Origin of the sequence: Dietzia natronolimnaea (assembly GCF_002289575.1) — a bacterium.
Classification (GTDB): Bacteria; Actinomycetota; Actinomycetes; order Mycobacteriales; family Mycobacteriaceae; genus Dietzia; species Dietzia natronolimnaea_A.
Window position 1 is genome coordinate 1 of the sequence record NZ_NTGA01000001.1, and the last position, 57,671, is coordinate 57,671.

Below are 57,671 nucleotides of genomic sequence, written 5' to 3' on the forward strand. Positions count from 1 at the left end.
CATACCCAACCTGCGTGGGCAGAACACCTAGACTGTCGGTGCCCGAATTGACACCGAGGAGATCCCACTGTGACAGCATCCGGACGTCCCGTCGTCCTCATCGCCGACAAGCTCGCCCAGTCGACCGTCGACGCACTCGGCGACGCCGTCGAGGTCCGTTGGGTCGACGGCCCGGATCGCCCCAAGCTCCTCGACGCGGTGAAGGACGCGGAGGCGATCCTCGTCCGCTCGGCCACGACGGTCGACGCCGAGGTGCTCGCCGCGGCGCCCAAGCTCAAGATCATCGGCCGCGCGGGTGTGGGACTGGACAACGTCGAGATCCCCGCCGCCACCGAACGCGGCGTCATGGTGGTCAACGCGCCCACCTCCAACATCCACTCGGCCGCGGAGCACGCGGTGGCGTTGCTCATGTCCGCGTGCCGCCAGATCCCCGCCGCCGATCGCACGTTGCGCGAGCACACGTGGAAGCGGAGCTCCTTCAACGGCGTCGAACTGCTCGGCAAGACCGTCGGTGTGGTGGGCCTGGGTCGGATCGGCCAGTTGGTGGCACAGCGCCTGGCGGCGTTCGAGACCACCCTCATCGCCTACGACCCCTACCTGCCCGCCGCCCGCGCCGCGCAGCTGGGCATCGAGTTGGTCGACATCGACGAGCTGGTCTCCCGCGCCGACATCATCACCATGCACCTGCCCAAGACCAAGGAGACGGCCGGTCTCCTGGACGCCGAGCGGCTGGCCCGCGCCAAGGACGGCGTCGTGATCGTCAACGCCGCCCGCGGTGGGCTGATCGTCGAGGACGCCCTCGTCGACGCACTGAAGTCCGGCAAGGTCCGGTCCGCCGCCCTCGACGTGTTCGACACCGAGCCCTGCACCGATTCGCCGCTGTTCGAGCTCGAGAACACCGTCGTGACCCCCCACCTGGGCGCCTCCACCAGCGAGGCCCAGGACCGCGCCGGCACCGACGTCGCCCGCAGTGTGCTGCTGGCCCTGCGCGGCGAGTTCGTCCCGGACGCCGTGAACGTCTCCGGCGGCCCGGTCGGCGACGAGGTCGCCCCCTGGCTCGACCTGGTCCGCAAGGTCGGCCTGATCGCCGGCCACCTCTGCCCGGGTGTGCCGACCACGGTGAACGTCGACGTCGCCGGTGAGCTCGCCGCCGAGCAGGTCGATGTGCTGGGGCTCGCGGCCCTGCGTGGCCTGTTCTCCGCGATCACCGACGAGCCGGCCACGTTCGTCAACGTGGGTCAGATGGCCGAGCAGCGCGGCGTCACCCACTCGGTGGAGACCCGCAGCGAGTCCAAGTCCTACCGCAGCACCGTCACCGTCACCGCGGTGGCCGCGGACGGCGCGACCGGAAAGGTCACCGGAACCCTCTCGGGCCTCGAGAAGGTCCAGAAGATCGTCCGGATCAACGAGCGCGGCTTCGACCTGCGCGCGCAGGGCCAGAACCTCTTCGTGCACTACTCCGACCGACCGGGTGTGCTCGGCAAGGTCGGTTCCATCCTCGGCGGGGAGGGCATCGACATCCAGGCCGCCGCCCTGAGCCAGGACGCCACCGGTGAGGGCGCGTCGCTGATCCTGCGGGTCGACCGCGCGGTCGCCGATCCGACGGTCGACCGGATCGTCTCCGAGCTCGGGGCCACGGCCACCCAGATCAACCTGGACTGAGAGAGACGGGACCGGTGGAGAGGAACACGCAGACGATGAAGCTCGCAGTCATCCCCGGCGACGGGATCGGTGTCGAGGTGACGGCCGAGGCGATCCGGGTACTGGACGCGCTCGTCCCGGGGGTCGAGAAGACGGAGTACGACCTCGGGGCGCGACGCTATCTGCGCACCGGTGAGACGCTCACCGACGCGGATGTCGAGAGCCTGAAGAGCCACGACGCGATCCTGCTCGGCGCTATCGGGGACCCGCGCTCCGTGCCCGCCGGCGTGCTCGAACGCGGGATGCTGCTGCCCCTGCGGTTCGCGCTCGACCACCACGTCAACCTCCGCCCGTCGCGTCTGTACCCGGGCTCGGCGACCCCGCTCAAGAACCCGGGGGAGATCGACTTCGTGGTCGTCCGCGAGGGGACCGAAGGGCTCTACACCGGCAACGGTGGTGCGATCCGGGTCGGGACGCCCCAGGAGATCGGGACAGAGACCTCGGTCAACACCCGGTTCGGCGTGGAGCGGGTGGTGCGCGACGCCTTCGACCGCGCGCGGGCCCGCCGCGGCAAGCTCACACTCGTCCACAAGACCAACGTCCTGGTCAATGCGGGCGGACTCTGGCAGCGCACGGTCGACGAGGTGGCCCCGGAGTTCGCGGACGTCGAGGTGGATTACTGCCATATCGACGCGGCGACGATCTACATGGTGACGGAGCCCTCGCGCTTCGACGTCATCGTCACGGACAACCTCTTCGGCGACATCATCACCGATCTCGCCGCGGCCGTCACCGGGGGGATCGGCACCGCGGCGTCGGGGAACATCGACGCATCCGGGACCAATCCTTCCATGTTCGAACCAGTGCACGGTTCCGCCCCGGACATCGCGGGCCAGGGGAAGGCCGACCCCACCGCGGCCATCCTGTCCGTCGCTCTGATGTTGCGGCATCTCGGGAAGGCCGCAGAAGCCGACCGGGTGGAGGCCGCGGTCGAGGCGGACCTGGGGTCCCGCGGGGACGGGCCGGTGTCGACGTCCGAGGTCGGGAACCGGATCGTGGCGGCGCTCGGAGGCTAGGACCCGCCACCCACCCTCGCGGCCCGCGGGTGTGAATCGCAGGAAGCGCGTCACACCGCGGGCCGTCGACGTCCACAGTGGACCCATGGACGTCGAACTCGTCGAGGTGAGAGATTTCCTCGCCCGGTGCGCCCCTTTCGACCAGCTGACCGTCGATCAGCTCGACCGGATCCCCGCGCAGCTCTCGCAGCGGTACCACCGCCGGGGGACGGTGATCCTCGACGCGGGTGCCCGGAACGACACCCTGCACCTCATCCGCTCGGGCGCCGTGGAGGTGTGTGATCCGGACGGGGCGCTGCTCGACGCGCGAGGAGAGGGGGACTGCTTCGGCTACTCGTCCCTGGCGAGTGGCGGGCCGTCGCGCTACCGGATGGTGGCGGTCGCCGACACCCTGCTGCTCGAGATGCCCCGCGACGTCCTGGACTCGCTACTCACCGACCACCCGCAGCTGGGCCTGTTCTTCGGCGAACGCAGCGAGCGGATCCGTCAGGACCTCGCCTCGGCCCGACTCGAGGCCGCGGGAGGGGACGCGCTCGGTACGCCGGTCGGGGAGTTGCTCGCCCGCGACGCGGTGACAACCGGACCCGACACCGCCATCCGTGACGCCGCATGGTTGATGACCGAGCGCCGCGTATCCGCGCTGCTCGTCGTTGAAGCGGGTCGCGTGGTGGGCATCTTCACCGACCGGGACCTGCGCTCGAAGGTCGTTGCGGTCGGCGGCGACACCGGGGGCCCGGTGTCGGCCATCATGACCCCGGACCCCGTCACGGTCGACGCCGGGACCCGCGCGTTCGACGCCACGCTCCTCCAGATCGACCGCGGGGTCCATCACCTGCCGGTCTGCGAGGACGGCGCGCCGGTGGGGATGGTGACCAGCGGGGACCTGCTCCGCCTGGCGCAGACCGACCCCGTCTACCTCGCGGCCCGCATCGCCCGCGCACCCGACGCAGAGGGGGTCGCGCACCTGGCCGCGAGGCTGCCCGCGCTTGTCGGGGAGTTCGTCCGCCGCGGCACCGCCCCCCAGGACATCGGGCGGGTCGTCACGGCCACCGCGGACGCGGCGACCCGTCGACTGATCTCCCTGGCCGAGGGCGAGCTGGGACCACCGCCGGTGGCGTACTGCTGGGTCGGGCTCGGTTCCCAGGCACGAGGGGAACTGGGCGTGGCGAGCGACCAGGACAACGCGCTCATCCTGGACGATGCGGCGGAGACGACACCCGACGCGGACCGGTACTTCGCCGAGCTGGCCGGGCAGGTGTGTGCAGGTCTCGACCGGTCGGGATTCCCGCTGTGTCCGGGCGACGTCATGGCCTCCACCCCGGCGTGGCGTCGCACGTGCGCGTCCTGGGAACGCCAGGTGGGGGACTGGGTCCGGGCACCGGGAGCGGACGCCGTCCTGAACACCCAGGTCTTCCTGGACATCCGCCCCGTCCACGGGGACACCTCGCTGTTCATGAGGGTCCGGGACGAGATGCTCGCGCGCGCCGAGGGCAGCCTGCGGTTCCAGGCCCACCTCGCCCGGATCGCCTGCGAGTGGCGTCCGCCGCTGGGGTTCTTCCGCGGGCTGGTGGTGGAACGGCGGGGCGAGTACCGCAACACCCTCGACCTCAAGGCCGGGGGGATCGCGCCGGTGGTGCAGATCGCCCGCGTGTACGCCCTCTCCGCAGGGCTCGACGAGGTCTCCACGCTCGGTCGCCTCGACGCCGCGGCCGGGGCGGGTGTGATCGCGCGCGCGGATGCGGAGGACCTGTCCGAGGCCTTCCGGTTCCTGCGCGGCCTGACCTACAGCCATCACGCACGCCAGATCGCGGACGACGACCCGCAGGACAACCACCTCGACCCGGGAACGCTGAGCTCCGCCGACCGCCACCGTCTCCGCGCCGCGTTCCGGATCATCGCCGGGGTGCAGGGCTCGCTCGGCTTGAAATACCGGGTCGGGCAGATGTGATGCGCGACTTGTTCACCCGGTCGGGGCGTCGGCGGCGCACTGCACGGCGGCTTCCCGACGGCCCGCTGCGTCGCTACCTCGAGACCCCGCCGCCGGCGTCGTCGACCCCGTTGGCCGATCTGCGGCTGCTGGCGGTGGACGTGGAGACCACGGGGCTCGACCCCCGGCGCCACCGCGTCCTGTCCGTGGGGCTGGTGCCCGTGGACGGCGACCGGATCGACCTCGGCGGTGCGCGGTCCATGATCCTCCGAGACGACCACGCCGACGAGGCCGAGGGGGTGGGGCAGAGCGCCACGCTGCACGGCATCACCGACGACACGGTGGCCACCGGAGTCGGGGTCGGCGCGGTCCTGGACCAGTTCTTCGCCGCGTTGACCGGGCGGGTGCTCGTCGCCCACTACAGTCGTATAGAGACAGAGTTCCTCGGCTCGCTGTGCTCCACCGCCCACGACGTGCGGCCGCCGTTCGTGCCGGTCGACACCCTCGAGCTGCACCGCCGCGTGCTCGGTGGGGGGGTCGACATGGGTTTCGCCCCGGAAGCCTCCCCGGACGAACTGCGGTTGTGGCGTGCGCGGCGGCGGTACGGACTCCCGCGCTACCGGGCGCACGACGCACTGATCGACGCGCTCGCCTGCGCGGAGTTGTACCTGGCGCAGACGGCCGAGCTGCGCGACCGCGGGGTCACGACGCTCCGAGATCTGGGAACGGCATAGGATCGCGGGTATGCGTCTCGCCCGTATCGCCCACCCGCAGGGATTCGCCTTCGTCGAGGTTCGAGGGGACGTCACCGACCCCGCCACCCTCACCTGCGCGGAGATCTCGGAACACCCCTTCGGCACCCCGGAGTTCACCGGTCGCGAATGGCCGCTGGCCGACGTGCGCCTGCTCGCTCCGATCCTCGCCTCAAAGGTGGTGTGTGTGGGCAAGAACTATGCCGAGCACGCGCAGGAGATGGGCTCCGAGGCGCCCGCCGAGCCGCTGATCTTCCTCAAGCCCAACACCTCCGTGGTCGGCCCCGAGGCCGCGATCGCCTACCCTCCCAGCTCCGAGCGGGTGGACCACGAGGGCGAACTCGCCGTGGTGATCGGGCAGCCCTGTCGCGACGTCGCGGCCGCCCGGGCCGACGAGGTCATCCTCGGCTACACCTGCGCCAACGACGTGACGGCCCGTGACCAGCAGCTCGCGGACGGTCAGTGGACGCGGGGGAAGGGGTACGACACCTTCTGCCCGCTGGGCCCGTGGATCGTCACCGACCTCGACCCGAACGGCCTCGACGTCCGCACCACCGTGCACCACCCGGACGGCTCCTCGGAGGTACGCCAGGACGGCAACACCTCCCAGTTCATGCACACCGTGGGGGAGATCATCGAGTACGTCAGCAGGGTCATGACGTTGCTTCCGGGCGACGTCGTGTTGACGGGCACGCCCGCCGGGGTGGGGCCGATGCTGCCCGGTGACCGGGTCACCGTGGAGATCGAGGGCATCGGGTCGCTGAGCAACCCCGTCGTCGACAGGTAGGTCGGGTCACACGGCGCCCAGGGCGGTGAGGACCGTCCGGAGCTTGGCGGCGGTCTCGGCGACCTCGTCGTCCGGGTCGGAGTCGGCGACGAGGCCCCCGCCCGCCCAGGCGAGCGCCCCGGTGCGATCCGCGTCGATCTCGGCGCAGCGGATGGTGACCATCCAGTCCCCGTCGCCGCCCGCGTCCGCCCAGCCGACCGCCCCCGAGTAGAAGCCGCGCTCGCCCTCGAGTCCCGCGATCACGCGCCTGGCCTCGTCGGTGGGGGTCCCGCACACCGCGGGCGTCGGATGCACGGCCAACGCGAGGTCGAGCGCCGTGGTCCGGGGGTCGGCGATCCGTCCGCGGATCCGGGTCCCCAGATGCCACATCTCACGGGTCGAGGTGAGCGAGGGGCGCTCCGGGATCTGCAAGTCCCGGCAGAAGGGTGCCAGGGCCGACGCGAGGGAATCCACGACGAACGCGTGTTCCGCGGCGTCCTTGCCCGAGGCCCGCAGTGCGCGCCCCGCGGCCTGGTCCTCGGATGTGTCGCGGGAACGGGGAGCCGAACCGGCGAGGGGGTGGCATTCCACCACGTCCCCCCGGCGGCGCACCAGGAGTTCCGGGCTCGACCCCACCAGTATTCTGCCGGTGTGTCGCCCACCGGCGGGGGTCAGGTCGACCAGGAACCCGTCGGCGGACGGGCTCGAATCGATGAGCGCCGCGCACACCGCGTGGGGGTCTATCGGGTCCTGCGCGAGCAACCGGACCGCGCGGGCGAGCACCACCTTGGACAGTCCACCGGCGCGGATCCCGGCGATCGCGGTCGCCACGCGGTGCCGGTGGACCTCCGTGGAGGGGATCTCCTCGGCGACGCGGGCACGTGTGCGGATCGAGCGGAAGTAGGCGGGGGGTTCGAGGGGGCCGTCGGTCCGGACCACGATGTCGGGCTCCACCAACGCCGCCCGCGCATCGGGTTCGAACCCCAGGGCGCCCACCACCAGGCCGCAGTCCCCGGACCTCAGCGCCAGCGCGGCGTCCGCCGGATCGGGGAAGGAGCGGAGGGACCCCTGGGTGCGCAGTGAGCCCGTGGGGCGGGACAGGAGGAAGTCCGGAGCGGTGACAGGCCTGGCGGCGTCGGGGTGGAGCCCTGACGCCACGGTTCGCCTCCTCGACTCCGACCGGGTGTGGATCGCGCGTGAAGGGCGCACCACGGGTACCCGGCCGATCCTAGGCCGGTCCTGCGCGGGGGTGCGAGCCGGGACCGTCTCTAGGATGGTGGGCATGACAGCACAAGACGTCCGTGTCCGCTTCTGCCCGTCGCCCACCGGGACACCCCACGTGGGACTGGTCAGGACGGCGCTGTTCAACTGGGCCCACGCGCGGCACACGGGCGGGACCTTCGTCTTCCGTATCGAGGACACCGACGCCGCACGCGACTCGGAGGAGTCGTACCAGGCGTTGCTCGACGCGCTCCGGTGGCTGGGACTGGACTGGGACGAGGGGCCGGAGGTGGGCGGACCGTACGCCCCCTACCGCCAGTCCGAGCGACGCGACCAGCACCTCGACGTGGTGCGCAGGCTCGTCGACGCCGGCGAGGCCTACGAGTCCTTCTCGACGGCCGAGGAGGTCGAGGCCCGCCACCGCGCGGCCGGGCGTGATCCCAAACTCGGGTACGACGGGTACGACCGCGACCTGACGGAGGAGCAGAAGCAGGCCTACCGGGATGAGGGGCGTGGCGCGGTGATCCGGCTCCGGATGCCGGACGAGGACCTGGGGTGGGACGATCTCGTCCGCGGCGAGACCGTCTTCAAGGCCGGCACCGTTCCGGACTTCGCGCTCACGCGGGGCAACGGGGTCCCCCTCTACACCCTGGTGAACCCGGTGGACGACGCGCTCATGCAGATCACCCATGTGCTCCGGGGCGAGGACCTGCTCAGTTCCACTCCCCGGCAGATCGCGCTCTACCGCGCACTGACGCGGATCGGGGTGGCCGAGCGTGTCCCCGAGTTCGGGCACCTGCCGTTCGTCATGGGCGAGGGGAACAAGAAGCTGTCCAAGCGGGACCCGGAGTCGGATCTGTTCCTGCACCGTGACCGAGGGATGTTGCCCGAGGGACTGCTCAACTACCTGGCGCTGTTGGGGTGGGGGTTGTCGGACGACCGCGATGTGTTCTCCCTGCAGGAGATGGTGGAGGCCTTCGACGTACGTCAGGTCAACGCCAACCCCGCCCGCTTCGACCAGAAGAAGGCGGACGCGATCAACGCCGAGCACATCCGGCGGCTCCCCCCTGAGGTGTTCGCGCGTCGGCTGCGGGACTACCTCGAGGCGCACCCGTCCGAGGACGGCCTGACGCTGCCGGCCGGGCTGGACGGCGAGCGGTGGGCGGTCGTGGCCGATCTGCTGCAGACCCGCATCGTCGTCCTGTCCGACGCGTGGAACCTCATCCGTTTCCTCGTGGTGGACGAGGCGCAGTTCGTCGTCGATCCCGGATCCGCCGCCAAGAACCTCAAGGCCGACTCCCGCGAGGTCGTGGACGCGGCCATGGGCGCGTTGGACGCGATACCGGAGTGGACCACCCCGGCGATCGAGGCGGCGCTCTCCGGTGCGCTGGTGGACGGCCTCGGGATCAAGCCACGCAAGGCCTATGGTCCGATCCGGGTCGCGGTGACCGGATCGCACATCTCGCCGCCCCTGTTCGAATCGCTGGAACTGCTGGGTCGTGAGCTGACCCTGGCCCGGTTGCGGGCCGCGCCGATCGCAGACTGACCAGGCGATTTGCTATTCACCCTCGGTGCTTTGATAGTCTCTTCGAGGTCGCCCCGCACGGGCGGACAAGTGAATACAGTGGCCTATGGTGTAATTGGCAACACAGCGGTTTCTGGTACCGTCGTTCTAGGTTCGAGTCCTGGTAGGCCAGCTGAGCGCGCACAGCGCTCACTGCAGCGGTTCCTTCAGCGGAACCGCGTCCTGAGCCCCCGTCGTCTAGCGGCCTAGGACGCCGCCCTCTCACGGCGGTAGCGTGGGTTCGAATCCCATCGGGGGTACACACGAGAACACCCGGAGCGCTCATGCTCCGGGTGTTCTCTGTCGTCCCGGCTCGGCCGCCTCCCGGTCACACCGGGACCGCTGCGGACCCTGTGACCCGCCCCCGTCCCCGGAGTCGGATGAGGTGTCGCGCGTGCTCATCGAGAGCGTGGTCCTCCGCGCTCTCCGGGGTCCAGCGCGGCACCGGGGTGGGGGTGAGATCCGGTCCCAGCGCCGCGCACACAGCCAGACAGTGGGTCGTCAGGACCCGGTCCGGCGACGTGGGCTCACCGGACCGGACGTGGACGGACACGTGCATGGTCTCATGGCCGGTGTGCAGGAGTCGGGCCTCGACCTCGACGACGTGGCCGATGCTCACCGGGTGGTAGAACCGCACGCCGCCGGCGTACACGGACGTACACGGGGTGCCCGACCAGTGGGTCGCGCAGAGGTTCGCGGCGTCGTCGATCCACGACATGATCCGCCCACCGTGGACGTTGCCACCCCAGTTCACGTCAGCGGGTGCCGCGAGGAACCGCAGGGTCGACCGGGGTGCGGTCCCCTCGGTGGTGTAGCGCTGCTGTGCCATGGCGTCCTCGATGTCCCTGCGCAGCGCGATACGCATCACCGCTTCATCGGACTCGTGCACCTCCAACCGGGAGGCGGGGCGCCACGACGGCACTGGGGTGGGTCTGCCCTCGTGCATGGCGATGAAGACGACCAGACACTCTGCGCAGTGGCGGTACTCGAGCGCGACGGGATCGCAGGCCCGGACATCACACTGGATGTGCATCGAACTCGACCCGGTATGGACGAGGCGCGCTGACACCTCGACGAGTTGCCCGGCCTCGATCGGCCGCGAGAAGCGGACGTTGCCCACGTAGGCGGTCACCGCATACCCACCCGACCACACCGCCGCCTGGGCGTACGCGGCCTTGTCGATCCACTCGAGGATGCGGCCTGTGTGAACCTGGTTCCCGGTGCCCACGTCGGTCGGAGCGGCGAGGAATCTCAGGACGGTCTCTCGGGGAGTCTGCACGCCGGGAAAACTATCGGCGTCGCGTAACGGTGCGGTTGCGGCGGATGTGGATCTCGTGTCGGTGTGCTCACCCCGGGATGGCGACGCGGTGAGGGCGGAGCGGGCCCACTCAGGCCCACCTAGGCCCGCTCAGGCCCGCTCAGTCAACGGTCTCCTTGAGCGGGTCCTCGCGGATGAACAGCAGCAGTCCGGTGGCGACCACCAGCAGGGGCACCACGACGAGGAAGATCGGCACCAGGGCGTCGTTGTAGGAACCCACGATCGCGTCGTGGAGGGGTCCGGGCAGTCCGGCGAGGATCTCGGGACTCATCGAGTTGGCCGCTCCGGAGCCGTTCGAGAACGACGTGGCCATCTCAGCCCCCTCCGGTCCCATCGCCGCCGCTGCGGCCGGGATGCGGTCGCCCATGAGATCGGACAGACGACTGACGAAGAGCGACCCCACGATGGCCGATCCCAGGGTCCCGCCGATCTGGCGGAAGAAGTTGTTGGACGCCGTGGCGGTCCCGACCATCGACACGGGAAACGAGTTCTGGACGATCAGCACGAGCAGCTGCATGCACAGGCCGAGACCGAAGCCGAAGACGAAGAGGACCACGCCGAGGTGGAGCAGGGTGTCCGTCTCCTCGAGAGTGCTGATGACAAACAGTCCCACGGCCATGATGATGCTGCCCACGACCGGGTACCACTTGTACCGGCCGGTACGGCTCACGATGTTGCCCACGATGATGGAGGTCCCCATCATCCCCGCCATCATCGGGGTCATCATGAGGCCGGCGTGGGTGGGTCCGAGCCCGTGGACCATCTGGATGTAGGTGGGCAGGTAGGTGATGGTGCCGAACATGGCGATGCCGATGATGAGCCCCGCTGCCGTCGAGAGTGCGAAGTTGCGCTCGGCGAACAGGGTCATCGGGATCAGGGGATGCGGTGACCGCAGTTCGACCCGCACGAACGCCGCCGCGCAGACCAGGAAGAGGGCGGCGAGGCCGAGGATGACCGGGTCGGTCCAGGAGTAGCGGTTGCCGGCCCACGAGCAGACGAGGATGAGCGCCGTGGTGCCCGTGACCATGAGCACGGTGCCCGGCCAGTCGGTGCTCCGGCCGGTGCCGCGGGCGGGCAGTCTCAGGTAGAGAACCGCGACGGCGAGGGTGAGCAGGCAGATCGGCAGGTTGAACCACAGTGCCCAGCGCCAGCCCGGGCCCTCGGTGAAGAACCCGCCCAGGAGCGGACCGAGGATCGACGAGAGCCCGAACACCGCCCCCATCACTCCCATGTACCGACCCCTCTGACGGGCGGGGACGACGTCGGCGACGATGGCCTGGGACAGCACCATCAGGCCTCCGCCCCCCAGGCCCTGGATGGCCCGGGAGACGATGAGGACGTCGATGCTCCACGAGAGGGCTCCGAGTACGGAACCACCGAGGAACAGCAGGATGGCGGCGACGAAGAGCGGTTTGCGTCCGATCTGGTCGCCGAGCTTGCCGTACACGGGCAGCCCGATGGTCATGGTCAGGAGATAGACGGTGATGACCCAGCTCATCTTGTCGACCCCGCCGAGGTCCGCGACGATCGTGGGGAGCGCGGTGGCGAAGATCATCTGCCCCAGGGACACGATGAGCATCCCGAGCAGGAGCGAGGTGAACACCAGCGGCACGTTGTGGGACGGCGCGCGCTCGGCGGTCTCGTGACCGTCCGCCGCGAGGGTGCTGGTGTCACTCATGACGTGGATCCCGTCTTCTCGGAAGAGGTCGCCCGTACCGACGCCGTGTCGGTGCCCGCCCTGTCGTTGGGTGAGCTGACGAGGAGTGCGAGCTGTCGCAGGGCGAGGGCGCACTCGGAGTCGAGGTCGTCGAAGGTCGCGGCCTCCCGTGCCAGCCAGCTCGACAGGCCCAGGTTCGCCGATGCGGCCACGAGGGCGACGCACGCGCGTGCCTCGGCCTCTGCCGCGACCCCCTCGAGTCGGCGGAGATGCGGCTGGCGTTTGAAGTGCTCGGTCACCAGGTCCACCAGGCGGAGCTGGAAGCGCGAGGACGCGGTCACGCGGGCCACCCCGAGGTCGGGCTCGGCCCGGAAGATCGCGCCCCGACGGTGGGCGAGTCGCACGGTCTGGGCGTCGTTCCCGATGCGCGCGGCGGCGAATGCCGCGAGGAACAGCCGGAGGAGCGCCCCGGGCACGTCCGGGTCGGCGGCGTCGAGGAACTCGCGGCGGGGTGTCGGGGGGACGTCCCGGGGCGGGGAACCGATGACGGCGGCCTCCTTCGAGGGGACATAGTTGAAAAAGGTGCGCTTGGAGACGTGGGCCGCCGCGCAGATCTGGTCCACCGTCACGCAGTCGTATCCGTGCTCCAGGACGAGGGAGGTCGCGGCGTCTTCGATGGCCAACAGCGTGGCTCGACGCTTTCGCTCGCGCAGGGAGTCCTGGTCCGGGGGGGAGGTCACCGGAGCAGTCCATATAGAAAGGTGCACCAAGTGCATATTTGCACCTGGTGCACGGGTGTCGGTGTCGTGATTTTGTGGTGGACCGGTGGTGTCGCTACAGTTGACGTGTACCAGGCCCCCGTCGTCTAGCGGCCTAGGACGCCGCCCTCTCACGGCGGTAGCGTGGGTTCGAATCCCATCGGGGGTACATGAGCGACAGGTCCCGGTTCCTCGCGAGAGCGAGGAGCCGGGACATCGCGTTTGTCGGGGCGTGAGACGATTTGCCCGTGAACTCTCGTCGCGACGTCCTCCGGGTGGCCCTCGGCGCCGGACTCGGGCTCGCGGGCCTGACCGCCTGCGGGCCGGGTGGCGGGACGACGAGCCCGGCCACCACGTCGAGGGACCCGTTGGCCCCGCCGAGTCCCGTCCGCACCCCGACCGACGACCCGCCCGTCCGGCGTGTCATCGCCCTCTCGTCCGCGGACCTGGACGCCCTGGTGGCGCTGGGGATGGAGCCGGAGGCGGCCTGGGCCGTGGACGGCACGGGCCCCCGGCCCTGGCGGGACCGTCCCTCCCCGCCCGCGCCGGACTGGGGCGGGCCGGGGTTGCCGAGTCTGCGTTCCCTCCTGCCGTTCGGGGCCGACGCCTTCGCTCTCGCCGCGGCCGACGTCTCCGAGGCGCAGCTGAGAGGGTACGAACAGCTCGCCACGGTCATCGCCGACCCCGACGGGCGTCCGGGCTGGCGGCGGCACCTCGAGTTGGTGGCCGAGGCCGTCCACCGCGACCCGACCCGGGTTGCCGCGTCCGCCAAGGAGGCACTGGACGGGTGGGCGGAAGGCCAGCGGCGGCTCGGAGTGGAGGCGCTCGCCGTCGTCGTCGGGACCGGCGCGCGCCCCGACACCCCGGTCGCCACCCTCGACGGACGGTCGCCGCTCGCAGACGAGATACGCGAGCTGGGATTCGACATCGTGTCCCACCGGGAGCCCGTCCCGTATCGACAGCTCAGGCGGCCGGGCGTCCAGGTGGTCAGGGTGGATCCGCGCGACGACGACCTCGTGGCGGCGGTCCGGCAACCGAGCGTGAGCAGCCTCCCGTGGGCGCTCGGCCGTCTGGTCGAGGGCCGGCGGCCGGCCTAGGTGGTCGGGGCGACCTGGGCGCACGGGCCTACAACCGCTTGTGGATCGCCTCCGCGGCGGCCAGGAGGTCGGCCGCCCAGCGCACCCCGGGGCGTCGACCGATGCGGTCCACCGGGCCCGAGACGGAGATCGCGGCCACGACGCTGCCCGCCGAGTCCCTGATCGGAGCCGAGATGGAGGCGACACCGGCCTCTCGCTCGGCGATGGACTGAGCCCACCCGCGTCGCCGTACCTCGGCCAGCTGCCGCTCGGTGTAGGTGGCGTCCGCCAGGAGGGCGCGCTGGGTGGTGGGGTCGGCCCACGCGGCCAGGACCTTCGCTCCCGACCCCCTGCTCATGGGCAGGATGGCCCCCACGGGGACGGTGTCCCGCAGGCCGGTGGGGGGCTCGGCCGAGGCCACGCAGATCCTCCGGTCGCCGTCGCGGCGGTACACCTGGACGCTCTCCTCCGTCGCCTCGCGCAGGCGCGGGAGAACGCTGGACGCCGCTTCCGCCAGGGAGTCGGCGGCGTGGGAGGCGAGTTTCGCCAGCCCGGGGCCGAGGCTCCACACCCCGGCGTCGTTCCGGGACAGGAGCTGGTGGATCTCGAGGCCCACCGCGAGCCGATGGGCGGTGGCCCGGGGGAGTCCGGTGCGCTCGCAGAGGTCGGCGAGGACACACGGTTGCTCGGCCACCGCGTGGAGCACCGTCATGGCTTTGTCGAGGACTCCGATCCCGCTATACTGTCTCACAGTTCGACTATAGCGTCCTACATGGTGAGAATCCATCGGTTCGTCACCCGGGGCGGGTACTGGAGGCGTGATGAGTGTGACACCGTCCGGAGGCGCCCGGGGCCGAACCCTGGCGGAGAAGGTGTGGGACGACCACGTAGTGGTCAGGGGCGAGGGGGAGGGCGAAGCCCGGCAACCGGACCTCATCTACATCGATCTCCACCTCATCCACGAGGTCACCAGCCCTCAGGCCTTCGACGGGTTGCGACTGGCGGGCCGCGGTCTGCGTCGCCCGGACCTCACCCTCGCGACAGAGGACCACAACGTCCCGACCGACCTCGTCGGCGGCGCCGTCGACCTCATCGCCGACCGCGTCTCGCGCACCCAGATCGAGACGCTGCGCACCAACTGCGAGGAGTTCGGCGTCCGGGCGTACCCGATGGGTGATCCGGGGCAGGGCATCGTCCACATCATCGGGCCCCAGCTCGGACTGACCCAGCCCGGCATGACGGTCGTGTGCGGCGACTCCCACACCTCCACGCACGGTGCCTTCGGCTCCATCGCGATGGGTATCGGGACGTCCGAGGTCGAGCACGTCATGGCCACCCAGACGCTCTCGCTTCGGCCGTTCCGGACCATGGCCGTCACCGTCACCGGCGAACTGCAGCCGGGGGTCTCGGCCAAGGATCTCATCCTCGCGGTGATCGCCCAGATCGGGACCGGTGGGGGGCAGGGGCACATCATCGAGTACCGCGGGGAGGCCATCGAGAAGCTGTCGATGGAGGCGCGGATGACCATCTGCAACATGAGCATCGAGGCCGGCGCCCGGGCCGGGATGATCGCCCCGGACCAGACGACCTACGACTACCTCCAAGGGCGCCCCCACGCCCCGGCGGGCGACGAGTGGGACGCCGCGGTCGACTACTGGAACGGTCTGAAGACCGACGACGACGCGGTGTTCGACACCGAGGTGGTGATCGACGGCTCGGCCCTCACCCCGTTCGTCACCTGGGGGACCAACCCCGGTCAAGGGGCGCCCCTCGGGTCCGCCGTCCCGCATCCGGAGTCCTTCGGGGACGAGAGCGACCGGGTCGCCGCCGAGGGTGCGCTCGAGTACATGGATCTGGAGGCCGGGACACCCCTGCGTGAGATCGCAGTGGACGTGGTCTTCGTGGGGTCGTGCACCAACGGACGCATCGAGGACCTCAGGACGGTGGCGGAGATCATCGACGGCCGCGAGGTCGCCGACGGCGTACGGATGCTGGTCGTCCCGGGATCGATGCAGGTGCGTCAGTTGGCGGAGCAGGAGGGCCTGGACGAGGTGTTCACCGCGTTCGGCGCCGAATGGCGTCAACCGGGCTGCTCGATGTGTCTCGGGATGAACCCGGACTCGCTGGAGCCGGGTCAGCGCTGCGCCTCGACCTCCAACCGCAACTTCGAGGGTCGTCAGGGCAAGGGCGGCCGGACCCATCTCGTCAGCCCGGCGGTCGCCGCGGCCACCGCCGTCGTCGGGCGGCTGGCCTCGCCCGCAGATCTCGAGCCCGCGAAGGGGGCATGATCCACATGGAGCCGATCACCACCCACACCGGCATCGGGGCCCCGCTGCACCGGTCCAACGTGGACACCGACCAGATCATCCCCGCCGAGTACCTCAAGCGCGTCACACGCACCGGGTTCGAGGACGGGCTCTTCTCGTCCTGGCGAGGAGGCGAACCCGACTTCGTCCTCAACCGCGCTCCGTACGACCGGGCGTCCGTGCTCGTCGCGGGCCCGGACTTCGGCACCGGCTCGTCCCGCGAGCACGCGGTGTGGGCCCTGAAGGACTTCGGTTTCCGCGTGGTCATCTCCTCGCGGTTCGCCGACATCTTCCGGGGCAACTCGGGCAAGTCCGGTCTGGTGGCCGCACAGGTCGAACAGCAGAACGTCGATCTCTTGTGGAAGATAATGGACGAGCGACCGGGGATCGAGCTGACCGTGGACCTCGGGTCCAGGACCGTGACCGCGGGCGACCTGACCGTCCCGTTCGAGATCGACGACTACACCCGGTGGCGTCTCATGGAGGGGCTGGACGACATCGGTCTCACGCTCCGGAAAGCGGAGGCGATCGCCGCGTTCGAGGAGCGTCGACCGTCGTTCAAGCCGGTCACCACCGTGCCCGACCGGGGGTGACCGGCGGATCGCGTCGGCCCGTCCGGAACGGCCCCCGAGCCAGCAACGTGTGAGTATGCTTATCTTTATGTGGCGCGGTGCTCTGCCGCGTCGGCGTACTCACCTCTAGGGGGACACCCGTGAACAAGGCCGATCTGATCGCCGAGCTGGCGGAACGTATGGACGGAGACCAGCAGCTCGCCACAGAGGCGTTGGAGAACACTCTCGACATCATCGTGCGGGCGGTGGCGGCGGGTGAGTCGATCACCATCATGGGATTCGGCATCTTCGAGAAGCGCGCGCGTGCGGCCAGGGTCGCGCGCAACCCGCACACCGGTGAGTCCATTCCGGTGCCGCCCACCTACTCACCGGCGTTCCGGCCCGGTCAGTACTTCAAGTCCGTCGTGCAGGGCACCGAGACGCTCCCCGAGGGCCGCCTCGCGGCGAAGCGCACCAGCTCGCATCAGTCCTTCGGCGGGGTCGGCAAGAACGGCGTGAACCGCCGCGACAAGGTCGGCTGAGCAGCCGCCTCACCTCGCGGGGAGCGGGCTCGGGTAGTAGTCGGCGAACGCCAGCCTCCCGTCCGCGAACCCCAGCCCCCACGTCCCGGACTTCTTGGTGGAGGTGTCCGCCACGACGAGCCCGGCCAGCCGGGACAGGTCCCCGACCAGCCCGGGGATGGCCGTCCCCTGCGAGCTCACCGCCGCGACCCCGTCGCCGTCGGCGATCTCGATCACTCTGGTGCGGGCGGCGACGGGGTCGTCGAGGTAGGCCTCGTCGCTCAGAGCCGGCTCGAGGCGGACCTCGACCCCCAGCTCATCGGCGAGGGGGCCCACCGTCTGCTCGCACCGCACCCGGGGAGCACTGTGTAGCCTCCGGACACCGAACGCCCTGAGCATCGGTGCCAGGAGCTCGGCCTGGGTTCGTCCGGTCTTGTCGAGCGGACGCGCGGAATCGTCCCCACTCCACTCGGAGCGGCTCCCCGCCTTGGCGTGTCGGACCAGCAGGAGCACCGAGTCCACCGGCCGGGCCGCGGCGAAGCGGCCGAGGATCTTCCGGTCCAGGCCGTACGAGACAAGATCCTTGGCCTCGTCCACCGGAAGCCACCGGATCTCGTCGACCTCGGAGTTCGGCTCGAAGTCACCCCCGGTCGCGCGAGCGGACCAGTAGGTGACCTCTTTCCTGGTGTTCTCCTTGAGGGGGTATGCGGTGGTCCCGATCCTCGATTCGAGGACGGCGGTGTGGCCCGTCTCCTCCTCGATCTCCCGCACCGCGGTGACCGGAAGTGACTCGCCGGGATCGACCTTGCCCTTGGGCAGCGACCAGTCGTCGTACCGGGGACGGTGGACCACGGCACAGCGGGCCTCCCCGCCGTCCATGCGGTAGAGGACGGCTCCCGCAGCGGGGACCACCCTGACGCGGTTGCCTCCGTTCGACTTCCTGCTCATCGGTCCCGGAACCCCGCGTGCACGGAGGCCATTCGCTCCTGGTGGTCGACCGAGTCGGACCGGTCCCCGGGGCCGGGCATCCGCGCCCAGGAGGCGTCTGGTCGCAGGTGGAAGCTGCGGGTGGCCGGATCCAGAGCGGAGTCGAAGATGCGGTGGATCTGCCCCTTGAGCCGGGGGTCGGTCACGGTGGTCATCACCTCGACGCGGCGGTCGAGGTTCCGGTGCATCATGTCCGCGCTGCCGATGAGCACCTCGTCGGCCCCCCGGAAGTTCAGGATCCGCGAGTGTTCGAGGAAGCGGCCGAGGATCGAGCGGACGTGGATGTTCTCGCTGAGCCCGGGAACCCCGGCGCGCAGTGCGCAGATCCCGCGGACGACGATGTCCACCTGCACGCCCGCCTGGGAGGCCCGGTAGAGGGCGTCGATGATCTGCTCGTCGACCAGTGCGTTGGCTTTGAGCCGGATGCCCGCCTCACGCCCCTCGGCGGCGAGGCCGATCTCCCGGTCGATCCTCTCGATGATCCCCGAACGGATGCCCTCGGGCGCGACGAGCAGCCGCCGGTACTTGGACACGTTGGAGAACCCGGTGAGGTGATTGAACAGGTCCGTCAGGTCCGACACGACGTCCTCGTCCGCCGTGAACAACCCCACGTCCTCGTACAGCCGGGCCGTTTTGGGGTTGTAGTTCCCCGTACCGATGTGGGCGTACCGCTGAAGCCGGTCGCCTTCCTTGCGCACCACGAGGCAGGTCTTGCAGTGCGTCTTGAGTCCCAGTAGCCCGTAGACCACGTGGACCCCGGCCTGTTCGAGCTCGCGCGCCCAGCGGATGTTGTTCTGCTCGTCGAACCGGGCCTTGATCTCGACCAGCGCCACAACCTGCTTGCCGGCCGCGGCCGCGTCCACGAGCGCGTTGACGATGGGGGAGTCGCCGGAGGTCCGGTAGAGGGTCTGTTTGATCGCCAGCACGTTGTCGTCCGCAGCGGCCTGCTCGATGAACCGCTGGACCGTGGTGGCGAACGAGTCGTAGGGGTGCTCGACCAGGACATCCCCCTCCTGGAGCGAGGCGAAGATGTTCCGGGCGGTCTCACGCTCGCCGAACGCCGGAGGCGTCGCGGGGACCATCGCCGGGTCCTTGAGGTCGGGCAGATCGAGGCCGTGGATCTGCCACAGCCCCGTCAGGTCGAGCAGACCAGAGAACCGGATCACGTCCTCGGAATCCACATCGAGTTCGTGCTGCAGGATCCGGAGCATCCGGGACGTCATGTCCTCCGCGATCTCCAGGCGCACGGCGGACCCGAAGCGTCGGCGGGCGAGCTCGCGCTCGAGCGCCTGCAGCAGGTCCTCGTCACGATCCTCCTCGACCTCCATGTCCGCGTTGCGGGTCACGCGGAAGACGTGGTGCTCGACGACCTCCATGCCCTGGAACAGGTCGCCGAGGTGTGCGGCGATGATCTCCTCCGCCGGGACGAACGAGTACTCGTCCTCGACACCCCGGTCGACCCTGACGAACCGGGGCACGTTGTGGGGGATCTTGACCCGGGCGAAATGCTCCTGACCCGACCCGATGTCGCGGATGATCACCGCCAGGTTGAGGCTGAGCCCGGAGATGTAGGGGAAGGGGTGCGCGGGGTCCACGGCGAGGGGAGTGAGCACGGGGAAGATCGAGTTCCGGAACAGTTCCGCCAGCGAGAACTGCTCGTCGGACGTCAACTCACCCCAGGCCAGGATGCGGATCCCGTGCTCCTCGAGCTCCGGCCTGATCTCGTCGTGGAACAACCGGGTCTGCTCGTCGCAGAGTTCTCGTGTGCGGACACTGATGCGGCCGAGCTGCTCGGCAGGCGTCTGACCGTCGGCGGACCTGACCGACAGACCCGTCTTGTCGCGGCGCTTAAGGCCGGCCACCCGCACCATGTAGAACTCGTCGAGATTCGATGCGAAGATCGCGAGGAACTTGGCCCTCTCGAGTAGCGGCAGGTCGTTCTCGCCCGCCAGGGCCAACACCCGGGCATTAAAGTCGAGCCAGCTGAGTTCGCGGTTGAGGTAGCGGTCACGGGGTCGGGGGAGTTGCTCGAGCACGGGATCGTCTGCGGTCACCGGACCATTGTGGCTGATACACCCGCGGCGTGAGGACGTTGACGTGCCGAGGGGGTCCGGATGACGGCGGCGGTGGCCGCACCCACCGTTCGACCGGTCAGCGCCAGGACGTCCTCGGGGGTGTCGACGTCGCGACCGGATGCGCCCGACGGGTCGGCACCGTCGAGCGCCACCGCGCCGCCGTCGGAGACGTGGCGAGCCGCCGACCCGGGCCCGAAACGAGGCCGTCGCTCCTCGACCGGGCCCGTCCAGAAGGCCATGGTCGTCCCGGCGCCGTGATGGTCGGGGACGATCGAATGCGGGTGCCCGGAGGCGGCCGACAGGACCCGGGCGAGTTGGCTGGTGCCGAGCTCGGGCAGGTCGGCGGTCACCACGCCGACCGGCCCGGGCACACCGCGGATCGCCCCGGTCAGCGCCGCGTTGAGCGGGTCGTCCCCCGTCATCCCCGCGGTGCCGGGCGGCTCGGCGACGATCTCGACCGGGAGCAGGCGCGCGAGTGCCGCCACGTCCGTATCCGAAGTCACCACTCGCACCCGTGAGACACCGGGGGTCGCGACGCAGGTTCTCAGGACGTCCGAGGCCATGGCCAGCGCCAGCTCGCGGCGGTCGGACGCGGGCAGAGCGCGGGCGAGACGGCTCTTGGCGCGGTCGAGCGCCTTCACGGGGACGACGATCGTCCACCCGCCGTCCGCCGCCCTGTGCCCCGACACCGTAGTCATCGACCGCCATCCTGCCAGCAGACCCTCGCGCGCGCGCCGGGCCGGGTAGCGTTTGCTCACGATCCACCGGCGAGGGCCCCGGTGGTGAACGACGAGCCGGGAGGCGAAATGGCGCGGGTCGCGGTGATGGGTGCGGGGTCGTGGGGGACCGCCGTCGGGAAGGTCCTCGCGGACGCGGGGTCGGAGGTCGTGATGTGGGCGCGCCGTGACGAGGTGGCCCAGGGGATCAACGAACGTCACTGCAACGAGAAATACCTACCGGAGATCGTGTTGCCGGCGACCGTCACCGCCTCGACGGACCCCGCCGAGGTCCTCGCGGGCTCCCACGAGGTCGTCCTGGCCGTTCCGTCCCAGAGCCTGAGGGGCAACCTCGAGACGTGGGTCGGCCTCCTCGAGCCGGACGCCGGGGTCATCTCCCTGGCGAAGGGTATCGAGACGGGGACGCTGATGCGTATCAGCGAGGTCGTCGCAGAGGTGACGGGATTGACGGAGGACAGGATCGCCGCGCTGTCCGGACCCAACCTGGCGCGGGAGGTCGCCGAGGGACAGCCCGCGGCGACCGTCATCGCTTGTACGGACGCCGACCGGGCCGCCCGGCTGCAGGACGCGTTCGCCACCCCCTACTTCCGGCCGTATACGAACTCCGATGTGGTGGGCTGCGAGATCGGTGGTTCCACCAAGAACGTCATCGCGCTCGTGTGCGGGATCGCCTCCGGCATGGGCCTGGGCGACAACACCATGGCGTCGTTGGTCACGCGCGGATTGGCGGAGTCGACGAGGCTGGGGGTGGCGCTCGGCGCCAACCAGATGACCTTCGCAGGCCTCGCGGGGCTCGGCGACATGGTCGCCACCTGCACCTCGCCGCTGTCGCGCAACCGCACCTTCGGAGAGCGACTGGGCAGGGGCGAGACCCTGGAGCAGGCACAGGAGGCCACAAACGGCCAGGTCGCGGAGGGGGTCAAGTCCTGTACGTCGATCCGTGCGCTCTCCCGGCAGGTCGGGGTCGAGATGCCCCTGACCGAGGCCGTCCACGAGATCTGCCACGAGGGGGGTGACGCCGTCGAGGTGGCGGTGCGCCTCATGAGACGCAGCACCAAGCCCGAGTAGCCTCGGCCCGGTGAATCGCATCACCGTTGCCGTCCTGTACGGCGGGCGTAGCTCGGAGCACTCCGTGAGCTGCGTGTCCGCCGGTGCCGTCATGGCACACCTCGACCGAGCCGTGTACGAGGTGGTCCCGGTCGGGATCACCGGATCGGGGACGTGGACCCTGGGTCCCGACGACGTCTCGGGGTTGCGGATCATCGACCGTGTCCTGCCGGAGGTCGACCCGGGACGACCGCGGGTGGCACTCGGCCTGTCCGCCGACGACCGCGGGGTCCTGCGGTTCACGGACGGCGAGCGTGCCGGCGAAGAGGTGGCCCGGGTGGACGTGGTGTTCCCCGTCATGCACGGCACCCATGCGGAGGACGGCACCGTCCAGGGTCTGTTGGAACTCTCGGGCGTCCCCTACGTGGGTCCGGGGGTGTTCGCCAGCGCGGCCGGCATGGACAAGGAGTTCACCAAGGTGGTGTTGGGTGCGGCCGGACTGCCGATCGGCGAGCAGGTGGTGTTGCGTCCGGGGTCCGGGACGGTGCCGGAGTCGGAGTTGGACCGGCTCGGGCTGCCGTTGTTCGTCAAGCCCGCCCGCGGTGGGTCGTCCATCGGGATCACCAAGGTCTCCCGCATCGGGGAACTCGAGGCGGCCATCGCCGAGGCCCGCCGGTTCGACCCCAAGGTGATCGTCGAGGCGGCCATCGTGGGGCGCGAGGTCGAATGCGGCGTCCTGCAGTATCCGGACGGGCGCGTGGAGGCGAGCCTGCCCGCCGAGTTGCACATCCCCGGGGAGCCGACCGGTCTGGACGGCGAGACCGAGGGCGACTCCTTCTATGACTTCGACACCAAGTACCTCGACGACGTCTGCACATTCGACCTGCCCGCGCGGCTGCCCGCCGCGGAGACCGATCGCCTGCGGGCCCTGGCCGTCGAGGCGTTCCACGCCCTCGACGCCCGCGGGTTGAGCCGCGTCGACTTCTTCGTCACCGACCACGGGCCGGTGATCAACGAGGTCAACACCATGCCGGGATTCACCCCGATATCGATGTACCCACAGATGTGGGCGGCCTCCGGAGTCGACTACCGGACCCTGCTCGACACCCTCGTGCGGACCGCGCTGGCCCGGTGTTGACAGAGTGCTGACCGCGCGGGTCAGCTGATCGGCGCGGGCCGCGGTTCGACGGCCTCGAGTCCGGCGGAGAGCGCGTCCGACAGGTCCTGGATCGGTCCCGTGCCGCCGGCCGCGGGGAGCGTGACCGCGATGTACTCGGGCCGGTCCACGGCCACCCAGGTGGATGAGGTCACGGCCGGGTCCGGATCCGGTTCGTTGAACCACTGCACACCGTTGACCTCCTGGAGAGACACCCCGACCGTGAACGTCGGCGGTGCGGGCAGACCGCAGCGGACGACGACGGTCTCGGCGTCGGGCAACCGGTACGCGGCCGCGCCCGGCGGCGCGGGCTCGACGAACGGGACCCGGTTCGCCTCCCCCAGGGAGTCCGGAAGCGACTCCAGCAACGACAGGCACTCCTCGGATTCGGCCCCGGGGGCCGGTATGCTCACGGCGGTGACGGGCTCGCTCGCGGCGGTCTCGGCCGCCTCGTCGCTGACGTTGCGTACCAGGACCAGGACCACCGCGAACAGCACTAACGGGATGAGGACCGCCGCGATCACGACGACGGTCGAGACCGGTGGCCGGTGGCCGTCGTGGGGTGCCGGGTCCTGCGCTGCCGCGGGTCCGGACGAACCCGCGTCGTGCCGATCACCCGAGTTCGTGTCCGTCGTGTCCACCTCGAGGCGTCCTCTCTCCTACGATCGGCCGCCCGGGTCGCGGCCGCTAGCCTGTCGGCAACGCTACAGACACCCGCCGGGTCTCCCGGCGCCTGACCACCGAGGACACCGATGAGCGCTGCCAGCGACCGGCCACCGACCGTGGCGGAGGCCGGGGAAGCCGCGGTCCTGGAAGTGTTGAGCAGGCCGGGTCAGGCCGGTTCGGGCGATCCCGTGGGCAACGGGGACGACGCCGCGGTACTCGGTCCCGCCGCGGCGACCGTGGTGACGACCGACATGCTGGTCGAGGGCACCCACTTCCGTCTGGACCTGACCACATGGAGGGACATCGGCCGCCGCGCCGTCGCACAGAACGTCTCCGACGTCCTGGCCATGGGCGCCGACTGCTCCCGCGTCCTCGTGGCCCTGGCGGTACCCGGCCGGACGACCATGGACCAGATCGGTGAGCTGGCCGAAGGAATCCACGGTGAGGCCGCGCGGTCCGGTGCGGTGGTGGTGGGCGGCGATCTCACCAGCGCGACCCTCGTCGTCGTCGGGGTCACCGCGATGGGCACTCTCCCGGACGGCGCGCGCCCCCTGCGGATCGACGGCGCCGCCCCCGGCGACCGGGTGGCGCTCACCGGTGCGCCGGGGCGGTCCGCCGCGGGGTTGGCACTCCTGCTGGCCGGCCACCACGACGGCACCCTGCAACAGGCCCACCGGGTCCCCGAGCTCCCGATCGGCTCCGGGAAGGCGGCCAGGCTCGCCGGCGCCAGCGCGCTCACCGACGTCAGCGACGGCCTCCTGCGGGACCTGTCCGGGATGGCGCGCGCCTCCGGGGTGGCCGTGGACCTCGTCGTCGAGGCGCTCCCCGTCGATCCCCGGCTGGGCGAGGCCGCCGCGGCACTGGGGCTGCGCGATCCCGAGGCGCAGATCGTGGACTGGATTCTCGACGGCGGGGAGGACCACGGCCTGCTGGGCACCTTCCCTCCCGGGACGACCGTGCCCCCGGGCTTCACCGTGATCGGGACGATCCGCGAGGGGGACCCCGGGGCCGTCTTCCTGGACGGCCGCCCGCGCACCCCGGGGGGCTGGGACTCCGCGCGCGGTGCGAACTAGGCTGGCCGCATGGCTGTCTACGCACTCGGAGACCTCGAACCCGACATCGCTCCCGACGCCTGGGTGCACCCCGACGCCGTGGTGATCGGCCGCGTCCGCCTGGGACCGGGTGTGTCGGTGTGGCCGACCGCCGTCCTCCGCGGAGACTACGGGCGCATCGAGGTCGGCGCGATGACCAACATCCAGGACGGCACGATCGTCCACTGCACCGAGTCGGAACCGACGGTGTTCGGGGAGCACTGTATCGTGGGCCACAACGCGCACATCGAGGGAGCGACGATCGGGGACGGTGCTCTCGTCTCCTCCGGGTCGATCGTGCTCAACGGCGCCGTGATCGGTGCCGGGGCGGTTGTCGCCGCCGGGTGCCTGATCCCGCCCCGGTTCGAGCTCCCCCCCGCGCGAATGGCGATGGGGGCGCCGGCGAGAATCCGCGAGGGGTACGAGGTGGACCCGGAGATGCTCGACGGGAACACGCAGAAGTACCACGACAACGCGATGCGGTACCGCTCCGAGCTCCGACGGATCGACTGACCGGGTGGTCGGGGGCGACGCGGGCCGGCGCCCGCTGGGCGAGCTCGTCGACCCGGGCTGGGCGCGCGCGTTGGAGCCGGTCGAGGACCGTATCCGGCGGATGGGCGACTTCCTGCGCGAGGAGGATTCCGCGGGCCGTGGTCACCTCCCCACCGGCGAGCGGATCCTGCGCGCGTTCACCCAGCCGTTCGACGACGTCCGCGTGTTGATCGTGGGTCAGGACCCCTATCCGACCCCCGGCCACGCCGTCGGCCTGAGCTTCGCCGTGGACGGGCACGTCCGCCCCCTGCCGCGGAGTCTGGTCAACATCTACCGCGAATACACCGACGACCTCGCTCTGCCGGCCCCCGCACACGGTGACCTGAGTGCCTGGACGCGCAGCGGCGTACTCCTGCTCAACCGGGTGCTCACCGTGGCGCCCGGGCAGCCCGCCTCCCACCAGCGCAAAGGATGGGAGGAGGTCACCGGGCGGGCGATCGAGGCGCTGACGGAACGCGACCGACCGATGGTCGCGATCCTCTGGGGGCGCCAGGCACAGTCCCTCGCGCCGATGCTCGGGGACACACCGGTCATCGCCTCCGCGCACCCCTCGCCGCTGTCGGCCTCGCGGGGGTTCTTCGGGTCCCGCCCGTTCAGCCGCGCGAACGAGGAGCTGGGCCGGCTCGGTGTGGACCCCGTCGACTGGCGGCTGCCGGACCTGCCGGAGCAGACGTAGGGGCGCGCTCAGATTCCACCGAAGCGCGGGGCGCGCTTGGCGACGAACGCGTCCACGCCCTCGATCCCGTCGGGTGACACCGCCAGCGCCGCGATGGCGTCCCGTTCCGCGTCGAGCTGCTCGGCGAGGGTTCTCTCGCCGGACCGGCGCAGCAGCTCCTTGGTGGCGGCGTACGAGGCCCGCGGGCCGGACGCGAGGCGGACGGCCAGGTCGCGAGCAGTGGTGGGGACGTCCTCCTCCGTGAAGGTGGTGAGCAGTCCGATGGCGTGGGCCCGCGCCCCGTCGACGGGCTCGTTGCCGAGGATGAACGCCCGGGCCGCTGCCGGCCCGATCGCCCGGGGCAGACGCCACGACATGCCACCGTCCGGGGACAGGCCGATGCCCGGGTAGGCCGCGAGCAGGCGGGTGTCCGGGTCCCCGACGGAGAAGTCGGCGGCCAGGGCGAGAGACAGACCCGCACCCGCCGCCCACCCGGCTACCGCGGCCACCACCGGCACCGGCGCTTCCTCGAGTTGGCGGACCACCGCGTGCAAGCGGTCGGCCAGCTCCCGGACGTGCTCCGAGCGATCCTCGGCCGCTGCGAATCCGGGCACGTTGCCGCCCGCACAGAAGTTCTTGCCCAGCCCCACCAGGAGGATGGCACCGGCCTCGATCTCGCCCGCCAGAAGGGCGGTCAGCGCGGCACCCGCCTGGGTGACGGCGTCGGAGTCCAGAGAGTTCCCCCTGCCCTCGAGGGAGACGGGGATGGTGAGGACGCCGTCCTCGAGAGTGACGAGGGGAGTGGCGGTCAGGTCAGGGGTCATCTGGTCTCCAGAAAGGGGTACGGGTCGTCTCGGCCTGTTCGACAGGGTGTCGCACGGTGAGGGTACTAGGCTTGGCCGGGCCGGCCGACGGAGTCGGACTGCTGGGGTCAACGGCGCCGAGGAGGGGTGATGGCACACGAGGCGATGAGTGTCGAGGAACGTCCGTCATCGCTGGACGCCCACGGGCTCCTGGGCTGGGCCCGCCGGTGCGTGGAACACCTCGCGACCCATCGCGAGGAGATCAACGCCCTCAACGTCTTCCCGGTCCCGGACTCCGACACGGGGACCAATCTGCTCTACACGATGAGAGCCGCCGTGGACCGCGCCGAGGGCGAGGAGGCATGGATCTCCGAGGGCGGGGGGAGTGCCGGTGCCCGTGAGATCGCCGTGGCGCTCGGTCACGGGGCCGTCCACGGCGCTCGGGGCAACTCCGGCGTCATCCTGTCCCAGGTCCTGCGGGCGGTCGGCGAGGCGGCGACGTTCACGGTCGTCGACGCCTCCACCTACCGCCGAGCTCTCCGTACGGCGGTCACCCTCGTGGACCACGCGCTGAGCGATCCGGTCGAGGGAACCATCGTGACCGTGCTCCGCGAGGCGGCCGCGGGCGCCGGCCGGTCGTCGGCCAACTCGCTCATCGAGGTCGCGCGATCGGCTGCGGACGCGGGGGCCCAGGCCCTCGACCGCACGACCTCCCAACTGCCCGCGCTCGCCCGGGCCGGCGTCGTGGACGCGGGCGGCAGGGGCCTGTTGGTTCTGCTCGACACCATGGTGGAGGTGCTGGGGGGACAGGCGCCGGAGCGGCCCGACTACTTCGTCCCCGACGATCCGTTCACCGAACCGTCCACCGGCTGCGACGGCACCGACGGGGGCGCGCCGGAGGCCTCCTCTGACACCCGGTACGAGGTCATGTACTCCCTGACCCATTCCGACGACGCGCGGGCCGATGAACTCAGATCGGCGCTCCGGACCCTGGGCGACAGCGTGGTGGTCGTCGGCGACGGCGGAACCGGCGACAACGCCCGCTGGGCGGTGCACGTCCACACCGACGACATCGGATCGGCGGTCGAGGTCGCACTGTCCCTCGGGCGCGTCACCGAGATCCGTGTGACGGACATGTTGAACCCGGTGGGCGGCAGCCCGTCGACCGGGCACGGACGACGGGCTGCCGCCGGGGATGCCGGGGACCGGGTGGTGCGCGAACTCGAGCGGGTCGTGGTGGCGATCGTCCCGAACGGGCCACTGGCCGAGTTGTTCTCGGAGGCGGGAGCGCGCACGGTCGATGCGGACGAGGGCGGGGTGATCGACGCCGTGCTCGCGTTGTCCGCGGACGAGTTGCTCGTGTTGCCCAATGGCGAGCTGCCCAGGGCCCAGATCGAGGCACTCGACGCCGCGCTGCGCGACGTCGACGGCAACGCCCTCATCCTCCCGACGGGTTCCGTCGTCCAGGGATTGTCCGCCCTCGCGGTCCACGACCCCTCGACAACCCTGTCGCTGGACGGATTCGGTATGGCGGATGCGGCGGCGGCCACCCGGCACGCCCATCTGGTACGGGCCCAACACGACGCGCTCACGTTGGTGGGTCGCTGCGAGGCCGGTGATCTCCTCGGCATGGTGGGCCACGATGTCGCCCTCATCGAGACGGACCCGGTGGACGCGGTGTGCGCGCTCGCGGACCGCCTGCTCTCCTCCGGCGGTGAGCTGGTGACCCTTCTGCTCGGCTCCGAGTACGACGACGCCGCGACCGAGACCGCTCTGGCCAGGATCCGCCACGGGCACCCTGACGTGGAGGTCGCCGGATACGCGGCCGGCCCAGGCCGCGTGCTCGCCCACGTCGGGGTCGAATGACCGCGTTCGTCACCACGGACACGGTGCTGGGGGAGGTCCTCGACGCCGGGCTTGCCGAGCGGATCAACACGGCCTTCGGTCACCGGACCGTCGGCGACCTGCTCCACACCCTGCCCCGCCGCTACCGGCAGCACGGGCAGCGCTACGACAAGCGGGAACTCGTCGAGGGCGAGCGGGTCACGATCATCGGGACGGTCACCACCTCAACGACCCGCAACTACACCACCAAGCAGGGCCAGTCGCGGGAGATGCTCACGCTCACGGTGGAGGACGAGGACACCACGTTCAAGGTGGTCTACTTCGCCGGACGCAAGATCAAGTTCATGCTCCCGGTGGGCACGGTGGCGATGTTCGACGGGACCGTGTCACGGTTCCGCCAGTCCCTGGACCTCACCCACCCGGAGTTCCTTGTCCTGCACTCTGTCTCGGGTCCGGGTCGTGAGCTCAAGGGCTCGGGTGATCTCGCCGCCCTGGCCCGGTTGTCGGCCGAGATCGACGCCGAGGGTGGCCCGAGTCTGTTCGACCGCCCCCTTCTTCCGATCTACTCGGCCAGCAAGAGTGTGACGTCGTGGGACCTGCTCGGAGCGGTAGTGACCGCGATCCGTGCCCTGGTCCCCGTCGTCGACCCCCTCGACGACACGGTGCTGGCGGCCGGCGGTCTGATGGGCCTCGACGAGGCGCTACGCAAGGCCCATCTGCCGGAGACCGTCAAGGACGCCGACAGGGCCGGGTACCGCCTCCGGTTCGACGAGGCCATCGCGCTGCAACTGCTCCTGGGAGCCCGGCGCCGCGCGGTCGCCCGCGACCCCGCGCCGGCCAGTCCGGTGCGCCCGGACGGCGTCCGCGCCGCGATGGAGGCGCGGATGCCGTTCGAGCTCACCGCCGGGCAGACCGCCGTGCTGGAGGAGATCTCCACCGACCTCGCCCTGGACGAACCGATGAACCGCCTCCTGCAGGGGGAGGTCGGCTCCGGTAAGACGATCGTCGCGCTGCTCGCGATGCTCCAGGTGGTCGACGCGGGTCGTCAGTGCGTGATGCTCGCCCCCACGGAGGTCCTGGCCACCCAGCACCACCGTTCGCTGACGGCCATGCTCGGCGATCTGGGGGAGCGGGGCCGGCTGGGCGCCGCCGACGAGGCCACCAGGGTCGTGCTGTTGACGGGGTCCATGTCCACCGCGGAGCGGCGGGCGGCGCTCCTGGACATCGTCACCGGTGAGGCCGGGATCGTCGTGGGCACGCACGCGCTCATCCAGGACTCGGTGGACTTCTTCGACCTGGGACTGGTGGTGGTCGACGAGCAACACCGCTTCGGGGTCCGTCAGCGCGATCGGCTCCGCGCCAAGGGGCGGGACGGAACGGTCCCACACCTGCTGGTGATGACGGCGACGCCGATCCCCCGCACCATCGCGATGACCGTCTTCGGCGACCTGGAGGTCTCGGAACTGGACGAGCTCCCCGGCGGCCGCAGGCCCATCTCCACCTCGGTCGTGCCGGCCCGGGACAAGCCGCGCTGGGTGCAGCGAGTCTGGGAACGGGTGCGGGAGGAGGTCGAAGCGGGCCACCGGGCGTACATCGTGTGTGCGCGGATCGACGCCGACACCGGCGACGCCCCGGGTGGTACGTCCGGAGGGGACGACGACCGCGGGAGTGACCGGCCCCCTCTGGTCGCCGCCGTGGACCTCTACGAGTACCTGTCCACCGGGCCACTGGCCGGACTCCGCCTCGGTCTCATGCACGGCCGACTTCCTCCCGAGGAGAAGGAGTCGACCATGAGTGCGTTCGCCGCCGGTGATCTGGACGTCCTGGTGTCGACGACCGTGATCGAGGTCGGGGTGGACGTCCCGGAGGCCACCGTGATGGTGGTGATGGACGCCGACCGGTTCGGCGTAAGCCAACTCCACCAGCTCCGGGGCCGAGTGGGTCGGGGTGGCCTGCCCGGGCTCTGCCTCCTGGTGACCAACGCCCGCGAGGGGGGGAAGTCGATGGAACGACTGGGCGCGGTCGCCGCCACCACGGACGGATTCGTGCTGGCGCAGCTCGACCTGGTGCAGCGCCGTGAGGGAGATGTCCTGGGAGACGCCCAGTCGGGTGCATTGGCCTCGCTCCGACTGCTGTCCGTCGTCGACGACGGCGAGGTCATCGAGATCGCACGCCGTCACGCCGAGGAGATCCTCGACTCCGATCCCGGACTCGACCAGCACCCGGCGTTGGCCGAGCGGGTCCGTCGACTGTCCGGCTCGGACGAGTCGGACTACCTGTTCAAATACTGACCACCAGCATCTCGACCATCGGGGGATCCATGACCCGCATCATCTCGGGCCGCCTGCGCGGGCGCTCGATCACCGTTCCGCCCGCGGGGACCAGGCCCACTACCGACCGTGTCCGCGAGGCCCTGTTCAGCGCGATCGTGAGTCGCATGGACCTGGACGGCGCCGCAGTGCTGGACCTGTTCGCGGGGTCCGGCGCGCTCGGGTTGGAGGCGGTCTCCCGGGGCGCGGACGTGGTGTGGTTCGTCGAGGACAACCCCCGGGCCGTCGCGACGATCCGCGCGAACACGTCGGGCCTGTCGTCGTCGTTCCCGTCGGTCCGGCCGACCGTCAGGCGGGCGGCGCTGCCCGCCGCCGTCGCCGGGCCGTGCCCCGTCGCCGGAGGCTTCGACCTGGTTCTGGCCGACCCGCCGTACGAGCGCTCGGGGGACCTCGACGCTCCCGTCCTGGAGGCGTTGGCGGACGGGGGCTGGCTCGCCGGGGACGCCCTCGTGGTGTGGGAGAGGTCCAGGCGTGACCCGGCGGTGCGGTGGCCCACCGGATACGAGGTGGAGTTCGAGCGGACCTACGGGGAGACCGCCGTCGAGATCGCCCGCCCGGTTGATACGGTCGCCCGATGACCACCGTCGTGTGCCCAGGCTCGTTCGACCCGGTGACCCTCGGGCACCTCGACATCATCCGGAGGGCTGCGGACCTGTTCGACGACGTGATCGTGTGCGTGGTGGCCAATCCCAACAAGCAGGGGACGTTCACCATCGATGAGCGTAAGGCGCTCATCGAGGAGGTCTGCGCGGACCTGACCGGCGTCCGCGTGGACAGCTTCTACGGACTGCTCGTCGACTACTGTCGCGAGACGGGCGCCACCGCGGTGATCAAGGGTCTGCGCGATTCGACCGACTACGACTACGAATTGCCGATGGCCCACATGAACCGGTCGATAGCGCGGGTGGACACCGTGTTCCTGCCGACCCGGGCGGACCTGGCCTTCGTCTCCTCCTCGTTGTGCCGCGAGGTCACGCGCCTGGGCGGGGACGTCTCGCATCTCCTGCCGGATCCCGTCGCCCGGGCGCTGAAGGAGCGGCTCGGCTGAACCGTGGCGCCCGGCACCGGGGGTCCTGCCCGCTGCGGGGCGTTAAGTATCGCGGACCACCGGACACACCGCCGCCGCACCGGCCCTGGAAGGCGGCTTACGGGCACACTGGTGTGGCAAGAGTGACGATCCGGTGAAGGGACGAGCGTGTACCGAGTGTTCCAGGCCCTCGACGAGCTGAACGCGATGATCGAGGACGCCCGCAGTCTGCCCATGACCGCGAACTGCGTGGTACCCCGGCACGAGTCCCTGCTGTTGCTCGATGACATACGGGACTCCTTCCCCGGCGAGCTCGACGACGCGCAGGACGTGCTGGACCAGCGCGACAGCGTGCTCGCCGAGGCCGATGCGACCGCCCGCGACACGGTCTCGGCCGCCGATGCCGAGGCCGAGCGCACCCTGCGCGAGGCCCGCGCGGACGCGGACTCGATGCTCGCCGACGCCAAGGCGCGGGCCGACCGCATGGTCGCCGAGGCCACGGCGCACGCCGACGGGCTCGTGGGCGACGCCCGCGCGGAGTCCGCCGACCTGCTCGACCGGTCCCGCCGCGAAGCCGAATCGACCACCTCCCGCGCCCGCGCCGAGTCCGACCGGCTGGTGGAACAGGCCAACATCATCTACGACCGCACCATCACCGAGGCCCGCCAAGAGCAGCAGCGGATGCTGTCGGAGTCCGAGGTCGTCCGGATCGCCGACGAGGAGGCCAGCAGGATCCGGGACGCCGCGCACGCGGAGAGCGATCGTCGGCGTGAGGAGTGCGACGCCTACATCGACGACAAGATGGCGCGGTTCGAGGAGTTCCTCGGCTCGACCCTCCGCACCGTGTCCCGCGGGCGCGAAGAACTCCACGGGGTCGCCCCGGTCGGCCGTCGTGAGGCCCCCGGCCGCCGCGGGGGGCGCGAGGGCGATCAGTACGGCGACGGGTACGGGGGTTACTGATCGACGGCGGGTAGTCTGCTGGGCGTGTCCACCACCTCTCGCCCCCGACATCAAGGCCGCCCGGCCGCCGATTCCCTCGTCCTCGACACCCGCAGCATCACCCGGACCCCGGGCGCGATGACGCAGGTCCGGCGCGCTGCGGTGCTGCCGTCGTCGATCGGGGTCGAGCTGATCCGCATCCCCGAGGGGGACGAGGTCGACCTGGACCTGGACCTGACCTTCGTCGAGGAGGGCGTCCTGGTGACCGGCTCCGTCGCCGGATGCGCTGAGGTGGAGTGCGCACGGTGTCTCGGCGAGTTCACCACCGAGGTCTCCGTGGATCTGACGGAGATGTACGCCGCCGAGGGCACGGCCGCGGCCGCCGGGGTGGAGCAGGACGAGGTGCGTCTGCTCGACGGCGATCTGCTGGACCTGGAACCGGCTCTGGTCGACGCCTTCGGCCTGGAGTTCCCGATGTCGCCCACGTGCACGGACTACGGCCACAGTGGCTGCGTCAACCCCGACACCCCCGCGCCGGACGGGGTCTCCGGCGACACCGAGGGACGCATCGATCCGCGATGGGCCGGTCTGGCCGAGAAGTTCGCCGACCCCGGGACCGACGAGGGTGCCCGGTGACGGACCCCTCCCCGGAACTCGGCGCGGTCCTGGGTGTCCAGCTCCCCGCGGAGCTGTCCGCACAGGCGCTGACCCACCGGTCGTACGCCTACGAGCACGGGGGACTCCCGCACAACGAGCGGCTCGAGTTCCTCGGCGACGCGGTGCTGGAACTCGTCGTGACCGAACACCTCTACACCGCGTACCCGGATCGGCCGGAGGGTGATCTCGCGAAGATCCGCGCCAGCCTGGTCAACACCTACGTCCTGGCCGACATCGCCCGCGAGCTGGGCCCGGAGGGGCTGGGGGCGCTCCTGCGGCTCGGTAGGGGAGAGGAGCTGACCGGCGGTCGGGACAAGCACTCGATCCTGGCCGACACGCTGGAGGCCGTCTTCGGCGCCGTGTACCTGACCCACGGGCTGGAGGTGGCGCGGGGGATCGTCGAAGGGATCATCGGCGATCGCCTCCGGGTGGTCCCCACCCTGGGGGCGGCGCTCGACTGGAAGACCAGCCTGCAGGAGAAGTGCGCGGCCCTCGGCCGGCCCAAGGCCCGGTACGAGATCACCTCCACCGGACCGGACCACGACAAGACCTTCTCCGCGGTGGCGCTGGTCGGCGACGACCCGTTGGGCGAGGGCGTCGGCCGGACCAAGAAGGAGGCCGAGCAGAAGGCCGCCGAGCAGGCATGGGCGGCTCTGGACCGGGCCACGGGCTGACATGCCGGAGCTACCCGAGGTCGAGGTGGTGCGTCGCGGCCTCGAGACCCACGTGGTGGGCCGTCGGATCCTCGACGTCGACGTGACCGGCGCCCGCACGGCCCGCCGGCAGCCCGGCGGCCCGGCGGAGATCGTCGCCCGGCTGCGAGATCAGGTGGTGACCGGTGCCGGCCGGCGCGGCAAGTACCTGTGGCTGACGCTGGACGGTGACCACACCGCCGGGGCCGACTGCCTGCTGGTCCACCTCGGGATGAGCGGTCAGATGCTGGTCACGGCCACTGACGCGCCACGGGTACGGCATCTGCACGCCCGCGCCCGACTCGACGACGGCAGGGAACTGCGGTTCGTGGACCAGCGGACGTTCGGCGGATGGACCGTCGTTCCCCTGGCCGAGGCCGCCGACGGCACCGGGGTGCTCCTGCCCGCGCCGGCCGCCCACGTGGCCGCCGACCCCTTCGAGCCGGGTTTCGGCGAGCTGGCCACCGCGCGGGCGATCCGGCGCCGGGACACCGAGATCAAACGGCTCCTGTTGGACCAGACCGTGGTCTCGGGCATCGGCAATATCTACGCGGACGAGGCACTCTGGCGTGCCGGTGTCCACGGCCGTCGGCGCGCCGGATCGTTGACGCTGAGCACCGTCCGCGGGCTCCTGGGCCACGCCCGCGAAGTGATGTCCGATGCGTTGGACGCCGGGGGCACGTCGTTCGACGCGCTGTACGTCAACGTCAACGGCGCGTCCGGGTACTTCGACAGGTCCCTCGACGTCTACGGGCAGGCGGGGAGGCCGTGCGCGCGATGCGGGACGCCGGTGGTCCGGGAGGAGTTCATGAACCGTGGTTCGCACTTCTGCCCGGGCTGCCAGAGGCCGCCCCGGCGGGCTGTGGCGCGGCGGCCCCGCTCCGTACGATGACCGACATGACGATGACCGGTAAGGACGACACTTCTCAGTCCCCGCCGCCCGCCACCGATCTCCGGGTGGAGCGGATCGGGACCCGGCGGTACGTGGGACACTCTTCGCGGGGCGCGAGGGTCGAGATCGGATCGGCGGACGTCGAGGGGGTGTTCACCCCGGGGGAACTGCTCAAGATCGCGCTCGGCGCGTGCACGGCGATGGCCTCGGATTTCACGATCTCGCGCCGCCTGGGTGATGACTATGCCGCGACCGTCCGCGTCTCCGGCGACGCCGACCGCGAGGACGAGCGGTACCCGCGACTGGAGGAGACCTACGAACTCGACCTGTCCGGGCTCGACCCGGCGATGGCGGACCGGGTGCTCGGCATGATCCGTCGGTCGGTCGACGCCACCTGCACGGTCGGCCGGACCCTCACCGCGGGCACGGAGATCGGGCTGCGGTTCGACACCGGTGGTGACGCGCCGTGACCCCACCGGCGCCCGACCCGGTCCGGCTGGTGGCCTGGGTCCACGGCCACGTGCAGGGCGTGGGTTTCCGGTGGTGGACGCGGTCCAGAGCACTCGAACTCGGGCTCGTGGGCTACGCGGCCAACAAACCGGACGGACGGGTCCACGTCGTGGCGGAGGGGCCCCGCCGGGCGTGCCTCCAGCTCGTCGAGCTGCTGCGGGGCGGGGACGGACCGGGCACGGTGGAGCTCGTGGTGGACTCCTGGGACCGGGCCCGGGGGGACCTGACCGGATTCCGCGAGCGCTGAACGCACCCTCGGCCGGGGGCCCGGAACGGGTCAGGGGCATGCTGGGGGTGGACCGATCGCGATGTGTGAGACAGATCGGAGGACCGGACCATGACCTCATTCAGGACCTCAGGCACCGGAGACGGTGGCGTGACCGCCGTCGCCTGGCACGCACTGGAGGTGCCGGACGTACTCGACCGGGTGGGCGCCGGCACCACGGGACTGACCTCTGAGGAGGCGACGCACCGTCTGGAGCGCCACGGCCCAAACCGCTTGGAGGCGACCGACGCGACCGCCGCCTGGCGGGTGCTGCTCCGGCAGTTCCGAAGCCCCCTGGTCCTGTTCCTGATGGTCTGCGCCGCCATCACCCTGGTGCAGGGTCACCTGGTGGACACCGCCGCGATCACAGCGGCGGTCGTGCTCAACGCGGCGATCGGGTTCTGGCAGGAGCGCAAGGCGGAGACAGAGGTCCGGGCCCTGCAATCCCTCGCCTCACCCACCGCCCGCGTGCGCCGGGACGGTCACGTCCAGACCATCGACTCGGCCGCTCTGGTGCCCGGAGACCTCGTGCACCTCGACAGCGGCGATCGCGTCCCGGCCGATCTTCGGCTGATCGAGGCGGTGTCCCTGCGTGTCGACGAGTCGATGCTCACAGGCGAGTCCCTGGCCACGGACAAGGACACGGATCCGGTCGCCCCCGAGGCGCCGACCGGTGACCGGACCGGCATGGCGTTCAGCGGCTCGCTCGTCTCGTCGGGCCGTGCGACTGGTGTCGTGGTCGGCACCGGCGCGGGCACCGAACTCGGGGCCATCAACGAGCTGGTCCAGGACACCGCGGCGGCGGCACCGCTCACCGCCCTGATCCACTCCATGGAGCGGTGGATCGGCCTGATCGTGGGGATCTCCGCGCTGGGCGTCTTCGCCGCCGGGCTCGCGCTCGGGCACGACGTCTCGCTGATGTTCCGGACCGCGGTGGCTCTCGTGGTCTCCGCGATCCCCGAGGCGCTACCCGTGGTGCTCACCGTGGCGATGAGCGTGGGTGTGGCCCGGATGGCGCGGCGCAACGCGATCGTGCGGCATCTGCCGTCGGTGGAGACACTCGGGTCCACGACGGTGATCGGGTCGGACAAGACCGGGACCCTGACACAGAACCTGCTCACCGTGGAACGGCTGTGGACCACGGAGGGGGAGATCGCTGTCGACGCCGCGACCGGGGTCGGCGCCGACACCGGGCGCATCAGCGCCGTCGCGGAGTCCGCCCTACGCGCGGGCGCGCTGACCAACGAGGCCGTCCCGACGCGGGACGACCCCCTTCGCTTCACGGGCGACGCGGTGGACGCGGCGATGGCCGCGGTGGCGGTGCGACTGGGCGCCGTCACGCCGAACGAACGGGCCACCGCACCGGTGGCGCACATGCCGTACGAGCCCGAGCTCGGGTTCTCGCAGACGATCCGGAGGGAGGGCGGTCGGCCGGTGCTGTACGTCAAGGGCGCGCCCGACGCGGTCTCCGCGATGTGCTCGAGCATGCTCACCGCAGGGGGTACCACGACCCTCGATCGGGCCGCCGTCCTCGCCGCCAACGAGGCCCTGGGCTCGAAGGGGCTGCGGGTGCTCGCCACGGCCCGCCGGGAGCTCGAGGACGGGGATCCGCGGCTGGCCGGTGACACCCTCGAGGGAGCTCCAGAGGACCTGATCTTCCTCGGCCTGGAGGGGATGACCGATCCACCACGCCCAGGCGTGCAGGAGGCGATCGCCGGATGCCGGTCGGCGGGGATCCGGGTGGTGATGATCACCGGTGATCATCCGGCGACGGCCGCCGCGATCGCCGGGCGGCTCGGGCTGGACACCGGCACGCCCCCACTGACCGGTGCCGAGATCGCGGGCCTTGACGACGCGATGCTCCGGGCCCGGCTGGCGGATGCGACGGTCGCAGCCCGGGTGTCGCCACAGGACAAGATGCGGATCGTCGAGCAGCTCATGGCGATGGGCAACGTGGTCGCGGTGACCGGGGACGGTGTCAACGATGCGCCCGCACTCCGCGTCGCCTCCATCGGGGTCGCGATGGGCGACTCGGGCACGGACGTCGCCCGCGAGGCCTCCGACATCGTGCTCACGGACGACGACTTCAGCACTATCGTCCACGCCGTGGAGGAGGGGCGGGTCACCTTCGCGACCATCCGCAAGGCCACCTTCTTCCTCCTGTCGACGGCGATCGCGGCGCTGCTCGCGGTCGCGGTGAACGTCTTCACCGATTCCCCCCTGATCCTCCTGCCGGTCCAGATGCTGTGGGCGAACCTGGTGACGTCCGGGATACAGGTGATCGCCCTCGCGTTCGAGCCCGGCGAGGGCGACGAGCTGGAGGTGCCTCCCCGCAATCTCGGTGAGGGTGTCCTCGACGCCCCCATGTGGTGGCGGACCGCGCTGAGCGGGGTGTGGATAGCCGTCGTGACGCTGGTGGTCTACGAGCGCGCGATCTGGGACGGGATCGAGACCGACCACGCCCGCTCACTCGCGCTGACGGTGCTGGTGGCGGCGAGCTTCTTCCAGGTGATGAACGCCCGGGCGTTGCGTCGCTCGGTGTTCACCCTCAACCCCTTGGCGAACCCGCTGCTACTGGCCGCCACGGCGGTCGCCGCCTGCCTGCAGGTGATGGTGGTGAGTTGGCCGGTCCTGGCCGGCCCGATGGGCCTGAGCGCGCTGAGCCCCGGTGAGTGGGTGCTGTGTGTGGCCGTCGGCGCCACGGTCATCGCGGTGTCCGAGATCCACAAGCTGGCGGTGGCACCGGCGGCCCGCCGGCGCGCGGCCGCGATCGCCGCCGCAGGGGTCGCGGCTCCGGGGCGGTAGCCGGCCGTGCCATAGGATCGACATCCGTGTACCTCAAGTCGCTGACGCTCAAGGGCTTCAAGTCCTTCGCGGCGCCCACGACCCTGAGGTTCGAGCCCGGCATCTGTTGCGTCGTCGGCCCCAACGGCTCCGGCAAGTCCAACGTCGTGGACGCCCTGACCTGGGTGATGGGGGAGCACAGCGCCAAGTCGCTGCGCGGCGGCAAGATGCAGGACGTGATCTTCGCCGGGACCGCCGGCAAGTCGCCGCTCGGTCGCGCGGAGGTCACTCTCACCCTCGACAACTCCGACGGCACCCTGCCGATCGACTACGCCGAGGTGTCGTTGACCCGCCGGATGTTCCGCGACGGCGCGGCCGAGTACGAGATCAACGGGGACCGTGCCCGGCTGATGGACGTCCAGGAGCTGCTCTCGGACTCGGGCATCGGGCGAGAGATGCACGTGATCGTGGGCCAGGGCAAGCTCGCCGAGATCCTCGAGTCCAAACCCGAGGAGCGCAGGGCCTTCATCGAGGAGGCCGCCGGGATCCTCAAGCACCGCCGCCGCAAGGAGAAGGCCCAGCGCAAGCTCGCCGGGATGCAGGGCAATCTCGATCGGCTGACCGACCTCACGGGCGAACTGCGCCGTCAACTCAAGCCGCTCGGGCGTCAGGCGGAGGTGGCGCGGCGGGCCCAGTCCGTCCAGGCCGACCTCCGCGACGCGACGTTCCGGTTGGCCGCGGACGACCTGGTGACCCGGCGCGCCGAACTGGCGGACGCGGAGAGCGTGCGGGCGCGGCTCTCCGGGCAGGTGGCCGCGGCCGTCGATCGGCGGGACGACCTCGCCGCGTCGGTCGGCCGGACCCAGACCAGGCTCGACCGGCTCTCCCCGGAGGCCGACGCGGCCCAGCAACGGTGGTTCGCCCTGTCCACGCTGGCCGAACGGGCCCGCGCCACCGCCCGCATCGCGGCCGATCGCGCGCGGTCTCTCGCAGCGGAGTCGGCAGTCCACCACGGCACCGATCCCGACGAGTTGGATCGACAGGCCGACCGCGCCGAGGCGCACGAGCAGGAGTTGGCGGCCGAGGTCGCCCGCGCCGCGGACCGGGCAGGCCGGGCGACGGAAGCCCTGAAGTCGGCCGAGGCCACCCTGGCCGGGTTAGAGGCCGAACACCTCAAGGCCGTGCGCGCCATCGCCGACCGCCGCGAGGGAGCGGCGCGGCTCGCGGGCAAGGTGGAGACGCTCGCCGCCCGGGTCGAGTCGACCGAGGCGGAGATCGCGCGTCTCGACGCGGAATCGGAGAACGCGCGCTCGGCCGTGGCGGACGCCGAGGCCGAGTTCGACGCCGTCCACGCCCGTGTCGACGTCCACGCCGAGGGCGAACGCACCCTCGACGAACACCTGGGGCGAGCCGAACGCGCGCACCTCGCGGCCCGGGCGCGCCTGGCCGAGTTGCAGGCGAGTGAGCGGGAGGCGGACCAGCGGATCGCCAGACTGGCCGCCAGGATCGAGACGCTCGAGCAGAACAAGGGGGCCGGTGACGGTGCTGACTGGGTCCTGCGCCACCTGGGCCCGGAGAAGTCCGCGGGCACCGTCGGGGAGCTGCTCGGCGTGGAACCGGGATGGGAGCGCGCGGTGGGCGTGGCACTCGGGCCGGCAGTCGACGCCGTCGTCGTCGACCGCGGCGTCGACCGCCGCTCGGTCCTGGTCGCGCTGCGTGAGGCCGACGCGGGTCGAGCCGGTCTGGTGGGCGGGGGGACCGCAGGCGACGACTACCGCCTGGAGGCGGATCTGGTCCCCGGTGCGCGGTGGGCTCTCGACGTGGTCGAGGTCCCCGCGGACCTCGTGGCCGCGGTCACGGCACTGCTGGTGGACGTGGTGGTGGTCGACGACCTGGCCGGTGCCCACGCTCAGGTGGAGGCCGATCGACGCGTTCGCGCGGTGACCAGGGACGGCGAGATCGCGGGTGCGGGATGGACCGTCGGGGGGTCGGCCGCCGGCCGGACGGGACTCGAGCTCCAGTCCGCCATCGACGCGGCCGTCGCGCAGAGGGACGCCGTGCGGGCCGAGATCGAGACCACCCGCGCGGAACTCGCCGGCGCCGAGGCGGAGGACCTCGAACGGGCGGACCGGTTCTCCGAGTCCCTCGCCGCGATCAGCGAGTCCGACGCGGCGATCGAGGAGATCTACGCCGAGCTCGCGAGGATCGGCACGCGACGTCGGCGCGCCGAGGCGGAGGTGCGGCGCCTCGAACAGGCCCGGAGGATGGCCGTCGACAAGCTCGATGCGTCCCGCGCCGAACACGCCGAACTCACCGACCGCCTCGCCCGCGCCGGGGACGACGACGGGGTCGAGCTCCCCGCGGACGACGGGCGGGTCGCCGCCCAGGCGGAGGTCGCCGCCGCCCGGGCGGCCGAGCTCGAGGCCCGCTTGGCGCACCGGTCGGCGGAGGAGCGCGCGTCCGGGGTCCGAGGGAAGTCCGCCTCGCTGCGCAGAGCCGCCCAATCCGAGCGGGAATCCAGGGCCCGCGCGGCGCGGGCCGCCGCGGCACGTCGGCGCGGCGCCGAGGTCGCCGGAGTGGTGGACGAGCTGAGCGGGCGGCTGCTGGCCCGGCTCGACGAGCTGATCGCCTCGGCCGGCGCAGAACGTGACCGGCTGGCGTCCGCGCGGACGGAGGCCTCCGACCGGGCGGCCGCGCTCCGGACCGAACTCGCGGCAGCGGAATCCGAGGTCACCAGACTCGGCGACGCCGCGCACCGCGACGAGATCGTCCGGGCCCAGCTCGAGGTCAAGGTGTCCGAACTGGAGTCCGCGGTGCTGGAGCGTCATGGCATCGAGCCCGAGGCACTGGTCGCGGAGTACGGGCCGGAGGTGCCGCTTCCACCGTCCGCGCTGGAGATCGAGGAGTACGAGGCGGCCCGCGAGCGCGGTGAGGACGTCACCCCGCCCCCGCCGATGCCCTACCACCGTGCCGAGCAGGAGCGTCGGCTGAAGCAGGCCCAGAAGGATCTCGCGACTCTGGGCAAGGTCAATCCGCTGGCGCTCGAGGAGTTCGCCGCTCTCGAGGAGCGGTACGCGTTCCTGTCCACCCAGCTCGACGACGTCAAGAAGGCCCGGGCCGACCTCGAAGGGGTGATCGACGACGTCGACGAGAGGATCGAGCAGATCTTCACCGAGGCGTGGGTGGACGTCGAACGCGAGTTCCGCGACGTGTTCTCCGTGCTGTTCCCCGGCGGTGAGGGCCGGTTGGTCCTCACGGACCCCACGGACATGCTGGCCACGGGCATCGAGGTGGAGGCCCGGCCGCCGGGGAAGAAGGTCAAGCGGCTGTCCCTGCTGTCGGGTGGGGAGAAGTCGTTGACGGCCGTGGCGATGCTGGTGGCGATCTTCAAGGCCCGCCCCAGCCCGTTCTACGTGATGGACGAGGTCGAGGCCGCGCTCGACGACACCAACCTGCGCCGCCTCATCGGATTGTTCGAGCAGCTGCGGGAGACCAGCCAGCTCATCGTGATCACCCACCAGAAGCCCACGATGGACGTGGCCGATGTGCTCTACGGGGTGTCCATGCAGGGTGACGGCATCTCCAAGGTGATCTCCCAGCGCATGCGCTGACGTTCGGCGGGCCTCGCGGTGCCGGGCGTCAGGAGCGCCGGAACACCGCGCGGAGACGCTCCCGGTTGACCATCGCGATCGCCCGGAGCGGGATGCCCGCCGGGCACACCGTCGAGCACTCGCCGTAGAGGGAGCAGGACCCGAACTCCTGATCCGCGGCACGGACCATCTCGCGTGCCCGGGAGCCGCGTTCGCGGCTCGCCACCGGCATGAGGGCCAGATGCCCCAGCTTGGCACCCACGAAGAGGTTGGCCGATCCGTTGGGGCAGGCGGCCACACACGCGCCGCAGCCGATGCAGGCCGCCAGATCCAGTGCGCTCTCCGCCTCCTGGTGGCCCTGGGCCGTGACGTCGGCGTCGGGGGCCGCCCCCGCGGGCAGCGATACGTGGGCCCCGGCCTCGGCGATCTGGTCGAGCGCGGAGCGGTCCACGACGAGGTCCCGGATCACGGGGAACACCGCCGAGCGCATCGGCTCGATGCGCAGGGTGTCGCCCTCGGAGTAGGAGTCCAGGCGCTGGTGGCACGAGGGGGTGTTCTCGGTGGGGCCGTGCGGACGGCCGTCGACGCTCACCCCGCACGCACCGCAGATGCCCTCCCGGCAGTCGGAGTCGAACGCCACCGGCTCCTGCCCGTCGTCGATCAATCGGCTGTTGAGCACGTCGAGAAGCTCGAGCAGGCTCATCTCCGGTTCGGCATCCGGGACGAGGTACTCCTCGTACGCGCCGGCCTCCTCGGGACCGGCCTGCCTCCACACGCGCAGGGTCAGCCTCACGATGCGGTCCTCCTGGTCGGCCCGGGTGTGGATCTCATCGGTAGTCCCTCGTGGTGAGCTCGACCGCGGCGAAGTCGAGCGGTTCGGCGTGGCGGGTGAACGTGCGCGGGCCGCCCCGGTCGTCGCCCTCGGATCCCCAGGCGGAGACGAACCGCCACTGGTCGTCCCGGCGCAGTGCCTCACCGCCCGGGGTCCGGTGCTCGTCGCGGAAGTGGGCACCGCACGACTCGTCGCGGTCCAGGGCGTCGACGCACATCAGCTCGGCCAGCTCCAGGTAGTCGGCCGTCCGGCCGGCCAGTTCGAGAACTTGGTTGAGGTGCCCCCCGGTTCCCGTCACCCGGAGGTCCGACCAGAACCGGGTCCGCAGGTCGCGGATCCGGTCGATCGCGGTGGAAAGACCCTCGGCGGTGCGGGTGACCCCGCATCCGGCGTAGAGGATCTCGCCCAGTTCGCGGTGGAAGTGCCCGGGTCCGGTCGAGCCGCCCACCGCGAGCAGCGCCTCGACGCGGCCCCGGGCTCGGGCCACAGCGGTGGTGACCACCTCGTCGTCGTCGTCCGGTGGGTGGTCACCCAGGCGGGTGGCCAGGTGCGCCGGCACCGAGTACGGGAGGGTGAACCACCCGTCGACACTGGCGCTGAGCAGGGAGTTGGCGCCGAGCCGGTTCGCGCCGTGGTACGCCCAGCCACATTCGCCGCCCACGAACAGCCCGGGGATCGAGGTCTGCAGGTCGTAGTCGCTCCAGAGCCCTCCCATGGTGAAGTGGCAGGTGGGCGCGATGCGCATCGGGACGCAGTACGGGTCCTCGCCGGTGGCGTGGGAGTACATGTCGAAGAGGTTGCCGTAGCGTTCGGCGATCCGTCGCCGCCCGCCGCCCACGAGAGCGTCCCGGAAGTCCAGGTACACCGAGTTGTGCCGGGGGCCCACCCCACGCCCGTCGCGGATCTCCGCCGTGATCGCCCGTGAGGCCACGTCGCGGGGGACCAGGTTGCCGTAGGCGGGGTAGCGGCGTTCGAGGAAGTAGTCGCGATCGGAGTCCGGGATGTCGCCGGGCGGCCGGTCGTCGCCCGCGCGCAGCGGCACCCAGATCCGGCCGTCGTTGCGCAGCGACTCGCTCATGAGGATGGTCTTGGACTGCCACGCCGAGTCCTTGGGCAGGGCGGTGGGGTGGAACTGCACGAACGACGGCGAGGCGAACAGCGCCCCTCGCTGGTGAGCCCGCCACACGGCCGAGGCGTTGGAGTTCACCGCGAGCGTGGAGTCGTGGAAGACGTTCCCGTAGCCACCCGTCGCCAGCACCACGGCGTGAGCGGTCTCGGCGCGGATGCGTCCGGTGACGAGATCGCGGACCACGACCCCGTGACATCCGGCGTCGTCGACGATCAGATCCAGCATCTCGTGGCGGGTGTGCAACCGCACCGAACCCGCCCGGATCTGTCGCTGGAGGGCCTGGGTGCCGGCGATCTGGAGTTGCTGCCCGGTCTGTCCGCGGGAGTAGTAGGTCCGGGAGACCTGCACCCCGCCGAACGATCGCGTGGACAACACGCCCCCGTACTCCCGGGCGAACGGGGTGCCGATCGCCGAGAAGTGGTCGATGACGCGCGCCGACTCCTCGCCCAGCCTGAACGCCTCGGCCTCGCTTCCCCGGAAGTCACCACCCTTGACCGTGTCGACGACGAAGCGGTGCAGTGAGTCGCCGTCGACCCGCCGCGCGCGGGCCGCGTTGATCCCGCCCTGGGCCGCCACGGAGTGCGCGCGCCGCGGAGCGTCGTGGTAGGTCAGCGCGGTGACCCGATACCCCAGCTCGCCGAGCGCGGCCGCCGCTCCCGCGCCCGCCAGTCCCGTGCCCACCACGACCACGTGGAAGCGACTCCGGTTACCGGGGGAGACCAGGGGATAGGACTCCCGGCGGCGCGTCCAGGCCGTGGCGGGCTCGCCACCGGGGGCGCCCGAGGTCAGGGTGTCGCCGGCCCGCGCGCCGGGGGCGGTGACGGGCGGCGGCGTGAATGCGCTCGACTCGCCCGGGGTGCGTGGGCGGGTCACGACAGCCATCCGGCCTGGACGGCGATCGGGATCATGGCGTTGCCCACGAGGACGGCGACGGCGGCGACCCCACCGATGACCGTCACCGCCGCGCGACTCCGGACCCCCGTTACGCCGAGATCCCCCGCCGCTGTCCGCACGCCGTGCGCCACGTGCACTGCGAGCAGAGCCATGGTGATCCCGTAGAACGCCGCCACCCAGGGCCTGGCGAAGCTGGCCACGAGATTCGCGTACGCCGAACCGGGGACGAACGAGTCACTGGCCGCAGGAGGCGTGCCGGTGGTCATGTCCAGGACATGGAAGACCACGAACAGCAGCAGCACGACACCGGTCAGCATCATGGACCGGGCGCCGAAGGAGGTGGCGGTCAGGCCGGCCCGACGACGACGGTGGCCCGCCGCCGCCCGCGAGCGTCGCAGGAGCAGCACGGAGCACCCGATGTGCGCCACCAGGCTCAGCACCAGCACCACCCGCAGCGCCCACAACACGCCCTCGTGGGGGACCAGCGGGTAGAGCAGGGTCCGCAACCACTCGGCGTAGCCGTCGAAATCGGCCGCGCCGCCGAAGACCTTGAGGTTGCCGATCATGTGTACGACGACAAACGAGGTGAAGATCAGACCCGTCACGGCCATGACCGTCTTGGCCGCCCAGGTGGCGACCACGGGGGCGCGCCGGAGGTGTGGTCTCCGGGCCCCGGCCGGCTCGTGCGGAGCAGCGACCTCGGTCACGCGCGGACACCTCCTTACGGGAACGCGCGCCAGTCTAGGTCCGCCCTCGCCACCCGGGGTCGGGATGCCGACGGGGGGCGTCGTTCATACTGGGCACCATGAACACCACCTGGATCGTCATCGCCGTCGTCGCTGTCCTGGTGCTCGCCCTCCTGGCACTGGTCGTGGGTCTGCAGTTGCGCAAGAGGCGACAGATCTCCCTGAGCAGACCGGAGGAGCACAGGGAACTGACCCGCGAGGACCGCTCGGGCAACTACCAGGCGGGGACCGGCTTCTCGTTCACCGAGGCGGGTGGGACCGCCACCGCGGCACCCCCGAGGGAGCCCCTGCCGCGTCAGACGCCGCCTCCGGTCCACACCACCCCGCCCGTCCACACGACTCCGCCCGTCGGCGCGACCCCGCCCGTTGAGACGCCCCCGCCGATCGACACCCCCCGGCCGGTCGACGTCCCCGGGCCCGCCGAGACCCCGGTCGCTCCCGAGCCGGACACCCTGTCCGGTCCGAGCGAGGACACCGTCGTCGTCGAACCGGCGCCCGTCGAACCGGTCGTCGTCCCGCCGGAGGTCCCGGACGAGGAGGTCCCGGTTCCGACGACCGAGCTGATCACCGGTGCCCCCTCCCCGGTGGCCCCGGTCGAGCGGATCGACCCGTCCGAGGGGCGTCTCGACCGCCTCCGTGGTCGGCTGGCGCGCTCCCAGGGCGCCGTGGGGCAGGGCCTGCTCGGGCTCCTGGGCGCCGGTGATCTCGACGAGGACGCCTGGGAGGAGATCGAGGACACCCTGATCATGGCGGACCTGGGCACCGCGGTCACCCAGCGCGTCATCGACCGCCTGCGCGGGGACATCGCGACCCGGCAGGTCCGCACGGAGGCCGAGGTCCGCGACCTGCTGCGGCAGGCCCTGGTGGACAACCTGCATCCCGAGTACGACCGTTCACTGCGTGCACTGCCGAACGACGGCACACCCGCCGTGATCCTGGTGGTCGGGGTCAACGGCACCGGCAAGACCACCACCACCGGCAAGCTCGCCCGCGTCCTGGTCGCCGACGGGCGCGACATCCTGCTCGGCGCCGCCGACACCTTCCGCGCCGCGGCCGCCGACCAGCTCCAGACGTGGGCCGAACGAGTGGGAGCGGAGGTCGTCCGCGGCAAGGAGGGCGCGGATCCCGCGTCCGTGGCGTTCGACGCCGTCGCCCGGGGAGTCGATACCGGGGTGGACGCGGTCCTGGTGGACACCGCCGGCCGCCTCCACACCAAGACCGGTCTCATGGACGAGCTCGGGAAGGTCAAGCGGGTCGTGGAGAAGAAGACCCCCGTCGACGAGGTGCTCCTGGTGATCGACGCGACGACCGGGCAGAACGGTCTCATGCAGGCGCGCGTGTTCAAGGACGTCGTCGACATCACCGGCGTGGTGCTGACCAAACTCGACGGCACCGCCAAGGGCGGCATCGTCTTCCAGGTCCAACACGAACTCGGCGTTCCCGTCAAGCTCGTCGGGCTGGGCGAGGGGGCCGACGACCTCGCGCCGTTCGCGCCCGAGGCGTTCGTCGACGCCCTGCTCGGAACCTAGGACGCACGGGTACACAGGACACACGATCGGAACCACAGGGCCGGCCACGTTACAGACCGGAAACACGACCGCGCATCGGCTGAAACAGCGGAAAGGAATTCTTCTGAACCGAGAGTGAGTGACAAACGCTCACCATGGAGACGAGGAGGACCTCACCGTGAGAGGTGACAGTGTCTTGTTGCTCGCCCAGGAGGCGACGACGGAGATCGATGCGGGAGACACGGCCTGGATGCTCATGGCGGCATCCCTGGTCCTGCTCATGACGCCCGCACTGGCGATGTTCTACGGCGGGATGTCCCGCCAGAAGTCAGTGCTCAACATGATGATGATGTCGTTCAGCGCGATGGGGGTCGTCGGGATCGTCTACGTGCTGTGGGGCTGGTCGATGTCCTACGGCGAGCAGGACGTGCTCGGTCTGTTCGCGAACCCCTTCGAGATGTTCGGTCTCGCCGGGGTGATCGGCGACGCCGAGAACTGGGTGACGTCCGCATCGGGGGCCTACCCGCAGGTCGTCGACGTGGGCTTCCAGGTCACCTTCGCGATCATCACCGTCGCCCTCATCTCGGGAGCCATCGCCGAGCGCGTGAAGTTCGGTACCTGGCTGACCTTCGCCGCCGTGTGGGTCACGCTGGCCTACTTCCCCATGGCCCACATGGTCTGGGGCGGCGGGCTCCTCTCGCATTCGGAGAACAGCCTCGCCTCGATGATCTTCGGCACCGTCGACGACGGTGAGGGCGGTCTCACCGCGGCAGTGGCCCCGGTCGACTTCGCCGGTGGCACGGTCGTCCACATCAACGCCGGTATGGCGGCGCTGGTCCTCGTCCTGTTGATCGGCAAGCGCTACGACTTCGGCCGCACCGCGTTCCGGCCCCACAGCCTCCCGCTCGTCATGCTCGGCGCCGGTCTGCTGTGGTTCGGCTGGTTCGGCTTCAACGCCGGTTCGGCGTTCGGCGCCAACGGTGCCGCCGGCCTGGCCTGGATCAACACCACCGTCGCCACGGCCGCCGCGATGCTCGGCTGGCTCCTCACCGAGCGGATCAGGGACGGTCATCCGACCAGCCTCGGTGCGGCCTCGGGCGTCGTCGCCGGTCTGGTCGCCATCACCCCGGCCGCGGGGTCGGTCCACCCCCTCGGCGCGATCGCCCTCGGTGCCGTGTCCGGCGCCCTGTGTGCCCTCGCCGTGGGACTCAAGCACCGCTTCGGCTACGACGACTCGCTCGACGTCGTCGGCGTCCACCTCGTGGCGGGTCTCTGGGGCACCATCGCGATCGGCCTCCTGGCCACCGGCACCTTCGACACCGATGCCGGCGTGTTCTACTCGGCAGACGGGTGGAAGCTGCTCGTGGTCCAGATCGTGATCGCCGTGGCGGCGCTCGTCTTCACCGCCATCATGACCGCGATCGCCTACGTGATCTGCCGCCCGCTGGGATGGCGCATCAGCGAGACGGACGAGCAGTCCGGTATCGACGGCGCCGAGCACGCGGAGTCCGCGTACGAGGCCTCCACCAACGCGCTCATCCGTTGAGCCGACATCTGCGAAAGGAACCCCTGACATGAAGCTCGTCACCGCGATCGTCAAGCCGTTCACGCTCGACGACGTCAAGGCAGCACTCGAACAGGCGGGAATCCACGGTCTCACCATCAGTGAGGTCCAGGGTTACGGCCGCCAGAAGGGTCACACCGAGGTCTATCGCGGTGCGGAGTACGCCGTGGACTTCGTACCCAAGATCCGGGTCGAGGTGGTCGTCGACGACGAGACCGCCGACACCGTCGTCCAACTGGTCGTGGATGCTGCGCGAACCGGGAAGATCGGCGACGGAAAAGTCTGGGTGACCCACGTCGAGAGCATCGTCCGGGTCCGCACGGGCGAGGCGGGCGACGCCGCGATCTGATCGACGACACCACGAGGCGCGGTCGACCCCGGACCCGGGGTCGACCGCGTTTCTCAGTGATTCCCCCTGGCTCACCGGGGATCTCGGTGAGCGTGCACCGGCGTTCACCGAAGTGAAACACCGTGGCCGCCGCGAGGTGACACGGGGCCGACAGTCTGGAGACACACTCATGAGGAAAAGAGGGACGACGTGAGCCTGACGGGGGACGGTGAGCGGGCCATGGCGCTGCGGGACGGACGCGAGCAGATCCTCTCTGCCACGACGGCCGACCTCCCCGCGGCGCACCTGCGGGACGCACTGTGCGAGTTGTACGAGATGGAACTCGGACGGCTCGCGGAGGAGGCGGGGATCGGCCCGGGGTCCGGGTTCGCCCTCGTGGCCTTCGGCGGGCTCGGCCGGCGTGAGGTGCTCCCGTACTCCGACCTCGACCTGGTGCTGGTGCACGAGAGACGACCCGACCGCGACGTCGGTGAGATCGCCGACGCCATGTGGTACCCCCTGTGGGACTCGGGCGTGGGCCTGGATCACAGTGTCCGGACCGTGGACCAGTGTCTCGCGGTGGCGGCTGCGGACGTCTCGGTGGGATTGAGTCTGCTGGACGCCCGGGTGATCGCCGGGGACGCGGACCTGGGCGCGCTCGTGGTCGACGGCGCCCGGCGCCAGTGGCGTGACCAGATCGCCTCCCGGTTCGACGATCTCGTGGCCGCCGCCGTGGCCCGGCGTCAGCGGTCCGGAGTGATCGCGCACCGGAGTGAACCCGATCTCAAGAACGGCGTGGGAGGCCTGCGGGATTCGCAGTTGGTCACCGCGCTCGCCGTCGCACACCTCAGTGACGGGCGCCCGGTCGTCCCCGGAGGGCTGACGGCCGCGCACCGGCTCGTGCTCGACGCGCGGACGGAGCTCCACCGGGTGAGCGGGCGGCCCCGGGAGGTACTGCACGCCGAGTACGGGGACGAGGTGGGGCTGGCGCTCGGGCTGGGCGATCGCTTCGACCTCGCCCGTGCGCTCAGTGACGCCTCCCGGACCATCGCGTTCACCGCGGATCAGGCCATCCGGGGCTCGTGCGCGTCGCTGTCCTCCCGCGGTCTGACCGGGCTGCTGCGCAGATCGCCGGTCCGCAGACCACTCGACGACGGCGTGGTGGAGCACGCCGGTGAGGTGGCACTCGCGAGGAACGCCCGTGTCACCGAGGACCCGTGGCTCCCACTACGGGTGGCGGCGGCGGCGGCCCGGTTCGGGCTCCCCGTGGCCGGCTCGACTCTCGGGGTGCTGGTGGAGCGTTCCCCGGTCCCCGAGGGGCGGTGGCCCGCCGAGGCGCTGTCGGACCTGCTCGTCCTGCTGGGGTCCGGTGAGGGACAGGTGCCGGTCATCGAGGCGCTGGACCGCAGTGGCCTGTGGGAGCGGATGCTCCCGGAGTGGTCGGGCGTACGGGACCTTCCGGCACGGGACCGGGCCCACGTCTACACGGTCGACCGACACCTGGTGCAGACCGCGGTGGAGGCGTCCCGGTTGACCACCTCGGTGGCGCGTGCGGATCTTCTCCTGTTGTCGGCGCTCCTTCACGACCTGGGAAAGAGCCGCGAGGGCGACCACAGTGAGACGGGCGCCGAGATGGTCGGGCCGATCGTGCGCCGCATGGGACTCGACCCTGCCGATGTCGACACCCTGGTCAGGATCGTCCGGCATCACCTGCTGCTGGCGGTAACCGCGACCAGGCGTGATCCCTCGGATCCGGCGACGGCCGACTCGGTGCTGACCACGCTCGAGCAGGACGCGACCGCCTTCGACGTTCTCGCCACCCTCACCGAGGCCGACTCGCTGGCCACCGGGCCCACGGTGTGGACCCCTGGCCGGGCCCGGGCACATTCGATGCTGGTCGACGCGTGCCGGGACCGCCTGGGATCGCAGCCCGGCGCCGTGGAGGCCCCGACCGTCGACGCCACCCGCCCGCACGGCCCCCCCGATGTGGTGGTCGAGATGCGACCCGCGGGGACGGGGACCAATCACGAGCTCACCCTCGTCGTGCCCGGCTCGGGGAAGTCTCTCGCGGTGACGGCGGAGGTGCTCGCCGCACACCGTCTGGAGATCGTCGACGGGGAGATAGACCTGCGACCGCCCGGGGGGGTGCGCGCCAAGATGACGGTGTCCACCCGTTTCGGGGATCCCGTGGACCCGAAAGTGCTGCGCCAGGACCTGCGCCGGGCGGTCGACTCCGGGGTGGCGGCGTCCCTGCGGGCCGCGCTGGCACGCAACGCCTCGCGGATGATCGGCCCGCCCCAGGCCAGGTCGTCGGTCCTGGTGAACCGGCGGACGGACGCCGAGGGCATTCTGCTCGAGGTCAGAGCGGAGGACAGGCCGGGGCTGTTCGCGAAGGTCATCGCGGCGATCCTGGCCAAGGGGGCGAGGATCGACTGGGTCGTGGTGCGCACACGCGGTGCCGCGGTCGAGGACGTCTTCGCGCTGTCCGGCCCCGGAGCCGTACTCAGTACGGCGACGGAGGTGGAGTCCCTGCTTCCCCGGCGTGATCCCGCGACGCCCGGCGTCGGGCGTGCCGATACCCTGTGATCAGTCGTCGTCGACGACGCCGGGGGCACCACGCCCCCGGCCCGCGACCCAGGGAGCTGTAGCCGTGTTCGATTCCTTGTCCGATCGCCTGGCAGGTGCGCTCAAGGACCTGCGCGGGAAGGGGCGGCTAAGCGACGCAGACATCGATGCGACCGCGCGCGAGATCCGCCTCGCGCTGCTCGAGGCGGACGTCGCGCTGCCCGTGGTGCGCACGTTCATCTCCCGCGTCAAGGAACGGGCCAAGGGCTCGGAGGTGTCCGAGGCCCTCAACCCGGCGCAGCAGGTCGTCAAGATCGTCGACGCGGAACTGACCGCGATCCTCGGCGGTGAGGCCCGCCGGATCGAGTTCGCCAAGCAGCCCCCCACGGTGATCATGCTCGCCGGCCTGCAGGGTGCGGGAAAGACCACGCTCGCGGGCAAACTCGCGCACTGGCTCAAGGGCCAGGGGCACACGCCGCTCCTCGTGGCCTGTGACCTCCAGCGACCGGGTGCGGTCGATCAGCTCCGCATCGTCGGTGAGCGCGCCGGCGTGCAGGTCTTCGCCCCCCACCCCGGGACGTCGGTCGGGGGCGACGGAGAGGACGTCGGGGTCCAGGAGCCGGTGACGGTGGCCCAGCGGGGTCTCGCGCATGCCCGCGCCAAGATGCACGACGTCGTGATCGTCGACACCGCCGGCCGGTTGGGTATCGACGAGGAGCTCATGGCCCAGGCCAGGGGCATCCGGGACGCGGTCCAGCCGGACGAGACCTTCTTCGTGCTCGACGCGATGATCGGCCAGGACGCCGTCATCACGGCGGAGGCCTTCCGCGAGGGTGTCGGCTTCACCGGCGTCGTCCTGACCAAGCTCGACGGTGACGCCCGTGGTGGCGCCGCGCTGAGCGTCCGCGAACTCACCGGCATGCCGATCATGTTCGCCTCGAACGGGGAGAAGCTCGAAGACTTCGACGTCTTCCACCCCGACCGCATGTCGAGCCGGATCCTCGGCATGGGCGATGTGCTCTCGCTCATCGAGCAGGCCGAGACGGTCTTCGACGCCAAGGACGCGGAGAAGACCGCGGCCAAGATCGGATCGGGGGAACTCACCCTCGAGGACTTCCTCGACCAGATGCTGATGATCCGCAAGATGGGCCCCATCGGCAATCTCCTTGGGATGCTGCCCGGCGGCAAGGACATGAAGGCGGCCGTCGGGGACATCGACGAGAAGTACCTGGACCGCATCCAGGCGATCATCCGAGGGATGACACCGGCCGAGCGGGCCGACCCCAAGATCATCAACGGATCCCGCCGCCAGCGCATCGCCAAGGGCTCCGGGGTCACGGTCACCGATGTCAACCAGTTGGTGGACCGGTTCTTCGAGGCCCGCAAGATGATGAGCCGCATGGCCGGCCAGATGGGTATGCCCGGAGCCGGGCGGAAGAACCAGCGCAAGGGCAAGAAGGGCAAGGGCAAGGGCAGGGGACCGACGCAGCCCAAGAACCGGGGAATGATGCCCGGTGGGATGCCGGGGATGCCCCCCGGGATGCCGGGGATGCCCCCCGGGGGGATGCCGGACCTCTCGCAGATGCCGCCCGGACTGGACAAGCTGCCGCCGGGACTCGAGGGGATCGACCTGAACGACCTCAAGTTCCCCAAGCGCTGAGGTCCCGGGCGCGGGCCGCGTCCGGCGAGCGCCGACCCGGCAGCCGGGTGAACGCCGATTGGTACCGGCGGCGCCGGGGCGTTTAGACTGGTGCGCTGGACGCCGTCACCGGTGGGTCCTGCCGTGTTCTCAGCGGCCGGTGCCCGCGCCGAGCGGCGGTCACCCGGAAGGCGAAACCGGGCCCCGCAACACGTGCGGGTGTCGCTGAATCGCCACGTGACCCGCAAGAGAAAGCGAGACGCCACATGGCCGTCAAGATCAAGCTCACCCGCCTCGGCAAGATCCGTAACCCGCAGTACCGGGTGGTCGTGGCCGACGCCCGCACCCGTCGCGACGGGCGCGCGATCGAGACGATCGGGCTCTACCGTCCCAAGGAGGAGCCGAGCTTCATCCAGATCGACTCCGAGCGTGCGCAGTACTGGCTGGGTGTCGGCGCGCAGCCGACCGAGGCCGTCGAGTCGCTGCTCAAGATCACCGGCGACTGGCAGAAGTTCAAGGGCATCGAGGGCGCCGAGGGCACCCTCCGCGTGGCCGAGCCCAAGCCCAGCAAGCTGGACCTGTTCAATAAGGCGCTCGAGGAGGCCCAGGGCGAGCCGTCCGCCGAGGCCATCACCACCAAGCGCAAGGCCGAGAAGGCCAAGCAGGCCGAGGAGGCCAAGAAGGCCGAGGATGACGCGAAGAAGGCCGCCTCCGAGGCCTCTGAGACCGAGTCCGCCGAGGCCGGGTCGGCCGACGCAGAGAACGCCGAGGCCTGAGTCCGATGGATGACATGGTCGTCGACGCCGTCGACCATCTCGTCCGCGGTATCGTGTCGGATCCCGATGCGGTCTCGGTCAGGGCGAGCGGCGGTCGGCGCGGCACAGTGATCCGCGTGACCGTGTCGCCCGACGACCTCGGTCGCGTGATCGGCCGCGGCGGCCGTACCGCGTCCGCGATCCGGACGATCGTCTCCGCCGTCGGCGGGCCGGACGTCCGGGTCGACGTGGTCGACACCGACCGCTAGTCCCACTCGGATCCCACCCGCACCGGAAGGACGTCATGGAACTCGTCGTGGGCCGCGTCGTGAAGTCCCACGGGGTCCGCGGAGAGCTGGTGGTGGAGGTGCGGACCGACTCCCCCCGTGAACGTTTCGCGGTGGGCGAGCGACTGGTGGGCCGCACCGGCAAGGGGCGGACCGCCACCGACCGCGACGTCACCGTGGAAGCCGCCCGGGATCATTCCGGGCGGCTTCTCGTGCGTCTGGCCGGAGTCTCGGACCGGGACTCCGCCGACGCGTTGCGTGGAATGCTCCTGCTCGTCGACTCCGAAGCCCTGCCGGACACCGGGGATCCGGACGAATTCCACGACCACCAGTTGGTCGGCCTGACGGTTCTGGACACCGGCGGGGCGGAGCTCGGGGAGGTCACCGAGGTCGTGCACACACCGGGTGGGGAACTCCTCGCCGTGCGCCTGACGGATGGGTCCGACGCCCTGGTGCCCTTCGTCGCCCGGATCGTCCCCCGGGTGGACGTCGTCGCCGGTACCTGCGTGATCGACCCGCCGGAGGGGCTACTCGACCTGGGGACCGCGTGACCGGACCCGACGATCCGGTCGTCGCCCCACGGATGCGGCTCGACGTCGTCACGGCGTTCCCGGACTATCTCTCGCCCCTGCGTCTGGCACTGCCCGGGCGGGCGATCGACCGCGGAATTCTTGACCTCCAGGTCCACGACCTCCGCGACTGGGCTCACGACGTCCACCGCTCGGTGGATGACACCCCGTTCGGTGGCGGCCCCGGCATGGTCATGCGGCCGACGGTCTGGGGCGACGCCCTCGACGAGTTGGTACCGCCGTCCGCGGACTCCTCCGCGGAACGGCCCCTGCTCATCGTGCCCACCCCCGCGGGACGACCGTTCACCCAGGCCGATGCCCACAGGTACGCAACCCGCGGTCACCTGCTCTTCGCCTGCGGTCGGTACGAGGGAATCGATCAGCGGGTGATCGACGAGGCCTCGACACGGATGGACGTGGAGGAGGTGAGCATCGGCGACTACGTCCTGATCGGGGGAGAGGTGGCCGTCCTGGTGATGGCGGAGGCCGTCGTCAGACTCCTCCCCGGAGTGCTGGGCAACCAGCGTAGTCACGAGGAGGACTCCTTCTCCGACGGCCTCCTCGAGGGGCCGAGCTACACCCGGCCCGAAGTGTGGCGGGACCGGCCCGTCCCCGCGGTGCTGAAGAGCGGCGACCACGCGAGGATCGCGCGGTGGCGGCGCGACGAGTCTCTCCGGCGCACCGCGCGACGTCGACCCGAGCTGCTCGACCGGGCTGATCTCGGTCCCGCGGACCTGGAGACCCTGAGGTCCGTCGACCGGCCTGAGCGCACCGACTGATTTGGGCTCGGCCGAGGGGTAGTGGCACACTAGCGAGGTTGATCATCCGGGCGCACCCGTGCGTTCGCGGACGGTCGCGCTGATCGGGGCACGAACCGGTCGACCCGCCTGACGGCGGGCGCCAGGGTCCTCTGTCCTCAATTCCTGACATCCGAGGAACACAATGAACACTCTCGACTTCATCGACAACAAGTCGCTCCGCGACGACATCCCGGCGTTCCGCCCCGGCGACACGCTCGACGTGCACGTCAAGGTCATCGAGGGCTCGAAGGAGCGCGTCCAGGTCTTCAAGGGCGTCGTGATCCGTCGCCAGGGTGGTGGCGTCCGCGAGACCTTCACCGTCCGCAAGGTCTCCTTCGGCGTCGGCGTCGAGCGCACCTTCCCGGTCCACTCGCCGACCATCGACCACATCGATGTCCTGACCCGCGGTGACGTCCGTCGCGCCAAGCTGTACTACCTCCGTAACCTCCGCGGTAAGGCCGCGAAGATCAAGGAGAAGCGCTGAGCATGTAGGGCGAGTCGGACTCGGCCGCCGTCTGCGATGGCCGATCGACTACGCTCGTCCGGGTGAGCAGCACCGAATCACCTGGACAGAACCCCTCCGAGCCGGGCCCCCGAGAAGACGGGGACCCGGCTCGAGGCGTGGGTGGAGGTCGTCGCCACGCGCGCGCCGCCGAGAAGAAGGGCCAACCCTGGTACATCGAGATTCCCATGCTGGTGGTGATCGCACTGGTCCTGGTGTTCGTCTTCCAGACCTTCGTCGGGCGGGTCTACCAGATCCCGTCGGAGTCGATGGAGCCCACGCTGCACGGGTGTGCCGGCTGCACGGGTGACCGGATCTTCGTGGACAAGATCTCGTACCGGTTCGGCGATCCGCAGCCCGGGGATGTCGTGGTGTTCGAGGGGCCGGATTCCTGGAACCAGGGGTACCAGTCCATCCGGTCGGACAACCCGGTCATCCGGACACTGCAGGACATCGGCGGTGTCATCGGCGTCGTCCCGCCCGACCAGAACGACATGGTCAAGCGGGTCATCGCGGTGGGCGGTCAGACCGTGGGCGGGTGCTCGCCGGACGGGGGCCTCCTGGTGGACGGTGAGCCGCTGGACGAGCCGTACCGCAACGCGGACCCCGCCGTCGATCGTAATCCGCTCAACTGCGCGTTCGGGCCTGTCACCGTTCCGGAGGGCAACTACTGGGTGATGGGCGACAACCGGAGCAATTCGGCGGACTCCCGCTACCACATGGGCGACGAGTTCCAGGGCACCGTTCCCGAGGGGAACATCATCGGCAAGGTGCAGGCCATCATACTCCCGTTCAACCGGATCGGGTCCGTCCCCTCACCGGACATCACCGCGGGGTGAGCCCGGTCCGACCGGGCCGGGTGAGGGTGACCCGGCGTGACGGACGGCTGGCGCTCGAGGCGGCCCTGGGACGGCGCGGTCTCGGGCCGGTCGCCGGTGTGGACGAGGCCGGGCGCGGTTCGTGCGCGGGTCCACTGGTGGTGGCGGCGTGCGTGCTGGGTGGCCGTCTCACGGCGGATCTCGCCGACCTGGACGACTCCAAGAAGCTGTCTCCCGCGACCCGGGAGCGCCTCCACGACGCGGTGTTGCGCAGAGCCGTCGCGGCGTCCGTGGTGGTGAT

Annotated in this window: 52 protein-coding genes and 3 tRNA genes (1 of these 55 running past the window's edge); 42 read left to right on the forward strand and 13 right to left on the reverse strand. The window is 70.9% G+C overall.

Annotated features, from left to right (window positions below; all coding sequences use genetic code 11):
* Positions 1-69 precede the first annotated feature (69 nt).
* From serA to CEY15_RS00025, 5 genes are all read left to right on the forward strand, one after another.
* The gene (gene serA, locus CEY15_RS00005) at positions 70-1,662 is read left to right on the forward strand and encodes a phosphoglycerate dehydrogenase (protein ID WP_095716763.1); all 1,593 of its coding nucleotides are present in this window, start codon (positions 70-72) and stop codon (positions 1,660-1,662) included.
* A 35-nt stretch (positions 1,663-1,697) separates the two neighbouring features.
* Entirely contained in the window at positions 1,698-2,717 is a 1,020-nt protein-coding gene (locus CEY15_RS00010; RefSeq protein WP_017837027.1) for a 3-isopropylmalate dehydrogenase, read from the forward strand.
* A gap of 85 nt (positions 2,718-2,802) precedes the next feature.
* Positions 2,803-4,665, forward strand: coding sequence for a putative nucleotidyltransferase substrate binding domain-containing protein (locus CEY15_RS00015; RefSeq protein ID WP_095716764.1), 1,863 nt, complete (start codon positions 2,803-2,805; stop codon positions 4,663-4,665).
* Positions 4,665-5,378: an exonuclease domain-containing protein gene (locus CEY15_RS00020; protein WP_095716765.1), complete on the forward strand. Its 714-nt coding sequence runs from the start codon at positions 4,665-4,667 to the stop codon at positions 5,376-5,378. The genes CEY15_RS00015 and CEY15_RS00020 overlap by 1 nt, the downstream gene beginning before the upstream one ends.
* A gap of 10 nt (positions 5,379-5,388) precedes the next feature.
* On the forward strand, positions 5,389-6,183 hold the full coding sequence (locus CEY15_RS00025; protein WP_095716766.1) for a fumarylacetoacetate hydrolase family protein: 795 nt from the start codon (positions 5,389-5,391) through the stop codon (positions 6,181-6,183).
* A gap of 6 nt (positions 6,184-6,189) precedes the next feature.
* On the opposite strand, the gene CEY15_RS00030 is transcribed toward CEY15_RS00025, so the two are convergent.
* Positions 6,190-7,320: an isochorismate synthase gene (locus CEY15_RS00030; RefSeq protein WP_017837023.1), complete on the reverse strand. Its 1,131-nt coding sequence runs from the start codon at positions 7,318-7,320 to the stop codon at positions 6,190-6,192.
* Positions 7,321-7,444: 124 nt separating this feature from the next.
* On the opposite strand from CEY15_RS00030, the gene gltX reads away from it, so the two are divergent.
* From gltX to CEY15_RS00045, 3 genes are all read left to right on the forward strand, one after another.
* A complete protein-coding gene (gltX, locus tag CEY15_RS00035) occupies positions 7,445-8,929 on the forward strand; it encodes a glutamate--tRNA ligase (protein WP_095716867.1) in 1,485 nt (494 codons plus the stop codon).
* Between the two features lie 79 nt (positions 8,930-9,008).
* Positions 9,009-9,080, forward strand: a tRNA-Gln gene (locus CEY15_RS00040).
* Between the two features lie 54 nt (positions 9,081-9,134).
* Positions 9,135-9,207, forward strand: a tRNA-Glu gene (locus CEY15_RS00045).
* Positions 9,208-9,275: 68 nt separating this feature from the next.
* On the opposite strand, the gene CEY15_RS00050 is transcribed toward CEY15_RS00045, so the two are convergent.
* From CEY15_RS00050 to CEY15_RS00060, 3 genes are all read right to left on the reverse strand, one after another.
* The gene (locus CEY15_RS00050) at positions 9,276-10,226 is read right to left on the reverse strand and encodes an acyl-CoA thioesterase (RefSeq protein ID WP_095716767.1); all 951 of its coding nucleotides are present in this window, start codon (positions 10,224-10,226) and stop codon (positions 9,276-9,278) included.
* A gap of 139 nt (positions 10,227-10,365) precedes the next feature.
* Positions 10,366-11,943, reverse strand: coding sequence for an MDR family MFS transporter (locus CEY15_RS00055; protein WP_095716768.1), 1,578 nt, complete (start codon positions 11,941-11,943; stop codon positions 10,366-10,368).
* Complete coding sequence (locus CEY15_RS00060; RefSeq protein WP_095716769.1) at positions 11,940-12,662, reverse strand: TetR/AcrR family transcriptional regulator; 723 nt, start codon at positions 12,660-12,662, stop codon at positions 11,940-11,942. Before CEY15_RS00060 ends, CEY15_RS00055 begins: the two co-directional genes overlap by 4 nt.
* A 114-nt stretch (positions 12,663-12,776) precedes the next feature.
* On the opposite strand from CEY15_RS00060, the gene CEY15_RS00065 reads away from it, so the two are divergent.
* A tRNA-Glu gene (locus CEY15_RS00065) sits at positions 12,777-12,849 on the forward strand.
* Between the two features lie 79 nt (positions 12,850-12,928).
* A complete protein-coding gene (locus CEY15_RS00070) occupies positions 12,929-13,777 on the forward strand; it encodes an ABC transporter substrate-binding protein (RefSeq protein WP_095716770.1) in 849 nt (282 codons plus the stop codon).
* Between the two features lie 28 nt (positions 13,778-13,805).
* Here the strand turns inward: CEY15_RS00070 and CEY15_RS00075 are convergent, their stop codons facing one another.
* On the reverse strand, positions 13,806-14,507 hold the full coding sequence (locus CEY15_RS00075; protein WP_031264904.1) for an IclR family transcriptional regulator: 702 nt from the start codon (positions 14,505-14,507) through the stop codon (positions 13,806-13,808).
* A gap of 70 nt (positions 14,508-14,577) precedes the next feature.
* On the opposite strand from CEY15_RS00075, the gene leuC reads away from it, so the two are divergent.
* From leuC to CEY15_RS00090, 3 genes are all read left to right on the forward strand, one after another.
* The gene (gene leuC / locus CEY15_RS00080; protein WP_017837016.1) at positions 14,578-16,044 is read left to right on the forward strand and encodes a 3-isopropylmalate dehydratase large subunit; all 1,467 of its coding nucleotides are present in this window, start codon (positions 14,578-14,580) and stop codon (positions 16,042-16,044) included.
* Between the two features lie 5 nt (positions 16,045-16,049).
* A complete protein-coding gene (gene leuD, locus CEY15_RS00085; RefSeq protein ID WP_031264903.1) occupies positions 16,050-16,655 on the forward strand; it encodes a 3-isopropylmalate dehydratase small subunit in 606 nt (201 codons plus the stop codon).
* Between the two features lie 119 nt (positions 16,656-16,774).
* Positions 16,775-17,155 (forward strand): HU family DNA-binding protein, encoded by a 381-nt coding sequence (locus tag CEY15_RS00090; protein WP_095716771.1) that lies wholly within the window; start codon positions 16,775-16,777, stop codon positions 17,153-17,155.
* 9 nt (positions 17,156-17,164) lie between these two features.
* Here CEY15_RS00090 and CEY15_RS00095 read toward each other — a convergent pair whose 3' ends face one another.
* From CEY15_RS00095 to cofC, 3 genes are read right to left on the reverse strand one after another with little or no spacing between them, the layout of a single operon-like run.
* Positions 17,165-18,082, reverse strand: coding sequence for an NUDIX hydrolase (locus CEY15_RS00095; RefSeq protein WP_095716772.1), 918 nt, complete (start codon positions 18,080-18,082; stop codon positions 17,165-17,167).
* Positions 18,079-20,175: an RNA degradosome polyphosphate kinase gene (locus CEY15_RS00100; RefSeq protein ID WP_095716773.1), complete on the reverse strand. Its 2,097-nt coding sequence runs from the start codon at positions 20,173-20,175 to the stop codon at positions 18,079-18,081. Before CEY15_RS00100 ends, CEY15_RS00095 begins: the two co-directional genes overlap by 4 nt.
* A complete protein-coding gene (gene cofC, locus CEY15_RS00105; RefSeq protein ID WP_095716774.1) occupies positions 20,172-20,894 on the reverse strand; it encodes a 2-phospho-L-lactate guanylyltransferase in 723 nt (240 codons plus the stop codon). The genes CEY15_RS00100 and cofC overlap by 4 nt, the downstream gene beginning before the upstream one ends.
* Positions 20,895-21,002: 108 nt before the next feature.
* Between cofC and CEY15_RS00110 the strand changes: the two genes are divergently transcribed.
* Entirely contained in the window at positions 21,003-22,001 is a 999-nt protein-coding gene (locus tag CEY15_RS00110) for an NAD(P)H-dependent glycerol-3-phosphate dehydrogenase (protein ID WP_095716775.1), read from the forward strand.
* A gap of 10 nt (positions 22,002-22,011) precedes the next feature.
* The gene (locus tag CEY15_RS00115) at positions 22,012-23,118 is read left to right on the forward strand and encodes a D-alanine--D-alanine ligase family protein (protein WP_095716776.1); all 1,107 of its coding nucleotides are present in this window, start codon (positions 22,012-22,014) and stop codon (positions 23,116-23,118) included.
* Positions 23,119-23,138: 20 nt separating this feature from the next.
* Here the strand turns inward: CEY15_RS00115 and CEY15_RS00120 are convergent, their stop codons facing one another.
* Positions 23,139-23,777 (reverse strand): DUF3515 domain-containing protein, encoded by a 639-nt coding sequence (locus CEY15_RS00120; RefSeq protein WP_017837009.1) that lies wholly within the window; start codon positions 23,775-23,777, stop codon positions 23,139-23,141.
* Positions 23,778-23,888: 111 nt separating this feature from the next.
* On the opposite strand from CEY15_RS00120, the gene thiL reads away from it, so the two are divergent.
* The 3 genes from thiL to CEY15_RS00135 are packed head-to-tail and all read left to right on the forward strand — an operon-like array spanning position 23,889 to position 26,121.
* The gene (gene thiL, locus CEY15_RS00125; protein ID WP_095716777.1) at positions 23,889-24,875 is read left to right on the forward strand and encodes a thiamine-phosphate kinase; all 987 of its coding nucleotides are present in this window, start codon (positions 23,889-23,891) and stop codon (positions 24,873-24,875) included.
* Positions 24,876-24,884: 9 nt separating this feature from the next.
* On the forward strand, positions 24,885-25,406 hold the full coding sequence (locus CEY15_RS00130; protein ID WP_095716778.1) for a gamma carbonic anhydrase family protein: 522 nt from the start codon (positions 24,885-24,887) through the stop codon (positions 25,404-25,406).
* A gap of 4 nt (positions 25,407-25,410) precedes the next feature.
* Positions 25,411-26,121: a uracil-DNA glycosylase gene (locus tag CEY15_RS00135; protein WP_017837006.1), complete on the forward strand. Its 711-nt coding sequence runs from the start codon at positions 25,411-25,413 to the stop codon at positions 26,119-26,121.
* 8 nt (positions 26,122-26,129) lie between these two features.
* On the opposite strand, the gene CEY15_RS00140 is transcribed toward CEY15_RS00135, so the two are convergent.
* Positions 26,130-26,924 carry an enoyl-CoA hydratase/isomerase family protein gene (locus CEY15_RS00140; RefSeq protein WP_095716779.1) on the reverse strand — a complete coding sequence of 265 codons (795 nt, stop codon included), beginning with the start codon at positions 26,922-26,924 and terminating at the stop codon, positions 26,130-26,132.
* 129 nt (positions 26,925-27,053) lie between these two features.
* Here CEY15_RS00140 and CEY15_RS00145 point away from each other — a divergent pair, with 129 nt between their 5' ends.
* The 12 genes from CEY15_RS00145 (at position 27,054) to smc (ending at position 42,455) form a co-directional block, all read left to right on the forward strand.
* Positions 27,054-28,769, forward strand: a complete 1,716-nt coding sequence (locus tag CEY15_RS00145; protein WP_095716780.1) for a DAK2 domain-containing protein — start codon at positions 27,054-27,056, stop codon at positions 28,767-28,769.
* Positions 28,766-31,039 carry an ATP-dependent DNA helicase RecG gene (gene recG, locus CEY15_RS00150; protein WP_095716781.1) on the forward strand — a complete coding sequence of 758 codons (2,274 nt, stop codon included), beginning with the start codon at positions 28,766-28,768 and terminating at the stop codon, positions 31,037-31,039. Before CEY15_RS00145 ends, recG begins: the two co-directional genes overlap by 4 nt.
* A 29-nt stretch (positions 31,040-31,068) precedes the next feature.
* Positions 31,069-31,656, forward strand: coding sequence for a 16S rRNA (guanine(966)-N(2))-methyltransferase RsmD (gene rsmD / locus CEY15_RS00155; protein ID WP_017837002.1), 588 nt, complete (start codon positions 31,069-31,071; stop codon positions 31,654-31,656).
* Positions 31,653-32,126 (forward strand): pantetheine-phosphate adenylyltransferase, encoded by a 474-nt coding sequence (gene coaD / locus CEY15_RS00160; protein ID WP_095716782.1) that lies wholly within the window; start codon positions 31,653-31,655, stop codon positions 32,124-32,126. The genes rsmD and coaD overlap by 4 nt, the downstream gene beginning before the upstream one ends.
* 147 nt (positions 32,127-32,273) lie before the next feature.
* On the forward strand, positions 32,274-33,065 hold the full coding sequence (locus CEY15_RS00165; protein WP_176474970.1) for a DivIVA domain-containing protein: 792 nt from the start codon (positions 32,274-32,276) through the stop codon (positions 33,063-33,065).
* A gap of 24 nt (positions 33,066-33,089) precedes the next feature.
* Positions 33,090-33,680, forward strand: coding sequence for a YceD family protein (locus tag CEY15_RS00170; RefSeq protein ID WP_095716784.1), 591 nt, complete (start codon positions 33,090-33,092; stop codon positions 33,678-33,680).
* Entirely contained in the window at positions 33,677-34,375 is a 699-nt protein-coding gene (rnc, locus tag CEY15_RS00175) for a ribonuclease III (protein ID WP_017836998.1), read from the forward strand. The genes CEY15_RS00170 and rnc overlap by 4 nt, the downstream gene beginning before the upstream one ends.
* 1 nt (position 34,376) lies before the next feature.
* Positions 34,377-35,285, forward strand: a complete 909-nt coding sequence (mutM, locus tag CEY15_RS00180) for a bifunctional DNA-formamidopyrimidine glycosylase/DNA-(apurinic or apyrimidinic site) lyase (protein WP_095716785.1) — start codon at positions 34,377-34,379, stop codon at positions 35,283-35,285.
* A gap of 5 nt (positions 35,286-35,290) precedes the next feature.
* Entirely contained in the window at positions 35,291-35,755 is a 465-nt protein-coding gene (locus CEY15_RS00185; RefSeq protein ID WP_017836996.1) for an OsmC family protein, read from the forward strand.
* On the forward strand, positions 35,752-36,042 hold the full coding sequence (locus CEY15_RS00190; protein ID WP_095716786.1) for an acylphosphatase: 291 nt from the start codon (positions 35,752-35,754) through the stop codon (positions 36,040-36,042). The genes CEY15_RS00185 and CEY15_RS00190 overlap by 4 nt, the downstream gene beginning before the upstream one ends.
* Positions 36,043-36,132: 90 nt before the next feature.
* Positions 36,133-38,865, forward strand: coding sequence for a cation-translocating P-type ATPase (locus CEY15_RS00195; protein ID WP_095716787.1), 2,733 nt, complete (start codon positions 36,133-36,135; stop codon positions 38,863-38,865).
* A 26-nt stretch (positions 38,866-38,891) separates the two neighbouring features.
* Positions 38,892-42,455, forward strand: coding sequence for a chromosome segregation protein SMC (gene smc, locus CEY15_RS00200; protein ID WP_095716788.1), 3,564 nt, complete (start codon positions 38,892-38,894; stop codon positions 42,453-42,455).
* Positions 42,456-42,483: 28 nt separating this feature from the next.
* Here the strand turns inward: smc and CEY15_RS00205 are convergent, their stop codons facing one another.
* From CEY15_RS00205 to CEY15_RS00215, 3 genes are read right to left on the reverse strand one after another with little or no spacing between them, the layout of a single operon-like run.
* Positions 42,484-43,227, reverse strand: a complete 744-nt coding sequence (locus CEY15_RS00205) for a succinate dehydrogenase/fumarate reductase iron-sulfur subunit (RefSeq protein ID WP_095716789.1) — start codon at positions 43,225-43,227, stop codon at positions 42,484-42,486.
* Positions 43,228-43,261: 34 nt separating this feature from the next.
* Complete coding sequence (locus CEY15_RS00210; RefSeq protein ID WP_428844174.1) at positions 43,262-45,277, reverse strand: fumarate reductase/succinate dehydrogenase flavoprotein subunit; 2,016 nt, start codon at positions 45,275-45,277, stop codon at positions 43,262-43,264.
* A complete protein-coding gene (locus tag CEY15_RS00215) occupies positions 45,265-45,996 on the reverse strand; it encodes a succinate dehydrogenase cytochrome b subunit (RefSeq protein WP_095716790.1) in 732 nt (243 codons plus the stop codon). Before CEY15_RS00215 ends, CEY15_RS00210 begins: the two co-directional genes overlap by 13 nt.
* Positions 45,997-46,094: 98 nt before the next feature.
* On the opposite strand from CEY15_RS00215, the gene ftsY reads away from it, so the two are divergent.
* The 12 genes from ftsY to CEY15_RS00275 all read left to right on the forward strand — a co-directional run.
* Positions 46,095-47,564 (forward strand): signal recognition particle-docking protein FtsY, encoded by a 1,470-nt coding sequence (ftsY, locus tag CEY15_RS00220; RefSeq protein ID WP_095716791.1) that lies wholly within the window; start codon positions 46,095-46,097, stop codon positions 47,562-47,564.
* Between the two features lie 229 nt (positions 47,565-47,793).
* A complete protein-coding gene (locus CEY15_RS00225) occupies positions 47,794-49,089 on the forward strand; it encodes an ammonium transporter (RefSeq protein WP_095716869.1) in 1,296 nt (431 codons plus the stop codon).
* Between the two features lie 28 nt (positions 49,090-49,117).
* The gene (locus tag CEY15_RS00230; RefSeq protein WP_095716792.1) at positions 49,118-49,456 is read left to right on the forward strand and encodes a P-II family nitrogen regulator; all 339 of its coding nucleotides are present in this window, start codon (positions 49,118-49,120) and stop codon (positions 49,454-49,456) included.
* A gap of 189 nt (positions 49,457-49,645) precedes the next feature.
* Positions 49,646-52,021, forward strand: coding sequence for a [protein-PII] uridylyltransferase (locus CEY15_RS00235; protein ID WP_095716793.1), 2,376 nt, complete (start codon positions 49,646-49,648; stop codon positions 52,019-52,021).
* A gap of 64 nt (positions 52,022-52,085) precedes the next feature.
* The gene (gene ffh, locus CEY15_RS00240) at positions 52,086-53,660 is read left to right on the forward strand and encodes a signal recognition particle protein (protein WP_017836984.1); all 1,575 of its coding nucleotides are present in this window, start codon (positions 52,086-52,088) and stop codon (positions 53,658-53,660) included.
* A 245-nt stretch (positions 53,661-53,905) separates the two neighbouring features.
* Positions 53,906-54,415 carry a 30S ribosomal protein S16 gene (gene rpsP, locus CEY15_RS00245; protein ID WP_095716794.1) on the forward strand — a complete coding sequence of 170 codons (510 nt, stop codon included), beginning with the start codon at positions 53,906-53,908 and terminating at the stop codon, positions 54,413-54,415.
* Between the two features lie 5 nt (positions 54,416-54,420).
* Positions 54,421-54,663 (forward strand): RNA-binding protein, encoded by a 243-nt coding sequence (locus CEY15_RS00250; protein WP_095716795.1) that lies wholly within the window; start codon positions 54,421-54,423, stop codon positions 54,661-54,663.
* Between the two features lie 35 nt (positions 54,664-54,698).
* On the forward strand, positions 54,699-55,232 hold the full coding sequence (gene rimM, locus CEY15_RS00255) for a ribosome maturation factor RimM (RefSeq protein WP_095716796.1): 534 nt from the start codon (positions 54,699-54,701) through the stop codon (positions 55,230-55,232).
* Positions 55,233-55,264: 32 nt separating this feature from the next.
* A complete protein-coding gene (gene trmD / locus CEY15_RS00260) occupies positions 55,265-56,029 on the forward strand; it encodes a tRNA (guanosine(37)-N1)-methyltransferase TrmD (protein WP_095716870.1) in 765 nt (254 codons plus the stop codon).
* A gap of 163 nt (positions 56,030-56,192) precedes the next feature.
* Positions 56,193-56,534, forward strand: a complete 342-nt coding sequence (gene rplS, locus CEY15_RS00265) for a 50S ribosomal protein L19 (RefSeq protein ID WP_017836979.1) — start codon at positions 56,193-56,195, stop codon at positions 56,532-56,534.
* A 62-nt stretch (positions 56,535-56,596) separates the two neighbouring features.
* On the forward strand, positions 56,597-57,391 hold the full coding sequence (gene lepB / locus CEY15_RS00270; RefSeq protein WP_095716797.1) for a signal peptidase I: 795 nt from the start codon (positions 56,597-56,599) through the stop codon (positions 57,389-57,391).
* A protein-coding gene (locus tag CEY15_RS00275; RefSeq protein WP_017836977.1) for a ribonuclease HII crosses the window boundary here: on the forward strand, positions 57,388-57,671 show its 5' end (the start). The gene runs 394 nt beyond the window's last position; 284 of the gene's 678 nt are visible here — the first part of the coding sequence; it begins with the start codon at positions 57,388-57,390; its stop codon lies beyond the right edge, outside the window. Before lepB ends, CEY15_RS00275 begins: the two co-directional genes overlap by 4 nt.

What these genes read in the sequence shown, in the direction of transcription:
- thiL (WP_095716777.1), top strand. Translation starts at nt 23,889, where the DNA reads ATGAGCGCTGCCAGCGACCGGCCACCGACCGTGGCGGAGGCCGGGGAA.
- CEY15_RS00015 (WP_095716764.1), top strand. Translation starts at nt 2,803, where the DNA reads ATGGACGTCGAACTCGTCGAGGTGAGAGATTTCCTCGCCCGGTGCGCC.
- CEY15_RS00095 (WP_095716772.1), bottom strand. Translation starts at nt 18,082, where the DNA reads ATGAGCAGGAAGTCGAACGGAGGCAACCGCGTCAGGGTGGTCCCCGCT.
- CEY15_RS00020 (WP_095716765.1), top strand. Translation starts at nt 4,665, where the DNA reads ATGCGCGACTTGTTCACCCGGTCGGGGCGTCGGCGGCGCACTGCACGG.
- coaD (WP_095716782.1), top strand. Translation starts at nt 31,653, where the DNA reads ATGACCACCGTCGTGTGCCCAGGCTCGTTCGACCCGGTGACCCTCGGG.
- CEY15_RS00185 (WP_017836996.1), top strand. Translation starts at nt 35,291, where the DNA reads ATGACGATGACCGGTAAGGACGACACTTCTCAGTCCCCGCCGCCCGCC.
- CEY15_RS00230 (WP_095716792.1), top strand. Translation starts at nt 49,118, where the DNA reads ATGAAGCTCGTCACCGCGATCGTCAAGCCGTTCACGCTCGACGACGTC.
- CEY15_RS00210 (WP_428844174.1), bottom strand. Translation starts at nt 45,277, where the DNA reads ATGGCTGTCGTGACCCGCCCACGCACCCCGGGCGAGTCGAGCGCATTC.
- cofC (WP_095716774.1), bottom strand. Translation starts at nt 20,894, where the DNA reads ATGACTACGGTGTCGGGGCACAGGGCGGCGGACGGCGGGTGGACGATC.
- rimM (WP_095716796.1), top strand. Translation starts at nt 54,699, where the DNA reads ATGGAACTCGTCGTGGGCCGCGTCGTGAAGTCCCACGGGGTCCGCGGA.
- CEY15_RS00055 (WP_095716768.1), bottom strand. Translation starts at nt 11,943, where the DNA reads ATGAGTGACACCAGCACCCTCGCGGCGGACGGTCACGAGACCGCCGAG.
- CEY15_RS00110 (WP_095716775.1), top strand. Translation starts at nt 21,003, where the DNA reads ATGGCGCGGGTCGCGGTGATGGGTGCGGGGTCGTGGGGGACCGCCGTC.
- rsmD (WP_017837002.1), top strand. Translation starts at nt 31,069, where the DNA reads ATGACCCGCATCATCTCGGGCCGCCTGCGCGGGCGCTCGATCACCGTT.
- ftsY (WP_095716791.1), top strand. Translation starts at nt 46,095, where the DNA reads ATGAACACCACCTGGATCGTCATCGCCGTCGTCGCTGTCCTGGTGCTC.
- leuC (WP_017837016.1), top strand. Translation starts at nt 14,578, where the DNA reads ATGAGTGTGACACCGTCCGGAGGCGCCCGGGGCCGAACCCTGGCGGAG.
- rpsP (WP_095716794.1), top strand. Translation starts at nt 53,906, where the DNA reads ATGGCCGTCAAGATCAAGCTCACCCGCCTCGGCAAGATCCGTAACCCG.
- CEY15_RS00250 (WP_095716795.1), top strand. Translation starts at nt 54,421, where the DNA reads ATGGATGACATGGTCGTCGACGCCGTCGACCATCTCGTCCGCGGTATC.
- CEY15_RS00195 (WP_095716787.1), top strand. Translation starts at nt 36,133, where the DNA reads ATGACCTCATTCAGGACCTCAGGCACCGGAGACGGTGGCGTGACCGCC.
- gltX (WP_095716867.1), top strand. Translation starts at nt 7,445, where the DNA reads ATGACAGCACAAGACGTCCGTGTCCGCTTCTGCCCGTCGCCCACCGGG.
- recG (WP_095716781.1), top strand. Translation starts at nt 28,766, where the DNA reads ATGACCGCGTTCGTCACCACGGACACGGTGCTGGGGGAGGTCCTCGAC.
- trmD (WP_095716870.1), top strand. Translation starts at nt 55,265, where the DNA reads ATGCGGCTCGACGTCGTCACGGCGTTCCCGGACTATCTCTCGCCCCTG.
- CEY15_RS00225 (WP_095716869.1), top strand. Translation starts at nt 47,794, where the DNA reads ATGCTCATGGCGGCATCCCTGGTCCTGCTCATGACGCCCGCACTGGCG.
- CEY15_RS00140 (WP_095716779.1), bottom strand. Translation starts at nt 26,924, where the DNA reads ATGACCCCTGACCTGACCGCCACTCCCCTCGTCACTCTCGAGGACGGC.
- mutM (WP_095716785.1), top strand. Translation starts at nt 34,377, where the DNA reads ATGCCGGAGCTACCCGAGGTCGAGGTGGTGCGTCGCGGCCTCGAGACC.
- leuD (WP_031264903.1), top strand. Translation starts at nt 16,050, where the DNA reads ATGGAGCCGATCACCACCCACACCGGCATCGGGGCCCCGCTGCACCGG.
- CEY15_RS00025 (WP_095716766.1), top strand. Translation starts at nt 5,389, where the DNA reads ATGCGTCTCGCCCGTATCGCCCACCCGCAGGGATTCGCCTTCGTCGAG.
- rplS (WP_017836979.1), top strand. Translation starts at nt 56,193, where the DNA reads ATGAACACTCTCGACTTCATCGACAACAAGTCGCTCCGCGACGACATC.
- CEY15_RS00145 (WP_095716780.1), top strand. Translation starts at nt 27,054, where the DNA reads ATGGCACACGAGGCGATGAGTGTCGAGGAACGTCCGTCATCGCTGGAC.
- CEY15_RS00010 (WP_017837027.1), top strand. Translation starts at nt 1,698, where the DNA reads ATGAAGCTCGCAGTCATCCCCGGCGACGGGATCGGTGTCGAGGTGACG.
- CEY15_RS00130 (WP_095716778.1), top strand. Translation starts at nt 24,885, where the DNA reads ATGGCTGTCTACGCACTCGGAGACCTCGAACCCGACATCGCTCCCGAC.